The following is a 50,573-nucleotide window of genomic DNA, read 5'->3' as shown; positions in this document are numbered from 1 at the left end:
TCTCCGGCAGCTTAACAAGTGAATAACAGCAAACAAGCAAGCAACAGAGGGACGCGCAAGCGAAACCGGCGGCGGCGTTGGGAAACGCCAGTCAGCCGGGGTCGGGCTGTCGGGATGACAGTCCGGCGTGAGTACTTCTGAAAGCACCAGCTTCTCCGTCGAACCAGGACAAAACAAGAGTAGGCACACGGGGGATGCCTGGGCGTCCAGTGCCGATGAAGGACGTGGTACACTGCGTTAAGCGCCGGTCAGCCGTGTGCAGGCGTGATCAGCCGGCGATGTCCGAATGGGGAAACCCAGCAGGGTCAACTCCTGCTACTGCTCATTGTGTGAGCAGAGGGAACCGGGTGAACTGAAACATCTCAGTAGCCCGAGGAAAAGAAACGATTCCGCTAGTAGTGGCGAGCGAACGCGGAACAGCCCAAACCAGCGGTCAGGTACCGCTGGGGTTGTAGGCCTTCCAGAAGCTGCTGAAATCTGAGCCGAAGGCGGTGGGAAACGCGACTGAAAAGGGTGATAGTCCCGTAGGCGAAGGGGGACAGCGGCGGGGAGCAGCCTGAGTACCACAGCGCACGCTAACGCGGTGGGAAGCAGGGGGGTCCACCCTCCAAGGCTAAATACACTGGACGACCGATAGCGCAACAGTACCGTGAGGGAAAGGTGAAAAGAACCCCGGCGAGGGGAGTGAAACAGACTCTGAAACCGTGTGCTGACAGACGGTCAGAGAGGGAGCAATCCCTTGATGGCGTGCCTTTTGGAGCATGAGCCAGCGAGTCAATCGGTGTGGCTAGCCGAAGGGAGCGACACCCACAGGCGCAGCGAAAGCGAGTCTGAACAGGGCGCGCAGTGGCATCGATTGGACACGAAACCAGGTGAGCTAACCATGACCAGGGTGAAAGTCCGGTGACACGGACGGGAGGCCCGAACCCATTTGGATTGCAAACCATTGGGACGAGTTGTGGTTAGGGGTGATATGCCAAACGAACCTGGAGATAGCTTGTTCTCTCCGAAATCGCTTTAGGGCGAGCGTTCGGCGATGACGGCAGGAGGTAGAGCGCTGCTTGGGCTAGGGGGCGTTAGCTTACCGAACCCAGGCAAACTGCGAATGCCTGCCGGGGAGCCGGGCAGTTGGGCGTCGGGAGATGAGTTTCGGCGTCGAAAGGGAAACAACCCAGACCCGCGACTAAGGTCCTCAAGTCTCGGCTGAGTGGGAAACGATGTGCGCGTGTGCAGACAGCCAGGAGGTTGGCTTAGAAGCAGCCACCCTTGAAAGAGTGCGTAACAGCTCACTGGTCGAACGCGCGTGCGCGGAAAATGGAACGGGGCTGAAGCCGAGCACCGAAGTCAGGGACTGGCTGGACGGAAGTTCAGTCAGTGGTAGGAGAGCGTCGCGCCAGCGGAGAAGGCTCAGGGGCAACCTGAGTTGGAGTGGGCGCGAGTGAGAATGCTGGCATGAGTAGCGCAATTCCAGTGAGAACCTGGAACGCCGAAAGTCGAAGGGTTCCGACGGAAGGTCAGTCCGCGTCGGGTTAGTCGGGCCTAAGCCGCAGCCGGAAGGCGGAAGGCGATGGACAACCGGTGAACATTCCGGTACCGCGTGTGGGAGGGATGACGACAGCCCTGGGAAGGCACAGCCTGTGACTGGAAGCAGGTGGCAAGCGGGTAACGCCCGTGATGCCGGCGCGCAAGCGCGGAAGTGTGCGGGACCTGGGGACAAGAAAAGGCGTCATCGCGATGAAAGCACGTGCCCGTACCCCAAACCGACACAGGTGGACAAGTAGAGAATACATAGGCGAACGGGAGAACCCTCGTTAAGGAACTCGGCAAAAAGACCCCGTAACTTCGGGAGAAGGGGTGCCGCCGCGAGGCGGTTGCAGTGAAAAGGCTCTGCCGACTGTTTACCAGAAACACAGGTCTCTGCTAACGCGAAAGCGGAAGTATAGGGGCTGACGCCTGCCCAGTGCCGGAAGGTTAAGAGGAGGGGTGATAAGCTCTGAATTGAAGCCCCGGTGAACGGCGGCCGTAACTATAACGGTCCTAAGGTAGCGAAATTCCTTGTCGGGTAAGTTCCGACCCGCACGAAAGGCGTAACGAGTGGAGCACTGTCTCAACGAGGGACCCGGCGAAATTGAAGTACGTGTGAAGATGCGCGTGACCCGCAGCTGGACAAAAAGACCCCGTGGAGCTTGACTGTAGCCTGTCATGGCGTTAGGGGGCAGACTGTGTAGGATAGCTGGGAGGCAGGGAAGCCGGAGCGCCAGCTTCGGTGGAGCCGACGGTGAAATACCAGCCTGTCTGTGCCTTGACCCTAACCTGGCGGAAGCTGGGGACAGTGGCAGGTGGGCAGTTTGACTGGGGCGGTCGCCTCCAAAAAGGTAACGGAGGCGTTCAAAGGTGGGCTCAGGCTGAATGGAAACCAGCCAAAGAGTGCAAAGGCAGAAGCCCGCTTGACTGCGAGGGGAACAGCCCGAGCAGAGACGAAAGTCGGACTTAGTGATCCTACGGCGCTGAGTGGAAAGGCCGTAGCTTACCGGATAAAAGCTACCCCGGGGATAACAGGCTAGTCTTGTCCAAGAGTTCACATCGACGACAAGGCTCGGCACCTCGATGTCGGCTCATCGCATCCTGGGGCTGGATCCGGTCCCAAGGGTTGGGCTGTTCGCCCATTAAAATGGCACGCGAGCTGGGTTCAGAACGTCGCGAGACAGTTCGGTCTCTATCTGTTGTGGGCGTTGGAAACTTGAGAGGAGCTGACCTTAGTACGAGAGGACCGGGTTGGACAAACCTCTAGTGTGCCTGCTGTAGCGCCAGCTGCACCGCAGGGTAGCTACGTTTGGATGAGATAAGTGCTGAAAGCATCTAAGCACGAAACTCGCCTCAAGATGAGGTTTCCTTTAAGGGCCGTTCAAGACCAGGACGTTGATAGGCTGCAGGTGTAAAGGTGGTAACATCAAAGCCGAGCAGTACTAATTGCCCGAACGCTTTCTACAGTCGTGATCTCTTTTTCAGACTCAAATTAGTGTATTTTCTTTCTTTTATATGTCATATGATATTGATGATCTTATGGTGACTTTAGCGGTGGTGTTCACCTCTTCCCATTCCGAACAGAGAAGTTAAGCCCACCAGCGCCGATGATACTGCCGTCAGGTGGGAAAGTAGGTCGTCGCCAATCTTTTTTAAACCCCGGCTCATGTCGGGGTTTTTTTATGTCCATTAACAACCAATTTATGAACTTCCACATTTGTTCCTTAACTTTGATATGCTAATCTGAAGTTTTGTAATTCACCTTTTCCCGGGATTTATTCCATTCGTTCCATATTTTCGCCGATCAAAATACTATCCGGTTTTCCATGTGCCTGTTCATAATCAAACAATATCACTATATTTCCCAAAACCTTGCAGGTCGATGAATTGTTTTACAGAGGAATAATCTGAACACAATATTCGATATTTAATATGGCTTTGTTGAAATGATTTTAGTCATTATTTATCCAGATATGGGTTTATATATTTAAAGACTAATCGATTACGAATTCCGTTGTGCCATAAATCGGTTCGCCCTTAACTGTAATTCCCCGAATAATGACCTCAAATGTTCCGGCTTCGTCTGAAGCATCAAACGAAATGACATGAACTGATAGGCCGGTTTTGCTTAGGGGTTTCCAAAATAGTGTTGTTCTAAAGTCTGGAATTGGGAGTTTAAATAAACTATCAATTGTGTAATCAGTTGAATGAAATGTCTTGTTTACTGCAAGATTTTGATATTCAAGAAAAATGGATTGAGGAGAGAATTTGTAACCCCCAAAATTTCCAGTTTTTGTGGTAATCGAAATGATGCCTGATAAAAGATGGTCTCCCAGGTAGTAGGGTCGGTTCATTACCTGAATGGTCCGGATTGATCTGACCGGAATTTTTAAAAGTTCTTCAACGTCAAATACTGGAACATTATCCAGCAAAATAAGGTCGGCACGCGAAACTATTTGTGTCTCATAATTTGCAACAGCAAGATATTTCACTTTCCCATCCGATTTTATAGATACGGACGGAACTATTTCAAAAAAAACCTCCTCGAGTGAAGACAACTCAATGTAATCTTCAAGTATTACGTTAATGTCGAAATGATCCGGTATGTTGGTAGGTTGCAGTTTTTTATTCTCCATATGATTCTGGATATTGAATGCTTTTTTCGACTCCTGGCATACAAGCATGGCAGTTAGCAGGTTTTTAAATGATGTGTCGATGCTAAACTTTGTTGCCGGTAAATCGGCCAATGAACTGGAAAAATCATTATTGATCAGCAATTCACTGTTTGGATATTTTACCGGGTCAATGCTTAAAAACACATTTGTCGTCTTTTCAAGCAGCTCGGGTGAGAACAGAAAAGATCCGTTTTTCTGGCTGTTTGCCATTTGCAATAACCTGTTTTCACCAAAAACAGAGAGATAAACTTTAATATTTTCAATGGGCTGCAGTGTGGTTTTATCCCTTATACTTCCGCTCAGGCTTACCCCACGAACATCGGGAACATAGAAAATTGAATCCGTCCATTCTTTATCGCCGTTTTTTTCCAGGTTGTAAGTTTGATTTAACATTTCCTGGTTAAGTATTGTTCCTTTTCTGATCACCGAAACACAAAATACGCCTTTAAAATTTGCTGGCCAATTGATATCAAGTGTTACTTTTTCGCGATGGCTGTAATTTGGTTTTGAAGTTTTCAGGGTAATATTTTCGGAAGGTTTAGTTATAAATTTGCCTGAATCATTGGCCTCGCAAGCTGGCAGTGGAAATCCGGTATTGACTATGGTTATTGGAACTAATGTATGAGCCTGTGAGGACCTGTTCCGCTGGAATTTCGTGTAAACGCGCAGGAAATAAACTCCCGACAAGGTTTCAGAAGGAATGAGAATACTCCCGGAACTGATATTATTTTCTACAAGATATTTTCCCCTTTGAATGACACTTGCATCTGGGCCAATTAATTCAAGGTAAAGAACCTTGCTGAGTTCCTTATCCGTAAGTTCCTGATTGATCAGGATGATGGAGGAAAACCATATTTCTTCACCCGATAAGTAAAGGTCACGATCGGTGTAACAGATTACATCCTCCTGGATATTTGATACAAAATCCTCATTTTTGCTGTCTAGCGGAACTTGTCCGCTAGCCATAAGGGGAAGGAGCATGAATAGGATAATTTTTATGTTCATTTTCATACTATTTAAATCATGATTTAGTAATCAATCCAAAACTCGGGTTTTTCAGTTGTTCCTCCTTTTAACAGGCAGTTCACACAGGCCTGGTGTGTGAGTGCACGCTCACCGTTTGCATCTTCAGTTACAAATAGGGGATTGCTTGCAGGTGGCGCTGGTCCAAGAAACATCCAGCCATAGTTTTCGTAATCGTTGATATTTAATTCGCATTTTGGGTAATACATTTCGATGGGATACCCGGGACGATTCACAAAGATTCTTTTTTGCGAGACTGCTGCGGTTAAAAAATATCCCAGAACCGTTTCCCCATTATCAGTGGGATTGTATATATTTCCGCGTATCTGATAAGGCTGTTTTGTGAAAAGGTCATCACTTTCGGTATTTTGTTCAATTACTTTATGCCAGAAAATGTAAGCCTCCTTGCTGATAACATACTGCCATGTTAGCAAGCTGTAACGAATCGAAAGTTTCCGATTGTCAGTTGGTACAAGATGAAAAGGGAATCGCTCAACTTCAGGAGATGATAAAGAAAAGGTGTTGGTAAGGTAAAAACCTTTTATTTTTTCAGTCAGCCAGCATCTTTTAAGGGTATCCTTATTGATCACCGGATGAACAATCCTGTCAAAATAAGAAAAGTAAATTTTGAAATCGGATTCGTACTGATAGGTTTCTTCAAGGCGCCATAAAAAACAGGTTGAGTCATTTTGAGCTTCTTTTGCATCCACAAAAAATCTATATCCCGGCAGTTGATAAGGAGATTCGTCGATCTGTGTATACTCAATTTCTGCATAAACAGAATCAATTTTTATGGGTTCGTTCAACATTTCATAATCGGTCTGGTAGTTTTTACCTTCCGGCGAGGTAAGTACAAGCCGGTACTTCCTCCCCGAAATCCCCTGTATACCATTTAAGGAAGTCAGGTAGGTTCCCGGATCAGTTTCGCTGAGTGTTTCTGAATTACCTGCATCATCCTGAATACTGACCGAATATCCCGATATCGGCGTGTAAAAAGGTTCTGATGGTGATGAGGAAACAGAAAGCGTAACAGTGTATGGCCCGGGCAGGTTAGTTATCATTCCTTCAACAACCAATAGTTTTTCGTCCTTGCCTTCAATTTCGGGAGTAAAGCGTTCTTCGCATGAGATAAGCAGACAAATTTCCAGGATTGCAATTAAGGGAAAAATAGTTTCAATATGATTTGTAACGCTTTTCATTTAAGAATTCCTGCTTAATTATCGATCCAAAAATCCGGTATTTCAATTGTTCCGCCATTCTCCCTGCAATCGAGGCATGACTGAGGTGGATAGGCATTTACCCCATTATTGTCAAAAGTGGCGAATTCCGGCCATTCAGCCGGGGAGCTATAAAAAAGTATTCCAAAATTCATGTAATCCTGCTCTACTAATTTACATTCAGGATATTGCATGATCAACGGATAATCAGGGCGGTTAACAAAAATCCTGTTTTCACTTTTACCGGCAACCATAAAGTACCCAAGCACCGGTTCATTTATATTATCAGCATTGTAAACATTTCCCCTCAACTGATAGGGTTGCTTGGAATACAAATCATCTACATTTTCGTTCTGTTCTTTTACAATGCTCCAAAACTCATATGCTTCTTTCGAAATGCTTAATTGCTCGGTCAGCAGACTGTATCTGATGGACAGATCTCTTACGTCAGTTCCGACAAAATGCAGAGGAAACTTAGCGAGAGTCGAGATGTTGAGGTTCTCGTTATTAAAGAGGTAGTAAGAATTGATCCTGCTGGTTGTCCAGCAATACCTGAGTGAATCAAAGTTTGTGAATGGGTGGAGTTGTCCGTCGTACATCCAACGGATGATCAGGTCGACAGCGTATTTATAAGTAGCGGTAAGTTTCCACAAATAATAGACAGTATCCCCTGAAGGAATTTCAGTATTTGCAAAGAATCGGTATCCACCAAGGTCAAAGGGCAGGTTTACATCGCTCTGGTATTCGATTTCATAATCAATTGATTTTATTACCGGAGGAGTTCTGAGTTTTTGAAAATCGGAATTATAAGTTTTACCGTCAGGGAGAGAAATTCTGATTTTGTAAAGCCTTCCTTCCTGCCCGCGAATTCCTTCAGGATTGGTCATATAAGTTCCCGGGATTGTTTCGGTTAATACTTCATGATTATCAAGGTTATCAATAATTTCAACCATAGCTGCTGTGACCGGTGTAACTTGATTTGATTCCAGCGATCCGGAATAAGAAAGCTTTACTGAGTAAGGCCCAGGTGCATTTGATATTTCGCCTTCAACAACCAGCGTATTTTCATATTTTGGATCGATTTCCGGATTAAATCTTTCTTCACAGGCAGAAACCGTAAGAAGCAATAATCCGCTGATTAAAACCGGCCATGTCAGGTTAAGCGTATAGAAGTGTTTTAATGATTTCATGCTGTTTTAAAATCAGTCAATCCAAAAATCAGGTTTTTCCAATACACCCCCGTTTAATCTGCAATCCATGCACCACTGATTTGGGAGCGCATTTCCAAGCGGCCCTCTTGTGGCAAAAATTGGCCATGATGATGCGGGAAATTCGCTGAGTGCACCAAAATTCCTGTACACATCCTCTGTAAATTCACAGATTGCATATCGCATCTGAACAGGGAAAAGCGGTTTGTTTACAAAAATTCTCTTTTCTGTAACGCCTGCTACCATGAAGTAGCCCAGAACTGTTTCGTCTGGTTGATCGAGATTAATAATATTCCCCTTCACCTGGAAGGGTTGTTTGCTGTAAAGATCATCAAGACCGGTGTTTTGCTCTTTCACTACCTGCCAGAATTTGAAAGCCGTTTTTGAAATCGAAAATTGCTTTACTAATAAACTATAGCGCTCTGCAAGATCACGGGTTTCGGTACTAACAAAGTGCATTGGTAAACCGGTAATCATTGGTGGCGACATGTTGGCCGTGTGCATGACATAGATCTCGGGTCTGGCTGTGGATTTGTAGCAAAAACGTAAACTGTCATGGTTGAAAACAGGGTGCAAAGCACCTTCCCATTTCCAGTAAATTTTGAAGTCGGACACGTATTTGTAAGTGTTTTCAAGCCGCCATAAAAAATAGGTAGTGTCGACAGGGGCGACACCCGAGCTGACATAAAACCTGTATCCTGCAATTTCATATGGAAGTCCTTCCTCCGACTGATATTCCAACTGATGATACACCGAATCAATGGGTGCAGGTACCCTGAGTTCTTCAAATACAGATGCATACTGCCTACCTTCCGGTGAAATAAGTGTAAGGTTATACTTTCGGCCGGGGATACCCCGGATTCCATCAGCCTGGCTTGTATATTCACCTGGTAAGAATTCGCTTAGCTGCTCAGAATCTCCCTGATCATCATTAATTTGAACATGATAACCTGTTAAAGGAATGTACTGTGGATTCTCCAGGCTGGACGAAAGCGAAAGTTTCACAGTATAGGGGCCAGACTGGTTGGTGATCATCCCGTCCACCACTAAAAGATGTTGAATAGTGGGATCAATTTTGGGTTGAAATTCCTCCTCGCAGGAGAAAAGAATGCCTGCTAAGAAAAAAGAAACAATAGGGTTCAATTTAATCAGCATAATTTCCCAACTTAAAATCATAGGTGATGGAGAAAATGGGTACGGCAAAAATCGACAGTTTGTAACCTCTGATGTATCCTTCTTCTGACTTGAAGTATACAGAGTAGGCATTATTTCTTCCTGTCAGATTATAAACCGAGAAAATCCAGGAGCCATGAAGGAACTTGTTTTTTTTCAGGTTTCCTTCTACCTTGAATGAAGCATCAACCCTGAAATAATCCGGAACCCGATACTCATTACGCAGCGAATAGTTCAACAATGGCTGACCGTCCTGGTAATAGATAGAAGTGGGATAAGTAATAGGCCGCCCGGTTGAGTAAACCACATTCCCTGAAAATCCCACCCTTTTGCTGATTTTGTAATTGGCCACCACATTCACAGCGTGGGGTTTATCGTAATTGGCAGGATAAGCCAGCCCGAAATTGTTTTGCTCGCCGGTTGCCTTATCATCAACCACAACTGTTGATTTCGACCAGGTGTAATTTACCCAGCCGTTGAGTTTTCCAAAAGGCTTGCGTAGCATAATTTCCACTCCGTAGGCGTCAAGATTGCCCTGCAGCACATCCTGTTCCGGGTATTTGTTTACAATCAATTCTGCGCCATCCTTGTATTCGACAAGATGATCAGTTTTTTTAAGATAACCTTCAATCGAAAATTCATAGCTCTGGTTCCTTAAATTGGAATAAAATCCCAAAGAAAACTGGTTACCCACCATTGGTTCGATGTTATAGTTGGTCAACTTCCATTTGTCTGTCGGCGAAACAGCAATGGTGTTCGACAACATAAAAATGTACTGATGCAGCCGGTTATAACTCGCTTTGATCGATGTATGCTCATTAATCAAATAGGTTAATCCAATCCTGTAATCGAGCCCATTGTAATTTTTAACAACTTCATTGTTTGAAAAATTGAGCGTGTCAATGATATTTTCCGGTGTTTTTGGTGAATTTTCCCTATACTTAAAAACCTCTGCTGTTCCCAGCGAATTGTAATAGTTATAGCGAATACCGCCAATAATTGTCAGCACCGGGTTTACTTCCCACTGGTCGCTAATATAAAGAGCAGATTCAGAAGATTTTTCTTCCCCAAGATTGATGGGAGTAATCAATGATTCGGAATTGAATGGAACCTGCATTCCATTATCCAATAGGTAAAGAATTGAATTCGTACCATAATTTATGGTATGGTTATCAACAGGTTTCCAGTTAAAATTAAAATTTGCCTGGTGATGTCGAAGTTCGTAATTAAGGCTATAAGCTGAAACAATGTATTCGTAGTTGTCTTCATCAAATTTGTATTTGCTGTAAGCGAGTGAAAAATCCAGGCCATGATTTTTATTGAAAGTATGGTACCAATTGAGCGAAGCGCCAGAATTTTCGTATTCATTGTTTACTTTTGATGCCAGGTTTATATTGTCATAACTGTAATAACCAAATAGTTTCAGCCTGTTTTTATTGTTCAAATCGTACGTAAAATTGAGGATTCCATCACCAAAATTGCCACTGCTGTTTTTAACCTCAGGTACGGTCACAAAATTCAGAACCCAGTCGCTGTAAGTAGATCTGATAGCTGCCACAGCACTGAGTTTTTCTTTAATGATGGGGCCTTCGGCAAGTAGCCGCACTGATATTGGGCTGATACCTCCTCTTGCCCCAAATTTATTCATATTTCCCTGCCAGGGTTTTATGTCGAAAATGGATGAAAGCCTGCCACCGTATTTTGCCGGTATGCTGCTTTTATAGAGCTTAAACTCACTTACAGCGTCCGGATTAAAAGAGGAGAAAAAGCCAAAAAGATGGGAAGTGTTATAGACAGGGACCTCACCGATGTAGAAAATGTTCTGGTCGGTTGGGCTGCCTCTGACATTAAACCCTGACGACCCCTCGCCAATGCTTTGAATCCCGGGAAGCAACAGCGCAACCTTGATGATATCTCTTTCGCCCATCACCGTGGGTATTTCCTTGATGTCTTTAACAGCGATTCTTTCAAATCCCATTTGAACGCTTTTCACATTGTGTTCAACATCTGAACGGATTTCAACCGTTTCCATCATGAATACTTTTTTTGGTAAAAACAAATCAAGTGTGCCTGATGAGAGCACTTCCACCTTGTAACTTGTTTCTTCATAGCCAATGTTTCGTAGTTTAAACGTGTACTTCCCTTTGTTTAGATGAATGCTGTATTTCCCGGCATGATCCGCTACTGTGCCGGTTTCTGTTTCATCAATGTAAATGGTTGCGCCGGGAAGGGGAACATTGTCATTCAGGCAAAATATGATTCCTGAAACAACAGTTTTTTTTGCATAAATCCCGGCCTCTTTTGTACCAACTGTAAATGTCCTTGATACGAATTCATTGGTTGTTCTCAAAAAATCCATGTTGGCCATATTTTGACTGACCGGTTCAATGGTGTCATTTTGTGGCTGGTTGCTTCTGCTGAAGAAGTCATCTGGAAGATGCATGGTTAATTTTTTACCTCTTGTCAAAAAATAGTTCGCAAAACCATCAGTAGTAACGTTGACGCCAATTTTAGAAAAAGTTTCTTCCAGTACCTGGCTAAGTTTGTTGGATGAGGGTAAAAAAGATATGGTTAGCTCCGGGATTGAATCGGGATGGTAGAAAAACCGAATTCCGTGATCTTTCTCAAGTTGTTGTGTGAAAGTTTCCCATTTTAGTCTGTTGTAGGACTCATCAAGCAATATTTCAGGATGTTGTGCATAGGTTACTACTTCAAAAAACAGTAGCATGCATCCAATCACAAGTTTATAAAAATGTTTCATAGTTGGGTTAGGGTCAAAGCCCGTTGCAGTATTCCAGAAGTTGTTCAAGTTGGCTGTTGCCGGCAGTTTTAAAACGAATATTGTGCTGGGAAATGAAATGATTCATTTCTTTTTTGTGTTCGGGAAACAAAACAAACAGTGATTTTTTTGACGTGATTTTGTTCAGTGTCTCATCCATAAGGAGATACATCACAGAACTCTGCCGGGAGAAACTTCCATTTGGTGTGTCAGCTGAAAAGTTACCAACGAAGTTTTTTTTGTGTTTTATAAAAAAATGAAATTTTCCGGAATAAATCATCTCTATGAATCCGGTGAGTTGAGGAGTACTAATAAATGTTTCACCGTTTACAAACTGGTGATTTCCGATTGAGAATGAGCTGATGAAATCTTTGTTGAGCATCACAAATGCCGGGCTTCCGTCATTTAAAGTAACGCTTAATACAAGTTCGTCCATTTGAACATTGTAGAGCAAAAAAACATTTTCAAAGGTATCCTTTCCCGAGGACAACGATCCTTTTCTCCAGGCTGTATCGTTAAAATATGGATTTCCGGCAGCATTAAAATGGTCTGGATAGTATTTCCAGCCATTAACTAAAAAGGAACTTGTGCCAAGAATCGTTGAAGAGTAGTCAAACAATGCATCCAATTCAACTTTTTCCTGTCCCTGGAGAGGCTGTGCAATTCCGTATAGGAAAAGAAGAATGAAGGTGTATTTGACAGAAAAACCCATAAATATGTTGAAATGACCTGTATGTAAGTTCTGGTAATTTTTTAAAAGTAATTACAAAGGTATTGAAATTAGTAAATCAATGGGGGTTGATCAGGTAAATAAACTGGTTATTCATTTAGGCGTGTGCATGAGTAAAAAAGGCCATCAATTTTGACGGCCTTTTTTATGCTGAGTTAGATTTTTATTACGGAATATCCCAGAAAATCCTTCCTGAGAGTCTGTCACCTGCTGGGTATTGTTTGGTTACAGCAGCCTGACGGTTTGCCCCGTTGAGTGTTTGCTCGTTTACGGGATAAGTAAACCTTCTTGGAACAGCGCCATCAGCACTTTCTGCTGGTCCCGGAGGAATATTCATCACCGGAACGCCAAGTCTTCTGTAAGAAGTATAACCCTGGAAGCCTCTGACATAGAAAGCGATGTATGCTTGAATGCCAATGTCGTCCAATCCTTCATAAGGATTGGCAGTAATGTAATCAGCAGCACCATCTACCATCCAATAATCAAATGATGAAGTGATGGCATTGGCATAATGTTCGGCAGCAGAACCACCAACGCTCCAGCCTCTGTGAGCTGCTTCGGCTAAGTAGAAGGAAACCTCTGTATAGTCCAGAATTGTCATTGGGAAAGTCGGTTCCTGGATTCTGTCGGCAATATGCGAGTAGTTGGCAAAGGCGCTGCTTTCGCCATAAATACCGCCTTCATAAACTTCGTTTGGTCCTAAGGTAAAATAGGCCTCACGACGCGGGTCTTCCAGGTCATTCATCAGGTCAACAATGGTGTTGGCTGGAACGAAGTCATTACGGCCACTCTGTACAAGGTCTTGATAGAGTGGGTTAGACATGGCGCCACCTGGATACACCAATTCACAAAGTTCACCTTCCTGAAATGCACCGGCATAGGCGCCTTCGATAGTGGCTTTAGCTTTTGCCGGGTTAACTTTTGCAAGGTGAATACCCAATTTGACGAGTAATGAATTCCCGAATTTTTTCCACATGGCTACATCGCCATGGAAATAAAGATCGAATTCATCAAAACTGTCACCGCTGTCATCCAAACCTGCTATTGCAGCCTGAGCTTTGGCAATCATATCATCATAAATTCCGGCAGCATCATCATAAACCGGAGTGATGTTATCGATGTCCAATGCTTCAGAATAGGGGATATCACCAAATGTGTCAACAAGTTCCTGGTAGGCAAAAACTGAAACAAGATCAATGATGTACATTCTATTCATTTGGGCTTTGGCTGCCATTGCATCAGTGCCAGGATCTTCAGTGGCAATGATATCCTTTGCTTCTTTAAGATCCCGCAGAATTGTTCTGTAATAAGTACGGAAGGTAAGGTCGGCAATGGTTCTGTTAATGATGTCGTAGTTGGCTTCATCAGTATAGGTCGTTTCGGTCCAATACTGGGCAAAAAGCTTCCATACGTTGAGGTTCACATTGGTACTGGCAATCTGGTCACCCAGTGCTTTCTGGGCGTTGGCAAATAACATATTTCCCGGGACTTCTACTGGATGTTTCTTGTCAGTATTATAATCTTCAAAATCCTTTGTACAAGATATTGAAATCCCCATTAAAACTATAAATGCAATTAAAATTTTCTTCATGTCTGTAAGGTTTTAGAATTGTAAATTAACAGTTAAACCAAGATTTCTTGTGGTTGGCATAACACCTGATTGCCATCCCTGGATGTTTCCTGAAGATTGAGAAGCTTCCGGGTCAGCGTGAGTGAGATCTTTGCTGATAATCCAGACATTCGAACCTACCAGGCTGAATGTTACACCCTGTAAAGCGGTGTTGGCAAGCTTGGCTTTGGGCAGGCTGTATGAAAGCACAAGTTCTCTGAGTTTGATATAGGATGCATCAAAAACGAATTTCGAATTGGGATTTCTGGAATAACCAAATACACGATAGTCGCCACCTGAAACTCTAACGTCGTTGGGTGTTCCATCTGCTTTTACCCCTTCCAAAATTAAACCGCCACCTTCGCTGATGGGACTTCTTACGGGATTACCCAGGTCGTTAATGAAATCTGTTTCTTCATAAAGCCCGGTAGCCATACCGTACCACTGGTCAAGTGAGAAGATGCTTCCGCCTTGCTGGAAATCAATCAGGAAGCTGAATGACCAACTCTTGTAAGAGAAAGCGTTGTTGATACCACCAAGCCAATCGGGATTGATGTCGCCAAGAATAATATCTGATGTTTCGGTTCTCAGATAGTAACCGTTTGATCCGACAATCGGCTGACCATTCTCATGATAGACATAGTCAGTACCCTGAATAACGCCATAAGGCTGTCCTTTACGGGCGTTGATTGTTACACCACCCTGAAGTGAAGCCAACTGGAGGTTTTCAAGTCCTTCTTCCAGTGACACAACGGTGTTTTCGTTCTTTGCCCAGTTGAGTGTAATATCCCAACGAAAATCCTTGTTGAGGACGGGAGTTCCACGAAGTGTTAACTCAACTCCTTTGTTTTCCATCTCACCAGCATTTACAAACTTACCGGAATATCCTGTTCCGTAAGAAACGGCTACCGGGATAATCTGGTCGATGGTGTTGTTTTTATAATAGGCAATGTCAATTCCTAACCTGTTTTGCAGTAAAATGAATTCCAAACCGGTTTCAATACTGGTTGTGCGCTCAGGCTTCAGGTCTGAATTGGCTTTATTGTTGGGTACCGAAAACATGGCAACGCCGGCAAATAGTCCGCTATTGTCATAAGTATCCTTAATACTGCCCCAAGGAGCATCGTTACCTACCTGGGCATAACCTAAGCGGAATTTACCCAATTGCATCCAGGTAACATCTTCGAGCAGGTTATGGAACAGGAAACTTCCTGAAACTGATGGGTAATAATAATCGTTTTCTTCTTCCGGGAGTGTGGATGATTGATCCCTTCTGATGTTGGCATCCAAATAGACCAAATCTTTCCATCCCATTGATACACCGGCAAAAATACCATTTACACCAATTTCAGATAATCTTTCCTGTGGTGGCTGCAATTGGTTTTGACTGTTTGAAAGTGCGTAGAGGCCTGGTATAATCAAGCCACCATCAGTAGAAGTATAAACCTGGTCAACAGTTGACCTTCTGATGTTTGTACCTAACAGTGCATTAAAGCTGAGGTCATCGGTCAGGTATTTATTAAATCTGGCAAGGAAGTCAACGTTGGTTTCATCAAATCCCCTGTCAAATCTTGCATAACCTGAAGTTACATCTGGACGGCCTACACCTAATTCACCTGAAACTGAACCTACGGCTTTTCTTTCTTCCTGTAATTCATTATAGGTATCAATAGATGCGCGCCCCATAAGACTCAGATAATCAGTGATTTTCCAATCAACCTGAGTGTAGGCAATTAAACGATTTCTTTCGTCATTCTGATAGCTTTGAAAACGTTGGAAGTATGGATTATCCCAATAAATCGGCTGGAGATTATTTTCATCAACCGGATTCCAGGTGATGTTTTCACCGGTAAGGTCATACAATTCTTTTTGTTGAAGTACGTCAACATTTAATTGCCACCACTGACGGAATGACGACATGATGTTATCGCTGTAACCTGTTGAGTTACGGCCTTTACCACGTGTGTTGATGTAGTTTGCAGAGGCAGAAACTGTCAGATTATCAAGAATATCATGGCTTCCGTTGAATAAGAAGTTGTTTCTTTTCAACGAACTGTTGGGCATGATTCCTGTTTGATCGAGGTTGGTATATGAAAATCTGAATGTTGTTTTATCTCCACCACCTGTGATGTCGATGTTATTGCTAAATGACCAGGGTGTTTCAAAGAATTCTATCGGGCCATTTGCTGCATTAACCCATGGGGTTTTCTTCAAGTAGTTTGGACTCTTTGGATAAAAAGCATCATATTGGAAAACCATCAGGTTTGGATCGAAGACCTCGCCCATTGATGCGTCCTCTGTAGAAGGTACAACAAGATCAAGGGTTCCGTCGCCGTCAAAATCATACTCATAAAGGCCGGGATGGTCGCCTTCACTGTAATAAGGACCATAGCCTGCACCATAGTTTTTCTGATATTTCGGGAAAGTGCTTTTGTCAATAAAACCGGTAGTAACATTGGATGTCAGCGAAACGCCAAGGATTCTGGCCGGTCCCATTGTTTTTGTTCCCTTTTTGGTGGTGATCTCGATAACACCGTTTGCAGCACGTGAACCGTAAAGTGCAGTTGCGGCAGCACCTTTCAGCACGTTGATCGACTCGATGTTGTTCGGGTCGTAGTCAGCAGCAGCATTACCATAGTCAAATCCGGCACGCCCGCTGAGCTGTCCGGCATTATTGGTATTGTCATTGTTCACAGGAATACCATCTACTACGATCAGCGCCTGGTTATTACCGGTGATTGATGAGTTACCACGAATGATAATGTTGGAGGAACCACCCATGTTGTTGTTGGCTTTTACCTGAACACCGGCAGCTTTACCAGAAAGGCTGTTGATAAAGTTGTTGCCTTTTACTGTGTTGATGTCCTCGTTTCCTAATTCCTGGGTTGAGTAACCCAGCGATTTTTTCTCACGGGTGATACCTAAAGCAGTAACAACAACCCCTTCGATGGCAGTTACTTCCGGTTCCATCGATACATTAATGACATTTTCAGTGCCAATAGCTACTTCAAGTTGCTTCATACCTACGAAGGTGAACCTGAGAATTTGAGCGTCTGCCGGGACAACTAATGAATACTTGCCCTGCATGTCTGTGGTTGTTCCGACTGTTGTACCTTTTACAACAACCGAAACTCCGGGAATGGTACTCCCGTCTTCAGCATTGGTGACAGTACCCGATAGGGTCCTGGTTTGCGCCAATGCTACCTGCATTCCGATGAAAATCATCAATGCAATTAAAAGCGTAAATTTTCTCATCATAAGAATTGTTTAAGTTAGTAAATGAATTAAAAATCAATCAGTTTAAAAGAACGAATGGGTTTACCCTTTCTTCAAATGATTAAACCAGAACAAAAATTTTAAAACAATTCGCAGAGAAAACCTTTCTTTCGGCGTCATTTCTTCTAACGGCGCTACATGGGTCAGGCTTAGACTTTGAGTGTCCTATTGAAATATCAGTGCAAAGGTGTATATTTTAATTTGTTTTAGCCTAATCTTTTTAAAATTTTTTTTAGGAAAATTGAAAAAAAACAAAAAAGACCGTCCAAACGAACGGCCTTTTTTGTTTTTTAATGGTTCAAAATCCTATTGATCCCACCACAATCTGTCGTTTAAGGTGAGCCCTGCAGGTGTATTGGGATTGTAAAGTCGTTCATCCAATGGGTAAGGAATTCTCCTTGGGATGGCGTTTTCTACAGCGTCAGCCGGGGTTGGCAGATCATCCGGGAAACCGGTTCTGCGATAGTCAGTCCAAACCTCAGTGTGCAAGTAAAGCGCAACGTATTTACCCATCATGATTTTCTTTAAAGTGATGGATGATGCATCTTCGTTAGCATTAATGGCTTCCCAGGCTTCATCGCTTACGCCATGTCTGGCCAATGAAGCTTTTACTGCGTCATTGTAGGCAGCGGCAGCGCCGGCTTTATCGCCCGTCTCATGTAATATTTCTGCTTTCATGAAAAGGAACTCAGCATAAGTCAAAACAGGAACATTGGCGTCGGGTGCATCGTAAAAGTCTCCACAGAAGCTTGCTGAAGTTACCTGACCGGCTGGTGGAGAACCAACATATAATGTGTCTGGGTTTAATTTGAAATAAACAGGTACACGTGGGTCAGCGTTTGAGTTCATCAGGTCAACCAGGTATTTACCGGCACGGATATCGCCACGATTGCTTGTAAAGTTGTAGCGTGGGCTGCGCGCATTGGCGGCAGTACCAAATTTGAACTGGAAGTCATCAGCGTTTTCCGACATGAACATTGCGTTGCCGTCGTTAAGAACAGATGCTGCTTCTGCATATCCACTTTTTTTGGATTGATGTAATTTGTACCTCAGTTTCATGGTCCAGGCAAGTTTTTTCCATTTATTCAGGTCGCCTTTGTAGATCAAATCGGCAACAGCAGATGGTTTAAACAAACTTTCGGTTGCGCCTAATTGAGGGATGGCAGCGTTTAGCAAACTATCAATGATGAAATAGATCTGTTGCTGGCTCTGATAGGCTGGTGTGAGGTTACCACCCTCTCCCTGATGTGCTTCATAGAATGGAAGGTCACCCCATGAATCAGTATTGTCACCAAGGATATAGGCAGTTAAGATATTGGATACCCCTTCATAGTTTGGAGATTCAGATGCAACTGATTTCTTCCTCATTTCATAAAGGTTTTTCAATGCGTTGGCATTGAGTGTATTCCACAGATTGTTCACGTCTGATTCAAGATACAGGAAACGGTCGAAGGCGTATGCCTGACGGTCAACACCGCTTTGGTGCTGCATCCAGATCGAAGGTGCGCGGCTGTGGTCGCCACCGAAAGAATAAAACATAGCCCCCTGGGTGGAAGGTAAAAGGAGGTCTAAAGGAACATCTGAAGGACTGTTCGGATCTACGTTGATTTCTGGGTCAATCCACTTCTCGCAGGAAGAGAAAAAGACCACCGTCAACATCAAAATACTTAGTTGAAATACTATTTTTTTCATATCTATAATAATTTTAAATTTTACAATGATTATAAGTTAATCCTTAAACCTACCATGTAACTCTTTATTCCTGGCATATTAAAATAATCGAGACCCTGGGCGTTATCGGAGCCATAGAGGCTGGTTTCAGGATCTACGCCATCATAAGGTGTGCTGAGCCATAAGTTACGACCGGTGAAATAAACTTCTGCTGATTCTAAGCCCCATTCATTCATGGTTTGTCTTGGGAGCATGTAGGAGAAGGTCAATTCTCTCAATCTTACCCAATCGGTATCGTCAACATAGGGAGCGCCGGGGCCAAAGAAACCGCCGCCATTACCTGTGTACCAGGCTTGATCTAGAACGGCAGAGATATCGTTGACCGATCCGTCTGATTCTTTAACGCCGTCGAATACAATTTCGGTTCCACGTGCTTCAGTTTCTTTTGTCATACCAAAGTTCATAAGGGCGCCACGGGTTCCGTTCCACATCTTACCTCCAGTTTTGATATCAAGGAGGAAATCAAGCCTGAAGTCTTTGTAGGACAAACTATTAAATATGCCAAGGGTCCAATCCGGAAGTACATTTCCAATATTCTGATCCTCCGGATCCATCATTGGATAACCATATTCGGGGCTGTCCGGATCATCATTGATAATGAGCTGTCCGGCATCGTTTCTTTGGAAATCAGTTCCGAAGATACTACCATAAGGATTACCAACCACGGCTCGTACTTGTTTACCCACAAAACCACCTAAGAATACACTTTCAACACCGTCGGCAAGTTTAGTGACTTCGTTTTCGAGTTTGGTGAAATTAAAGTCCAAATCCCATTTGAAATCATTGTTCATTACAGGAGTTGTCTTCAAAACGATTTCGATACCCGTGTTGGTCATCGAAGCAGCATTTAGGTTGGCATTATAGTAACCGGACGATTTTGCAATCGGAACAGAAAGAATCAGGTCTTCGTTCTTCATGTCGAAATAGGTAAAGTCAAATCCGATGCGATTTTGCAAAAAGCGCAAATCGAAACCAACCTCAAAGTTTTTAGCGGTTTCAGGTTTCAAATCAGGATTGGCCAGTGTATTGGCTACCATGTAACCGGCAGTGCCGTAGTTGGGGAATTGAATACCAACGGTTGTCCATCCGTCTCCTGCTGTTGCGCTGCTGTATGTTGGTATAGTGAAAAATACCGGTGCATCGTTACCAATCTGTGCATATGACGCTCTGACTTTACCAAATGAAAGTACGCTGTTATCCTGCAAACCGGGAAGTTCGGTGAAAACAAACGAACCACTTACTGATGGGTAATTAAAGGTATTGTTAGCCTCGGGTAATGTGGTTGATTGTTCACGACGCATTGTTACGTTAAGATACAACATGCTCTTGTAATCCAATCCCAAATCGGCATAGAATGCCATTGTACGCTTTCTGCTATTGTATTCAAAACCATAAACAGAAGCCGCATTGGACAGATTATAAAAATCGGGCACAACCAAACCGCCGATACTGTTGTAAAGATTTTGATAATCGGATTGAAACAGGTTATTTCCGAGTAAGAAAGTACCTTTCAAATCATCGGTAAGATTGAACCTTGCTGTGGCAAACAAATCGGAGTTGAGATCTTGTCTGAAATAGTGGTCCTCATAAACCTGGCCGGTGGGAGAGGTACGTGAACCGATTGCAATAATCTGCTTCCTTCTGTCAGTGTAAAGGTCCGTACCAAAACGATAAGTAAAATCTAACCAATCGGTTGCAGCAAGATCAAATTGGATGCTTCCTATGAAGCGGTTAACTTTATCTTCAAACGGGTTTTTATTAACCGTCCAAAATGGGTTATCATATCCTCCACCGTTATAAGCGTTTCTCTGTCTTCCATCAGGAAGCATGTATGAAGCTTCATTATCCACAGGGTCATCAACTCCTCCTGATACGTCAAAGGAAACAGGCATTCTTGTTAAAGCAAGCATAACACCTGAAGTATTGGAGCCCTGCTGAATTCTTGTTCCTCCGGAATTAATATAAGACATACGTCCGGATGTTTTGACTTTGTTCGAAATTTTGGCATCTCCTGCTAAAGCAATTGAAGTCCTGTTGAAAGTGTTGTTAGGTACAATACCTTCGCTTCTGAGGTCAGATATGGAGAAGTAATATGTTGCATCAGTGCTCCCGCCTGAGATAGAAAGGCTGTTGTCGTAAGTAATACCTGTCTGGAAGAAACTATCGTAATTATCATAAGCCTTCATTTGCGGAAGATTAGGATCATCTGATACGATCGGTGTTCCATCAGGATAGTATGGTGTTTTATTGTTTACATCTAACCTTAGGTCTGAAAGCAATGGGCCGAAAGATGCTGTTGTTCCTCCGAGGTTAAGGTTACCGCCGCTTCCCTGTGCGTATTTATCCTGGAGGGTAGGTAACTGCGAAACTTGCTCGAATCTTACTGAAGAGTTGAAACTAACATCCATTCTCTTACCGGGAGTAGCGGAGCCTTTTTTTGTAGTAATGACTACAGCGCCGTTGGCAGCCCTGATTCCGTATAGAGCCGTAGCAGCACCACCTTTCAGAATACTCATCGTTTCGATGTCCTCGGGGTTGATGTCAATTGCCCTGTTGGAATATGCTACCCCTGCGGTTCTCGTGGTTGATGCCAGTTCGCTGTTGTCAATCGGGATACCATCAATGACAAACAATGGCTGATTGTTTCCGGTCATTGATGAAACACCTCTGATGGTCATAAATGATGATGACCCGGCGGCACCTGATGAACTGGTTACTGATACACCCGCTGCACGTGAAGCAAGAGAGTTGATAACGTTGGTGTTACCACTGCGGGCAATGTCCTCGCCACCAACAGCCTGAACAGAGTAGCCAAGCGCTTTGGTTTCGCGCTTTACACCAATGGCAGTTACAACTACTCCTTCGATTGCCGTAACTTCTGGTTCCATCGTTACATTAATTACATTTTCCACCCCGATGGGCAGTTCAATGGCCTTCATCCCCACAAAGGAGAACTGAAGAATCCTGGCATCTGCCGGAATTAACAAACTGTATTTACCCTGCAGGTCAGTAGTTGTTCCGACTGTTGTCCCTTTTACAACAACCGAAACTCCGGGAATCGTGCTCCCGTCCTCGGCACTTGTCACAGTACCCGAAAGGGTTCTGGTTTGTGCCTGCGCAACTTGCATACCGATGAAAAACATCAATGCAAGGAATAGTGTAAATCTTCTCATAAATAATAGTTTTGGTGAATTAATTAATTAATAATCAAATAGTTTAACAATAAAACGCCTATTTAAATTAAACTTTAAATACTTCATTTTCTGAAAAACGCCGCTAAAATACAATAAATCTGTGATTTGGACAAATAAAAAATAACAAAAAAATGACTTTTCATTAACCCTGAATTAACATTGAGGATTCGAAAGTCCAATTATTTCATCAAACCTTATTGTTTATAGACCCCGGTTTTGTTTAATCAGGTAGTGGAAAGTAAAGCTTAACACTTCATTATACTGACCTTTATTTAGGTTGTACGTTTGCCCCTGGGAATGGGGTCTGACCGGAAGGATGGAATTGGAATACCTTATATTAAAGCTCCATCGCTCGTTCAAATGATAAAACAAACCAATATTTATGCTTAAATCAATCGGTTCGAATGGATTATCGAGTAATTGAAAATCTGCTTCTTCGTATGAGCTGATCAATACGCCCAGCGAAGGTCCTGTTTCAAGGGTAAATCTTGGGTGGAAATCCCATTTGTAATGTAAAAACAGTTCAACATAATTGATCCTTAATAAATAGGAACTGTAACCATTGGTAGAGTCTGGATTCATCCGGCTGCCTTTTTGAACAAAATTCAATTCCATTTGTGCTGAAGATCTTTCGGTGAAATACCTGTTTACAAAACCACCGGCATACATCCCTGCTTTATTTGGCCCTTCAAGCCTGTCGCCGGAGATTTCTGTTGCTGATATCCCTCCAATCAATCCACCGTTAAATTCCTGAGATAAAACAAAAAAAGGTGTAATAAGGAATAACACCTTAATTAATAAGTATCTTAATTGCATCTTTCTCCTGTTAAAGTTTGAAAAAGTAAAAATAATACTAATTTTACAACCGACATCGAATAGCTGATTGCCTTTAACATTCACTAGTGGCTATCCATTGTTAATCAATCCATAAATACTATGATACAACAAGAAAGTTACAAGATTCTCCTCGTAGATGATGAAAAGGATATTCTTGAGTTTTTGAGCTATAATCTGAAAAAGGAAGGGTACCAGGTTTTAACTGCCCGTAATGGTGCGAATGCAATTAAGATTGCCAGACAGGAGTCTCCGCATCTCATCATTCTCGACATGATGATGCCAGAGATGGATGGAATTGAGACCTGTTCCGAAATGAAACTAATTCCCGAACTTAAAAATTCGATCATCATCTTTCTTACAGCAAGGGGTGAAGATTACAGTCAGATTGCCGGATTAGATGCCGGCGCTGACGATTACATCACAAAACCGGTGAAACCAAAGGTATTGGTTAGCAGGATAAAAGCACTGCTGCGCCGATACAAGCAAACCGAAAGTGAGTCGAACGAGATAAGGCTGAAAGATTTTGTGATTGACAGGGAGAGGTATCTCATCAGGCGGGATGAAAAACTGATCACCCTTCCCAAAAAGGAATTTGAGTTGTTGTTGCTGCTTGCCTCCAGACCCGATAAGGTTTTCACCCGCGAGGAAATATTTACCAATGTTTGGGGAAACGATGTGATTGTTGGCGATAGGACCATTGATGTGCATATTCGGAAAATTAGAGAAAAGCTTGGCCTCGATGTAATCACAACAGTTAAAGGCGTTGGTTATAAATTTGAATCCTGATGAAAAATACCGATCCGGTAAGGCTCTCCTTAAATAATGCACTGCTGATTGTCGCTATTTTCTCGATCGCCTATTTTCTTGTAACCAACTTCTTTTTTGAGTTTGAGCTGCTGCCTCTTTTAATTCTCGACTTTTTATTGCTTTTGCTGGTGTTTATCACGTTTAGATATACCCTTGAGAAGTTCATTTATCAAAAGATTAAGCTCATTTACAAAACAATTTATAATCTGAAGCGACAAAAAGGAAGTAAGGTGGAGCCACGCGAATATCAGCAAAACACCATCGAGCAGGTAAATCAGGAAGTTCTGGAGTGGGGGGAAAAACAAAAATCAGAGATCGACCAACTCAGAAAGGCCGAGGCTTATCGTCGTGAGTTTATCGGAAACGTTTATCATGAACTGAAAAATCCTATCTTCAATATACAAGGCTATGTACTTACATTGCTTGATGGCGGACTTGAAGACGATACGATCAACCGCGAATACCTGTTGAGGACCGAAAAAAGCATCAACAGGATCATCGCTATTGTCGAAGATCTTGAAACTGTTTCAAAACTTGAAACGTATCAAGTCCAGATGACTTTAAAACCATTTGATATTATAGAATTGGTGAGGGAAGTATTTGAATCGCTCGAAATCAAAGCACGTAAGCGTAAAAAGGAACTTAGTTTTGGCAGCAGGTACGACCGGCCTATCAATGTATCGGCTGATGTAAAATGGATCAGGCAGGTGCTTGTAAACCTGATTGACAATTCCATCAAATATGGGAATCCAAAGCAAGGCAGAACAAAGGTGAGCTTTTTCGATATGGATGAGAATATTCTGATTGAGATCACCGATGACGGACCAGGTATTTCGGAAAAAGAACTCCCCCGGATTTTTGAACGGTTTTACAGGACTGAGAGTGCCCGATCCCGCGAAAAATCAGGTACCGGCCTTGGGTTGGCTATCGTAAAGCACATCATCGAAGCGCACGATCAGACCATAAATGTCAGAAGCCGTCCGGGGGTGGGTACAACGTTTGCATTTACACTGAAGAAGGGGTAAAGCGAATTTATTCAACTTGAATCAGAACGGATACCCAATGGCAATATTCAGAATCAGGTTCTCCCGTCGCCAGGATCCATTGCCGAACTGAGCTTTGCTGATGAGCCACCGTTCACCTTCAGGCAAATCGGGACTGCGCAAAGGGAGTGCAAGATCGAAACGGATTACAAAGAAATCAAAATCAATCCTTAGCCCTAAACCCGTGCCAATGGACAGTTCTCGATAAAAAGTATTGAGATCAAACTTCCCCCCCGGACGCTGTTCATCGTCATTGATCAACCAGATGTTTCCGGCATCGGCAAACAAAGCGCCTTTGAAATAACTGTAAATCGGGAAACGATATTCGAGAGAGGTTTCCAACTTGATATCTCCGGTTTGATCAACATATAAATCTGATTGATCTTCGGGAGTCTGGTAGGTTCCCGGCCCCACTGTTCTTGCCCTGAAAGCCCTTACACTATTAGTGCCGCCAACATAAAACTGCTTGATATAAGGTACTGTTGAAGAGTTCATATAAGGGATTGCCGCCGAAGTGATGAGACGCCAGCCCAACTGGCTGTTTTTTCCGGTTTTATGAAAATACCTGAACTCCTGTCGCAATCTTACAAATTGGGAATAAGCTACATCCAGCAACTCATTTGGGTTTTCAGGGTTTGTTTTTTCTCCGCCAGCTGCTCTGAAAATCAAACTTACCAGATTTCCGGCCAGATCAATGGATTCACTAAGGTAGAAATTCCCCTTCTTGTATCTTTTGTGCATGTTGCTCAAAATATAGGTGTAAGAGGTTCCGATGATGAATTGCTCGTCAAAGCTTTTACGGATGTTTGGATTTTCGTTAAGGTACTCTTCAAATTCAGGAGAGCTTTCGGCAAGTTGAGTAAAACTGACATCCACCGGCCGGTATAAATGATTTACCCTTTCGCTCGGCTTCCAGGAATAGCCCCACGAGGCATAAAAGGAATTCAATCTATACAGGTCAACCCTGTCGTAAATCCCTCCTCCAAGGGTCAAAATGGATTTGGGAACAAATTGTTTTGAAGTCTTTTTTACAATGTTTGCCGGAACAATTCGTGGCATCTCCAGCGAAGCATCGAGATTTACTTCATAATTAACCTGTCCTTTGGTATCGCCACCTGTTTGCCATTCGAACCTGCCTCCAAGCGTAACAGTCAGCAGCTCGGCGCCCCTGAAAAGATTTCGGTTTTTTACGATCAGGTTTAGTCCCGGACCGGCAAAGTTGTTTGTTTTTGTGGCAAGACTCATCTCGGCGCTTAATGAAATTTTGCTCACCGGGGTTAAAAAGAGGTTCACATCCATTTGCCCGGTGGTTGTATCAACCTTCGAAAAGTGGGCGTTGGTGAATTTATAAACTCCCAGACCCATCATGTAACGCAGGGTGTTGTGATGATTGGTGCGGGTGTAGAGGCTGTCTTTCTCAAAAAAAACTGCGTCAAGAATGATTTTTGGTCTGAACAGGTTTTGGTTGGAAATATAGAAATAATTCCCGACGCGTGAAGTGTCAGGATTGTAATCCTGCAATGAATAATCGTCCGAAATGTAAACATTGTTAATCCTGTAAGGAACAAAAGCTTCTTCCAGAATAGTTGGTTTAAGATTTATCTCCACATCAATCTGCCGCTCCCCAACTGCGGTATCAGCTTTAAATAAGAGATAATCAGGACTAAAATAAAAATATCCCTTGTTTTTTAACAGCGCATCAATCCGGTCGCGTTCATCCTGAAAAACACGCAAATGATACTGTGCTTCAGGCTTTAATAATGACTCCTGATGCATGTCGTGAATTTCTTTTTGAATGCTTTTATCGCCATCAGGATAGGATATTGATTTTAAGGTGTAAGGTTTGCCTGTAAAGGCAGTAAAAGTTGCAGTTGCTGTCTTTCGTTTTAGGTTAATTGCATGACTGACAGTAGCGTCAAAAAAGCCGCGGTTCTGCAAACGGTTTGCCATTGCAGCATCAATGTTTTCAGGGGCAAGGTCTTTGATTAATGAAGGTTTTTCACCAAGTTTGTATTTCAGCCAATACCAAAATCCTTTTTCCTTTTTTGGCTCTTTTATCGTATTGTGTAAACTGAGGAAAGGGCGCATCCATAATATTTTGGTATTTGTTTCCAACTCAATCAGGCCGGTAAGTTCGTCTTCAACTGTACCCTGGTTGTGAATTTTACCATCTGCCGATTCAAACCTGATTTTGGAACCCGTGTAAAGGTATTCTTCATCTGCGATTTTTCTCAGGCCGGTGCAGCCCGAGATGATCAGCAGGAGCAACCAAAAACAACTATGTTTTACTGCTTTCTTCATTTGTTTTGGGGCTCACTTTTTATTCCTTCAATGGTTGGCGCAGCGATATTTTGGATGCTGTCATTTTGCTTTTTTCCTTTTTTCAGGATGGATTGGAATTCTCTTTCAAAAATGAAGGCGATACCGCTGTATGCCACCTCTCCATCAAAAATATCGTATGCATTTTCTCTGTAAACGCGCAGTTTGTACTTTCCTTCAGGATCAATAGAATAGGTTACTGCAAACTCTCCCCACATTTCCTGCGACGACTGGTTGGTGTTGTTATTTGAGCCTTCCACATCAAAAGAACCCTGGGCTTCCACCGTCAGCCTGTCGTTCATCAGCTTTTTCGACACCTGTACTTCAAGCTCAGTTCGGACTTCACTTGAACTTCCCGAATAGTCTTCATAAGAATTCAACCCAAAGTTCAGGTCAACATTTTTAACATATTTGCTCGAGATTTTATTCATCTGATCGGCCAGAATACCATTCACACTGTTGCGGGCTGCCGTTGTGGCAATGTTTGCTGTTGAACTGCCTGTCGAAGCAAAGGGATTGTCGGCAATGAAACTGCCGGTGACCAGTAGTGCAAAAACCTGTTTGTTCCGCTCCGATTCCATTTCCGGTGTGTTTAATTGTGACAATTTACTGGCCACCTGCGGGTAATTGACCATGTATTTGTCAGGGAGGGTAATGTTGAAGCTGATTTCGGGCTGAGCAATGAAACCGTTGATATTCAGCAAAACGGAGTAAGGAAGGCGCTGTTTGTACATATTTTGCTCCGATTCCGTCATTGAAGAAGACTCATTGGCAACCAATGCTACTGAATTTGTTGTGACTTCGTATCCGGCAGTAATGTTAAGACTGGCATCCATCGGCTTTCCCGACCAGGAAATATTGCTTCCCTGCTGAAAGGTAAAGCTCTTTTTTACCAGTCCATAAAATGAAAGCTGGTATACACCGGACCTGACTTCGTAAATGCCTGTGATCGTTTGATTACCTGAACGATCGGCAGCAATGCTCAGGACAGCTGAGCCGCTAATGGTAAGGTAATCGCCCGACCGGGGATCAATAATGACTGTAAAAGTGGCATCCGGGTCAATCTGCAGGTTTGCTGTAAGGTCAATCCCTGAAATCCGGGATATGATCGAATCGGTGATGTAATCGCCGGTAGTGGCAATCACGGTGGAATCACTTTGCAAAGAGTGATCAACAAACTCCACAATACCTTCGGGAGTGACCAGCTTCAATTCGCTACCTTCCATCACATAAGTGAGATTTGTCCCTTTGTTAAGTTTTACATTGGCATCCACAATAGGGCTTTCAGGGGTTCCTTGCAGTTTCAGGTCGGTGGTAATGAAAAGGTTCCCGTAGAAAGTTTTATTGTCAGTGGCACTGCTGCTGATGGGCTTGAAATTGTCAGAAGCAATTTGAAGGTCAAAAACAAAATCGTTGTAGTTTTCGGTCAATAGACTGCCATTGATGGAGAGTTTCTGCTGTTGGTCATCTTCGATCACAAATTGATCGAAATGTAATCCTCTTTTGTCAAAAGTCAATTTTTCGTTGCGAAGACGGGTTTGAAAATTCAGGCTGTTGATGGTTGCCACTGCTTCTTCAAACCCGATAACCCCTGCAATCACAGGTTTTAAAATGGTTCCGGTAATCGAAATCTCTCCTGTCACTTTGCCGCTCATATCGGATGCCGCGCCCATTGTATAGGCTTCCATAAGATAAAGATCGGTAAACCCGATCAGCAACTCAAGATCAGGTTCCGGAGTTTTGTTCCAGTTTAAAATGTTGCCGGTGAGGCTGAGCTCGTTCTTCAGATTTTTTAATTGAAGATCTAATTCAAGGTTGGTACTGTCGGCTTTTGCCTTGATTGCATAGTTACCGGCAAGTTGGTTGAGCAGGAAGAGGCTGTCAATTGCCAGGTCAATGTCATATAGATATTGACCGTCGCTTTCGCCAAAAGTGATCTCCCCGCCAAGCTTTCCTTTGACCGGTTCATCAAAGCCGGCAAAATCAACAATGTTCAACAGGTTCTCCAGGCTGAATGCGTTAAACTCAAACTTTTGTTGGCGATCTTCGGAAATGAAAACAACTGATTTATCCTGATTTGTGAAAAAGAACTGATGCGATTCGATTCCCCCGGGTTGAATCCTCAGATAGTTGTCTTCCTCTACTGACCAGGTCTGCCCATCAAGGATCAGCCCATCCCGGACAAAGCTAATTTCTGTGGCGCTGTCGGATACTTTAATATCATTTAAAAACAGATACCTGGGATTTCCCTGACTGTCCAGAATTTTTATTTCGGATAAGATTTTCCCTTTGCTGACTGACTCATGAATAATAAAATTTTGGAGACTCAAAGAGTCATAGCTGATTTTTCTGAGCTCAAGAGAAAATGCCAGGCTATCATTTTTTCCGTTAACTTCCATCGTCAGCGTATCCATGATAATACTCCCGTAAACCAGGTTATCCAACCGCATCTCAACGGAAAGCTCATTATTTTTACCTGTGTAGGAGCCGTTCATATTTTTGATGTCCGACAGATTAAACGTTTCGCCAATTTGATTCTTTAAACTTTCAGGAAAATGGGTATCAATGGAAAATGCAATATTGGTTTCCGGCGAAACGCCAACAGAATCGGTAATGCCAAAATACTGCTTCATCGCAGCGCCTATAACGCCTTGTAGTTCATCAATTTTGAAATTTCCAGTCAGGGACGCATCAACGATGTCTGATTTCAATGCCGCCCTGATGCTGTCATTGAAAACCATTGCTTCTATCTCAAGCAAATTCAGTGGCAAAACCATTTTTTCCGCGACAAGTTTTGTGCTGGTTGCTGAGATGGCTGCATCAAAATTCTCCATGGAAGCATAGTTTGCTCTGGCCAAAATTGTGGTGGAGATTATATTTTTGCCATTCACAAAATTCAATGCTGAAAGATTGAGCGTATCCAGGTTAATCTGTGCGGAGTAAGTTTGCATTTCGCTGGTCATATCCGCTTCAAGGTTGAGATCAAACAAAAGGTTCGGGTCTTCGGATTGCATGTCGAGCCATAACATTTTGCCATTTGCTCTGGCATTGGTATTAATATTTTGGTAAATGTAGTTGTTGAATCCGGCTTTGAGGATTGCCAGTCCGGCAACTGCGGCAATGGAATCACTTGCAGCCCCGGTTCCGGCGACGCTGCCGGACAAGTTAAGGATTCCAAAAGTCGTATCGGCGAGCAGCAACCCGGCTTTGAAATCATTGATCTCAAAGGTTACGTTAAAAGTATCCCGCGCTGTCTTGTTGATTTTTTGATAAAAAGCGCCGGCTGAAACCTTACCAAAATCAGTATTGACATAAACTTCGGCGTCGAAGTCGTTCATCTTTCCAATCGCTGCACCTTTTATTTTAAGGGATTCCGGGAGGGTAATTCCGGTGAACACTGCGGTATCAATAAACAAGAACAGATCAGCCGGCTTTGTAACAAGTGATTCGATCGTGAGGTTGAAACCAAGATTTGACACATCCGGAAGCCCTGTAATGCGGCCATTTGCTCTTAATTGTGTAGATTTTAGCCCACGAAAATCCAAACTTTCAATTTTCAGATTATTCACTTTGCCTTCAACTTTAGCAGCCACTGTGATCGTCTGGTTTTGAAATTTCCCCAAAAGGCTGTCAGCAGCAAGGTCGGGAGCGAAAAGAAAAACGTCTTCAGTATTGACTGATAGTTTATTGAGAAGGAGGGAAATAGCTGTTTTCCCAATCTCGTTTTGCAAATCTTTAAACGACGCAAAGCCAAGCCGGATATCACCGGAAATGTTGCTTTTTGAGGTTTCAATTTCAAAGTTGTTCAACTCAGCAATCTGGTTGCTCAACTCAATCTGAGCTGTTAATTGATGAAGATCCAGCCCGCTTTGTTCCTTAAAACTGATGGTTTGAATATCGGCCTGCAACCCTTCAGGTGAAACTCTCAGGTTGCCGGTTTTCAGCATTAAGCCTTCCACTGACAGGTGCCCGTAATCTAATCCTGCAGAAACTTTTGGCGCCGAGACATCATCATATTTCAAATCAACCTGCTCAATTTCGATCTTGTCCATTGTAATCATCCAGTCGGGAAAAATGGAACTTTGAACAGGATGATCAATACTGACCGCATTTTCATTTTCTGGCGTAGAAGCCAGTTGAGCCTCAAAGGAAGAATTTTGGAGGATTAATTCACCCAAATCCAGTTCCTGCCTGTTTAGGTCAACACTTTTGGATGTGAACGTCAGGTTGCCAACGGCGGCTGAAAAATCCTGCTGTTCATCTTTGTTGACGTACCTCAGATGGACATTCTCCAGATTGAGCAACTCAAGCCCGACGATCGGCAAAGAGTCTGGTTTTGATTCATCTGAAACCGTTTCTTTATCCAATGGCTTTTGCACATCCCACATCTCCACAAATCCAACTGTATTTAAAAGGTCAAGCTTCTGTGCCTCAAAATCCATGGTCGTCAGGTCAAGGGTTTTAACAAGAAGTAACAGTTGGCCAAGATTCAATGTGGCATTTATTCCAACCACCTCATCATAATATCCGGCGTAAATATTCTCCAATTCGATTTTCCTGACGTTGATCAACCAGGGAGCGCGTTCCTCATTTCCAGGCGAAGGTATAGTGTCGGTTGGGGTAAATGCGTCGAGGATAAACTGGAAATTGAATTTATTTTCAACGCCATCCCGTCGGATATGACTTACCAGTCCTGCGATGCGCAGGTTATTGACATTGATTTCCTGCCTTATGATTTTTAATAGATCAACATTAATGCGGATTTCCTCGACATAGAGCAAGGTATCTGATTGCTGGCCGGTGACGAAAATTTCGTTGATAAGTACAGTCTTTGGAAAAGCAATTTTTACCCTGCCAACACTGATCTCAGTGCCGATTTTTTTGCTGAGCGAATTACTGATTTTACCGGTAATGAAAGTTTGAATGGAAGGGATGTTTATTAGTATGATCAGGATAATGAAAAGGGCTGCCAATGAACCTATTCCCCAGGCAAACACCTTAATTACCCGTACCAATAAATATTTCTTTATAGTTTCACCCATCTATGCGTTGAAGAAATGATTTTCCAAAATTCGTAAATTTTGGCAAACAAAGGTATTTTACCTGTACTTGTCCATTACCAAAAAATATTGATTGCAAAATTGTTCGGGCAGTATAAACCATTCTTCCTTGCAGAACTGAGATTGGCGTGTTTAAGGGTGCAGCAACCGGGTAGGAATCATGAGTAAAAACCAGGTTTCTAAAACCGGTATCCAATCATCACCATATAGCGATAACCAAGTGTGCTGGTCTTTTCTGATCCGCTTTTTCTAAAGCCGTCGCCATCAATCACCTGGCTAAATCCAGGTATTTTTTCGTTAAGATAGTCACTGATCACTTCATAGAGTTTGCTTTCGTCATCAGCGGATAAATCAGTTTGGATATTCACTTTAAAATTGTAAAAACCATAACCCGGCCCAATTAAAATCATGTCCAGGGACATTCTGTCCCAGAAAACAAACTGGTAACCGAGCTCAAAACCAATGGTATGGATGTTCATCAACAATTCGGTTTCAAGGTTTCCCTGAAAGTTTTCTGTATTGAGCGTCCAGTTGTTGGTTCTGTTGAAATGATTATAGGAATAGTAAGGACCAATGTATATACCCCGCGGTGGTGCGTGTTTGTTCTCTTTTTTCAAATAGAAACGGTAATCTGCCGACAAATTCAATCCTATGTCCTTGTAGGAACTTTTCAAATCAATTCCGATGGAGTCGGTGTTAATACTGATCATTTTCGGATAAGAAGTTCTGCCGATGTTCACCGAAAATGACTGGTTATTTTTCAATATTCGCTCGTAACCGACTACAATGGCTTTATCCCCAAAAATGAGCGGGTTTGTGACATTGAGACGCACCGTGTTCATACGCGTGGTGTCGGATTGTGAAAATGTAACTTCTGGATTTGCAAGGACAAGTACTATGAAGATCAATACTATTTTACTAATGAGGAGTAATTTTGTTTTCATGGCCAGTCAATTTTAACGATGAATTTAATTTTTAGCAAAACAAAATTACTCTATTTCAGGATCAAAGGGTAAAATACGGAAATAATTTTTGGGATTGGGTTCGTGTAATGGTCTTCTCCTAAGCACTCACCTATACTTAACTTTTCAGCAGTTGCTTTATTCGTCCCTGCCAGGCCTGCAGGTAAATTCTTTTGGTAGATTCGTTCAGGAAAGATGCGGCAATCATTTTCTCGACCATTGCTGATTTTGATAGCAAAGAATCCCCAAAGTGCATCTTAAGGCACTTTTTTTTCATTAAAACACCGCAATTTCAGGTAATAACATATAATAGAGCAGTAAAGCGCACTATTTTGATGCACTCGTAAAAACAGGCTTTGAAACCAAAATATATGTGATGTTTGCAACGTGCATTTTACTTATCGATGATTTTACCCAAACAGTTACTTTTGCCTCATTCAAATCCATAAAATGAAAGTAGCGGCAACCGGCGCCAGCGGACACGTGGGTATAAACCTGTGCAGGCAACTGACCATGCAGGGGCATGAAGTCAGGGTGTTGGTGCACAACAATTTCGGCAGGCTGCCGGAGTTGAACGTTGAGATCATCAGGGGGGATTTGTTTGACCATCAAAGTCTTTTACAATTGTTCGGGGGTGTGGAGGTGGTTTTTCATTTGGCTGCAAAAATCACTATTGATCAAAAGGAGACGAATGCTGTTTTCAAAATAAATGTAGAGGGAACAGCGAATGTGATTAAGGCTTGTAAAGAAGCCAGGGTTAAAAAGTTGGTTCACTTCAGCACCATTCACACGCTCAAATCTTTTGGCACTGAGGAAAAGCTTGATGAAAGCAATCCTCTTATTTCCGGATCTAAGATCGTGTATGAACAGTCAAAAGCGGAAGCCGAAAAATTGGTGATTGTTGCTTCGGCAGAGGGTTTGGATGCAGTGATCTTAAATCCTACAGCCATTGTCGGGCCTTATGACTATAAGCCATCTTATCTGGGGCAGGCTTTGATCAAAATATATAAAAATCAATTGCCGATGCTGGTTCCGGGAGGCTACAATTTTGTGGATGTGCGGGATGTGGCTGATGCTTCAATCAAAGCGGCTACTTTCGGTCGTAGTGGCGAACGCTATGTACTGGGTGGGCATTGGCTGAGTTTAAAAGATCTTTCGATACAGATCGGGGAGCTATTCAATCGTAAAACACCAACGTTTAAAGCACCGACATGGGTTGCCAGGGTTGGAATTCCATTTATTCAATCCTGGGCAAAACTTTCGGGCAGCCACCCGCTTTATACCGCCGAATCGCTTGAAATCCTGAAATCGGCCAGCAAAAATATTTCGTATTTGAAAGCCACTAAAGAACTCGGCTATGCTCCCCGCCCGATGGATGAAACTCTCAAAGATACTTTTACCTGGTACAAAGAAAATCAAGTAGTTTAGCCCCATGATTTCAAAGGAACTTTTCGACATCATTGTCATTGCCTGGATAGCCATGGCCATCCTGATTTTGCCTGTTCTCATCAAAGTCACCGCACCTTATGGTCGCCACACAAAATCAAGTTGGGGGCCGATGATCAGCAACCGTTTGGGATGGTTCATTATGGAACTGCCGGCGCTGGTGATTTTTTCATTTTTCGTGCTCACGGGTAAAAATTTTACTCAAACCATCATTTTCATTGCATCGGTTTTATGGATAATCCATTACGTGAACCGGACACTGATTTTTCCACTAAGAATCAGAACAAGGAACAAAAAAATGCCGCTTGGGATAGTGGCGATGGCTTTTTTCTTCAACATTGTTAACGGATTTATAAACGGCTACTGGCTTGGTTACCTGGCTCTTCCATATCCTGAATCATGGCTTTACAATCCCCGGTTTGTTGCCGGAGTGATTTTGTTCATCACCGGTTTCATCATCAATCAGTACCACGATCAACTGCTAATCCGGCTGAGAAAAAACAGCGGGAGTGCCTACAAGATTCCTTTTGGCTGGTTATTCCGCTATATTTCATGTCCAAATTTTTTTGGTGAAATAATAGAGTGGGGTGGATTTGCGCTGCTAACCTGGTGTCTGCCTTCGTTTTCCTTTTTCCTCTGGTCAATGGTCAACTTATTACCGCGTGCCATTGACCATCATCGCTGGTATAAAAATACTTTCCCCGAATACCCGAAGGAACGGAAGGCGGTGATACCGTTTTTACTCTAAATCGTCAGCGAATATTGCAGCAGAATGCTTCGCATGGCCTCGGCCTTTAACGGACGGAGGGAGTACCATCGGTTGGTAAGGTTGGTTGATGTAAGGGATAATTTGTGACGATCGTTGAATGTGTATCCAATTCGCAGGTCAATCACCAGGTTGCCGTTGTTGTGGTTGTTGTAATAGTTCATGTACTTCACCGGTTGCACAGAACCTCCAGCCGCAACGGTCGCACGCTCAAAATCGGCGATGGCCTTGTCGAGGTTTTCGATTTTGCTGAAATATTTCAGGCTTACGCCGGGCGAAAATTTCCTGTACTCAAATTCGATGTCTGCTTTGAAAGTGTGTAAAAACCGGTACTTTAAAATTTCCCTTTCGGGATTAACGCTAGTGTTTCTGTAGGTGAAATCAGTTTTCCCCGTCGGATTATAATCGTTGGCAAACACCAGATCGGGTTCAAGCGACTTGGGCATGATGTAATTGTATCCAAAAACAGTATTCATCAGCAGGCTGCTATGGAGTTGGGCTTTTCCGACAATGGATGCGTCAATGCCAACAATTCTTGATTTTCCGGTATTTAAAAATTTGAAGCCGGCAATGGAAAAAGTGTAGGTTGAATCCCAGAAACCAAAAAGGTACTCAATGGTGTTTTTGTAATCTTGTTGAAAAATGGCAACATCCAGGTAGCCCAGGTAGTTGGCAAATTTAAACCCGCGTCTGACTCCGATTTCAGCATTTAGGCTTGTTTCCGGAACAAGATCCTGGTTATCGTAAACGCCGAAAGTTCCGAGGTTAATTTTTACAAAGCGTTCGGCAATGGTCGGGTAACGGTAGCCCTGTCCAATAGACATCCTGAGATAGGTTTCCTGCATCATCTTCAAAGAAGCGCCCGCCCTGAATATTGTTTTCACATCACCACCCTCGCCGTTGAGTGCGTTGTACTCAAACCTGAGGCCTGCAGAGAAATTGATGGTTTCCAGGATTTCATGCTGAATTTCAGTATATCCCGACAGGTTGAAAAGGGTGTTGTCGTCGGTTCCGGAGGCATTGTACATTTTTGCATTGGTCATGGTGTATTGCGTTGAGAAACCTCCGATAAACTGGAACCCATTCAGATTGGGATAATCCCGCCGGTAATTGTAATCGGTAAAAATTACTTTATTACGCACCGACTGGTTGTTGGTCATCTGGTTGTCGTTATACATCCACCTTGCTTTGAAACTGTGCTTGAATCCCATTTTGGAAAAATAATTTACAAAGGGATCGAGGTAATACTGGAAATGATCCTGGAGAATGACTGCGCCCGGATAAGCCCTGTAGAATCCGGCGGAATCGTCGAGCCAGGCAAGCATCATCTTGGTTTTGTCGTAATTAATGTTGCCATTCACACCATAATTCAGCCCGGGGTATTTCTGGCTGCGGTGGCGGATATTAAAATTCAGCCCGAGGTTTCGCTCAGTCATTTGCGATTCGCTGAAATCGGTGATGGTATCAACAACCATGGGTAGTGTTACCGGTGGTCCCTCATAGCCGTGGTCAAATTTTACCCTAGCACCAATCACTATATCGGTATTTTTAATTATTCTCGAATGCATGTAGCTGGCGCCACCGATACCCGGAAACTGGTCCCACCATTTCATATAACTGTATTTCGGATTGCTGTAAAATCCGCTGTAAACCTTCACTTTGGTCAATGGTTCGATGCCGGGATAGGCCGTGCGGATGTATATGGCGCCGCTTAGCGACGACGCCCCTGACAGCACGGAAGAAGCCCCTTTGACTACTTCAATTTGTTTGATGTTTTCGATCGGAACAATATCCCAGTAAGGCCGGTTGGCATCTCCCGATAATATGGGCATATCGTCAATAAAAACTCCCACCTTGCTCCCCACGCCAAAAGTGAATCCGCTGCCTCCTCTTATCTGTGGCTCACCATCCAGGATATTGAGCCCCGGCGTATTGTCGAGAATGGCTTCAATTTTTGTGAGGTTGCGTTTTTCGATTTGCTCAATCTGTATTACATCCATCGAAACGGTCAATTTTTCCAAATTTTGCTCAAACCTGCCTACCTTAACTTCAATGCCTTCGAGCTTTGATGTAAACAGTTTAAGTGTGATATTTCTTTCGATGGTTTGTCCGGCTATAATGGTCTCGGCAAGCGTATCAGAACTCATGCCGGTGTATGAAACAACAAAGGTGTATATGCCAGGGGTCAATTCCAATTTAAAACGTCCATCCACATCGGTAGCAGCGCCCAGGGTGGGATTTTTTTGCACCTTAATACTTGCCCCGATAAGTGGTTGTCTGTCCTCCTGATTAAAGACCTGTCCAACAAAAAATCCGGTCCCCTGCGAAAATGCAAGTCCTGATAGTAAGAAAAAGTATAGAAAAGAAGCAAGTTTTATCAGATTTCTCAAATTGTTGTGTTTTGCTGCTTTTAATAAAACTTTTATTTCGTCATTTTGACAAATTTCAGTTACCAGCATCTTTCATTTTGATCAACGGAGAAAGAGTTTTTGAGAATAATTGATTTCATGTCCTGAAATTCTTACCACATAGAGCGCCGGCGTCAAATTCAATTGCCCGATATGAATCTGATCACTAACAATTGATTTAGTGTAAACTACGCTTCCCCGCAGGTCAATAATTTCAATACTGGCATTATCCAGTTTGCTGGCTGGAAGTCTTTCAAGTTGCAACTGATTTCCGGAAACATAGATCAAATTTTCAGAGAGGGAATTCAGGTCACCGGTACCGGCGCCTTCTATGTAGATAAATTCAAGGTCGTCGTAACGCACTTTGCTGTTGGCCACTCCGTTAACTCCGGCGCCGGAAGTCAGAACGAGAAGCAGGTACTCAGGATTAACGGTCGAGAAATAGGTAATTGGTAACGAAAAGCGGGTCCATTCGTTCACTTGTCCATAAATGTTGATTTGTGCTGAACCTATCCAGTTTCCTTCATTTTCGGGGGTTGCGGGTAATGAGCCTTCACTGACATGCAAAATGACCTTAACCTGTGCCGTGTCAATTCCCTGTGGAAAATATTTTGCCCAGACAACAATGCTGTCAGGGCGATTGATAAATGCTGTGTGCCATTTTTCATCCTCAGCTACAGTGTGCGCATTGGCTTTATCAGGGTTGAGATCGGCATGAATCCTGCCGTTGGTAACTATTCCTGTAGCCAGAACAATAGACTGGATATTGGTAAGTTCCACCGAAAAATTGCCGCTGCGGGCATCGGTGCTTTTGCCCCAAACTACAGGTGCAAGATTGTTGATATAATCGCCGGCATCCGAGGTTTTGATTGAACTCCAGTTAACCGGCTCTTCAATTACCGTTCCTGCATCTTCCCATTCTTCAAATCCGGGATTCTGCGGCTGTTGGGCAAAAAGGCAAAATGATGTGATTAAAAATACTAAGGTAATGAGTATTAAATGTTTCATAATTTGGCTATGTTTAGTTTAAATTGTATTTAAAATATGCAACTCAGCGATAATTTAGATCATATCCCAATCCCTGAGAAAGGGCAAAAGTAAAAATTTTCACATACAATCAAATCAGTGATTGTCGTTTTTGACGCTAAAAGTGTTTCAATTGTTACTTTTGCAAAAATGTAAAACCAAATAATACTTCCTTTTGAAAAAATTTACTGAAAAAATACTGGCATTTAGATGGTTAATCATCACTATTGTACTCATGGCAACCGCAGTTGCCGGCTACCAGGTGACCAACCTGAGGATTGACGCGGATATCCTGAGATCGCTTCCGGATAACGATCCCGATGCAGCTTTGCTAAAAAGGATCGGTGATAATTTTGGTGGAAATAACATGGGAATCATCATTCTTGAAACCGATGATGTTTACCAAACTTCTGTGTTGGAGCATGTAAAAGCGATAACCGAATCAGTCGGGGAAATTGGGGGGATAACATCGGTCACCAGCCTTACCAATATCATCAACATAAAAAGTCAGGACCATGGTTTTGAAATCGGGCGGTTGGTGGACGAGTATGAATTGCCCGAAACAGAGGAAGATTTTGAATTACTAAAGGCCAATGTATGGGGAAATGAAATGTACCGGGGCTCAATAGTTTCTGAGGATGGCACAGCTACTTTGATTATTTTTACCCTTAGCCCGGAAGCTGATGTCCGAACTGTAGCAAGCACTGTAATCGAAAAAACGCAGGCGCTCCATATCCCCGAAAAACTCTATTACATCGGGTCTCCAATGTTAGTCAGCTACATTTCCGACCTGATGAGGGGAGATTTAATCCGGCTGCTGCCCATTGCTTTTATCCTGATTGCTGTTATTCTGTTGCTCAGTTTCAGATCGGTTGAAGGAGTGGTCATGCCACTGATGACTGCAGTGATTGCCATTGTCTGGAGCATGGGAATTATGGGACTGTTGAATTACAAAATGTCCATGATTTCCAACAACATCCCCATTATTCTGCTGGCTGTGGGAAGTGCTTACACCATTCACGTGCTCAACAGGATCAACCAGCTCCGGATCACCGACCGCGACACCGCTATCCGCAAAGCGCTCGAATACGTGATGATCCCGGTATTGCTGGCCGCGGCCACTACAATTGTGGGTTTTATCTCTTTTATTTTCGGCGCATACCTCGAAATGATTGTTGACTTTGGTATTTTCACTGCATTGGGAACTTTCTTTGCCTGCCTGCTTTCTGTCTTTTTCGTTCCGGCCCTGCTTGATGTTACCATCTCAAAAAAGAGGGACAAGGAAAACCTGAATAAAATAGTCAGGAAATCATTCCTGTCGGATAATTTCCTTTCACCCATAAAATCGGTTTTGCTCAAGCATCCGAAATATGTGCTGACCACCTGGAGTGTGCTGATTGTTGTGAGTATCATCGGCATATTTTTTATCAAGCGAAGTGTGGATATCCAGGATTACTTCAAAAAAGGAAATCCCACCCGTGAAGCCGAGCGCATCATGGTGGAGAAATTTGGCGGAACAAAACCGGTTTTTGTCCTTTTTGAGGGCGACATGCAAGATCCTGAAGTGTTGAAAACAATGTACGAAACCGGCGATTACATGGAGCAAAGCCCTGATATCTACACTACCCAATCGCTGGCCGATCTGATTTTACAATTAAATGAGGCGATTTCGGGCGAACGTGAAATCCCCGACGATCAGGAGAAAATTGAGCAACTTTGGTTTTTGCTTGATGGAAATGAAGTCTTGCAGCGATTTGTTAATGAAGATCTTACTGAGGGCATTATCATTTCCAAGTTCAAATCACCAGATAACAAATCCAAGCAGGTTTTTGCCGAATACATGAACACATTCATCGGACAAAATTCACGGGATGATTGCCGGATCAGCATTACGGGGATGCCCTTTGTTGACATTACAATGGATCGAAGCCTGATCAACAGCCAGGTAGGGAGCATCACCCTGGCTATCATTTTTGTTATACTTCTTGTTGCAATCATACTGCGTTCCTTCCTGAGCGGCATTTTTTCAGCCATTCCGATCATCGCCGCCATCTCAGTTTTATTTGGTGTAATGGGGCTCACCGGCATCCCGCTCAATATTGCCACAGTGCTTGTTGCAAGCGTAGCCCTGGGCATCGGCATTGATTATTCCATTCACATTATTTCCCATTTCAACCATACGCTGAAAATCACCGGTGACGCAAGAGTTGCCATCGAAGAAACCATCATGATCAGCGGAAAAGCCATCATCATCAATGTAGTCTCCGTATCAGCCGGTTTTTTAATTCTCGTTTTTTCTGATATGGTTCCCCTGCAATACTTTGGCTTCCTTATTGCACTGAGCATGGTCGGCTCAAGCCTCGGTGCACTCACACTACTGCCGGTAATTTTGATTTTAGCATACAGAAATAAAAAAGTTTGATCACCTTAATCAATTTATTATGAGATATTTTCGAGTAATCCCCGTCGTATTTATCGTTTTCTTTTTATCCATTCATCAGGTTAATGCCCAAAATGCCGATGAGTTACTTAAAAAAATGGATGACCTGATGTCGGCCCCCACTGACAGGGTTGCCATCATGGAGATGACAGTTACTGACAAGAATGGCAAAGAAAACATCCGTGAAGCACAGATGAAGCAGAAAGGGAAGGACAGAAAACTTTACCGTTACACCAAACCTGAAAAGCAGGCAGGGGTTTCCACGTTGTCGCTGCCCGATGATGTGATGTGGCTTTTTATGCCGGCATTTGATGAACCTGTCAAGATTACGCTGCTTTCTAAAAGCCAGGCTTTTACCGGAACTGATTTCTCCTACGAGGATATGGACAGCCGTTCGTACAGCGATAAATATGCTCCAACATTGATTAAATCAGATGATCCTAAGTACTTCAAGATGGAATTGGTTCCACGAAACAAGAAATCCAATTATTCCAAAATTGTTCTGATCATGGATAAAGTCAATTTTTATCCGGTAGAAATGGAATATTTCGACGGCAAAGGAAATCTTTTCAAGGAGGCAACCTATCAATATACCAAACAGGGCAAATACTGGTATGCCCGCGAAGTGTTGATGAAAGACCTGAAAAAGGGTTCATCCACCAACATCGTGATGAAGGAAATGAAATTCGATCAGGGGTTGAAGGACGATGAATTTACAGTGGAGAAAATGGTGGAGAAATAGATTGCGAAATTCTAATTTGTATGGTTTATTAATTTTGAAAAATGAAAACAATCATCGACATTGAACAAAAATTAAAAGAGCTCAAGCCTGAATTGATGCAAAAATTTAATGTTGAGAAAATCGGCTATTTTGGCTCATTTTCACGAAACGAACAACATGAGAATTCAGACATTGACATTTTGGTTACTTTCCAAAAACCGCTTGGCTGGGAGTTTTTTGATCTTCAGGATTTACTTGAAAGCGAGTTAGAGCTGAAGGTGGACTTGGTTTCGGAAAAAGCCCTCAAGAAGCAACTAAGACACAGAATTTTAAACAGTGTAAAATACGTATGAGTCCAATAAAGCGGGAATTTATTGTGTACCTCGAAGACATGCTTCAATCAATGAAAAGGATTGAAGAGTATCTCAGCGATCTCGATTTCAATCAATTCAAAAGGACTTACATGGTTGTGGATGCAACCATCAGGAACTTTGAAATTATCGGAGAAGCAGCAAAGAATATCCCGGCTGATATTCAGGAAAAGTATCCAGAAATTCCATGGAGAAAAATGTATGGACTCAGAAATTTAATAACCCATGAATATTTTGGAATTGACTACGAAATGATTTGGGCAATAGCAAAGCGGAATTTACCTCAAAATCAAATTGACCTGGAGAAAATGATTGAAAAGGAAAAAGCGTTGAATGATTAAACAGACCCATAAATCGAAGCCAGTGAGGTAAAACGCTACGCTGGTGTTATGCTCACTTTATAAAATCAAATTTCTTCCCCTGATATCTGGCTTTCTTCATCATCTCCCTGATGCTGATCATGGTTACGTAGGGTGTGTCTTCAATAAACGTATTAACCAGCCATGCAGGAATGCTGCCGCCGGGATCAACCTCCATGCTGAATGTCAGTTCAAGATTACCGTCGCCAAGCACTTTTACCTGCCATTCGCCGTTTCCTTTCACCCGAACAAGTTTATCATAAGGTTCAAGGTATTCGGGCAAAAGATCAATATCCACCTTCAATTGGCTGGCTTTTCTGTTCCATCTGAACTTGTTCAGGTAAATACCATCGCGGTTCGAAAACGGGAAAGGAACTGAGGCTTCAGCCCAATAAACCTGGATGGTATCGCCAGTTCTGGCAAGTAACCGGGCGCCTTTGATGCTGTAACCCCACTCGGGCAACGCATCAATATCCTGCAGTACAGCAACAAATGATTCAACTGTGCCGGGAGCAGTCATCTGCGCCTTGAACGATTTGAAAGCCGAGTTTTGCGATTTCTTTGTAAAAATTTCGACCCCGTCTTTTGTTTTCGATAAAACCCATCCATCTTCACTCTGACCAGACAAACGGCTTCCGGCAAACATTCCAACTAACAGGATAAAAGTAATGATCAGTCTTGTCATGGTGTGATTTCGATTTTTTCAGGAATGTTATAATTGAACACTTTCATGGCAAATCCCCATTCCTGCTGAATTTTTTCCAATAATTCCCGGCTGATAGCATGCTTGTTCTTTTCATAACTCTCCATGCTTTGCTGATAATTTTGGAAAAAAGGCAAGGCTTCTTCAAACCCCTGCAAATCGAGTTTTTCGTAAATCATTTTCAAATTGCCCATTGGGTCATGCTCCAGGTCGTCGAATGCGATTTCCACCAAATTTCCTTCCGGAATCAACACTTTTTGATTCAGAAAATCATACATCAGTTTTTTATAGACCTCAAAAATATGGCTATCAATCTCCGGTTGGGAAATAGTGTGTAATTGAAGATGGGGAAGCATTTTGGCATAAAAATGCCGTGTAGAAAGAAACACTTCAACCGGATTTCGGTGGATATGAATGAATTTGGCATTCGGAAACGTTTCCAGCAAAATCTTAATGCGGGCGGTATTTGGCGGATTTTTCGAGAGAAACTGCTCCCTGCCGCTATTTCTCAGTGCTTTTTTGATCAGAAGGGTATAATCCCTTTTCCACAAATCAGTTTCCTCATCAGAAACGCCTTGAAATCTGATAAAACGTTCATAGTATTTTCGAATGTTTTTTGGGAACATCCAGAAGTAATAAAAACAAATGGGGGTTTTATCACCGAGTGCAAATTCCTCTTCCTGAGGATTTTCGGTATCCAGGGTAACATTGTCGCCTTTTCGGGTTCCGGGTATCAGCAGTTTTGTAAAACCATGGAAGATAAACTGTCCAACGATGTTTAAAATCGTATCGGGGAATACACTTTGATAGGTAGTGACAAAACCCATCCTCTTATCCTGGCACATGAGGTTGTGCAGGTGCGTTGTACCGCTTCGCCAGTGCCCAATGATAAAAACCGGTGGCTTTTCAACTGGTTTGTTGTTAAAGCGCGGGTTAATCAGCCGTCGTTCGTAGGTTCGGAATGGCCAGTTGATTAGGTTGATCACCCAGATAGCAAGTAATCGGAGGTAGTACTTCGGAGAGATTTGATTTTCACGGCAAAAATTCACCAGGATTTTCAGTGAATATCCCACTGCCGGTGGTAAAAGAATGCCGCGTTTCTGCTTCTTTGCTGCTGTCATTTATCTGCAAGCTTTTGCGATTTATCCTTGAAAACTAATTTGAAGAGTGATTTAGTATCGTTAAATCACCGTTTTAAAATGTTGAGGTTTTTAAAAAGACAGTTGCATTGATTTTCGAAGTAATTGCCTTTTGTTCCTGATCAAAGGCCGGTAAAGATGCTATATCTAAAGAAGTCCAATGGGAGAGGAAGCATGAAGTAGAAATGGACTTGTGCAAAATCCTTTATTACCAGGAGTGATCAGGAGCTAATGGCATCAACAATACTATTTGTTTTTGAAGAATTTCTGATCGTACTTTCATTAAAATGCCGCACTTTCAACCATAAAAAACCCACGATCAACTTCAGGATATGCACTTTCGGCAACTCTTATTTTTATTCCGGTATAGCCTGTCCCTACTTTTGTCTCGTGAATTTTCACGAATCATTAATCATTTAAAAAGTTAAAGTCATGAGAACAAAAGTAATGTTAAGCATCGCACTCAGCCTTCTGGTAACGGTATTAACCTTTGGCCAGGGAAAAGAAAATCGTTTTGGGATCGAAATCAACGGTGAAGTATCTTTTGTATCCACCGATCTTGCCGGCGCAAGTTTGAATACCGGTTTGGGGTTCGAAACTATTTTGCAGTACCGGTTTATGCCATTTACCAGCGTTTATGGAGGTTGGGGCTGGGTAAACTTTAACGCCGATGAATCGTTTGCCGGCCCGGATATGGATTTTGAACAAACCGGTTACATTCTTGGATTGCAGTTTATGCGTCAGATTGGAAGCTCGCCGGTTTCTTATTTCGCAAGAGCAGGCCTTTTGTATTCCCATATCGAAACCGAAAACAATGACGGCGATATCATCAGCAACACCGGACATGGCGTGGGTTATCAGGTAGCCGGCGGAATAGAGGTAGCTATGGGTAATAATTGGAGTTTGGCGCCAGGCATCAAATTCAACTCCTTATCGGGTGAAACCGAAATAGAGGGGATGAATTACCAGCTTGATCATCGCTATGTTTCAGCAAGGATTGGTGTGATCAAAAGGTTCTAAAAAATGAATCCAGGTCGGGAAGGGACTTTTTCCTCTTCCCGGCTTTTTTTAGCGCGCTGGTAAATATTAAAATGCGGCCAAAGACCACTGAAATGAAAATAATTGAAAGATATACTCTTAAAAAGGGAAATAAAATGATTTCGCTTGCACTAATAATATTGCCGGGAGTATTTTTCTTACTGTTTGCCATTCTCTTGATTATCAGCCCAGGCAGGGTTGAAACATATAAAGATGAAAATGGAAACAGCCTGCAGGGAAGCCTTTCCGAAAAAATCTTTGTCAATATTGGGGGAGTGAAGCAAGGAATGTTTATCAGGAGTAAAAATGCAGACGATCCGGTTTTACTTTTCTTACATGGCGGACCAGGCTTTCCGAATTACTTCCTTTTTGAAAGTTTCAATCCGGGACTCGAGGATTGCTTTACTGTTTGCTACTGGGAGCAAAGGGGCGGTGGACTTTCTTACACGCCCGATTTAACCATCGAATCCATGACTCTCGACCAGCTTGTTTCCGATGCCATTGAAGTAACCAACTACCTGCGGGAGCGATTTGAAAAGGACAAAATCTATATGATGGCATGGTCTGGCGGAACCACCATTGCTTTGCCAGCAGTATCCAAAGCGCCGGAACTTTTCCACGCTTACATTGCAATGGGACAAATCACCAGGCAGCGCGAATCGGAAAGAATTGCCTACGACTTTATGTTAAAGCAATTCACCGAACTGAACGACCAACGATCAGTAAAGGAGTTGAAGAAGTTCAGAGACCTGAAAACAGAATCAGATTTGACCTCTTTTTACAACTCTGTCACCCGCGACAACCTGATGCACGAACTGGGCATTGGAACCATGCGAAGCATGAAGTCAGTTTTCAGGGGTATTTTCTTACCTGTCTGGACCTGCAGGGCTTACACGCTCAGGGAGAAATTCAATATCTGGAAATCGAAACTGATGTTTCTACCTAAAACAAACCTGAAAAATGAAACCCTGACCACCGATTTTTCCGGAACTTTTCCCGAAATCGCAGTTCCCATATACTTTGTAAGCGGCAGGTACGATTTAACGGTAAATGTTGATTTGTCAAAGGATTATTACCATCGTCTTAAAGCTCCTTTGAAAGGGTTTTACACCTTCGAAAATTCGGCTCATGGCCCCCTTTTTGAAGAACCCGAAAGAATGAGGGAAATTTTAATGAATGATGTGCTGCAAGGAAGAAACGATCTTGCTGACAAAGATTAATTCATATTTGCACAGAAAGTACCATGAACAACATGAAATCAATTTGATGCAATTCGGTAAAAACATTTTCAAGTATCAGCGTGTGCGTGGCAATATTCCTGTAAATTTGAATATTATTTTATAGATAAATCAAGATGGACGAAAAAATACTGAAAGAGCATATCCCGCTGTTAAAGATCATTAAAGTGCTGATATTATTAGCATTAGGCATGCAGTTGATTGTTATCTCACAAATGTACTTCTTCAGGGCAGATTTGTTTGCTGATCCTTACCAACTGTTTATCCGGTTGTTTCGGGGTACTGTTTTGACATTTGTTGCCGGTATGTTCCTGGTGTATCCGGGAGTATTTGTAATCAAAAAATTAAACCGGAAATTGCCCTGGAAAAGATATCCATTGAAACGCTTCTTCATTCAGTTTCCTTTTGCTGTTCTGGGAGGGTTACTTATCACGCCGGTTATTATCCTGCCGGCCACCCTGTTTTTTGGTTTGGAAAGCGATTTTCAAACACTGCTCAACAATGCCTATTACCTGGTGATCTTAAATCTTTTCCTGATGTTGATCCTCGAAGCAAGAATTTATTTTGATGAAAATGACAAATCGATACTTGCAGCTGCCCATTTACAGCAGGAACTGCTCATGGAAGCCTCCAACCGGGCAAGGGTTGAGGCACAAATGCAAATTGAAGAAGAGAAAAACAAATATGCCCAAAAGCTGATCGAACAGGAAAAAAAACTCAACCAGCACCTTGAGGAGGAAATTAAAAAGCGCGGGTTAATTACCCGGCAACTCAACGAAAGTCGCGACCAGCTCAACAGCATACTTTCCAACCTGGCCGGCGCCGCTTACCGCTGCCATTTTGATGAGCATTATACAATGAAATACATCAGCGAAAAAATCTTTGATATTTCCGGTTACCATGCTTCGGAGTTTATTGGCAATTCATCCCTTTCCTTTGCCTCAATCATTCACCCCAAAGATCAGGAGTTTTGCAGGAAAAATATTGAGGAAGCCACTTTGCACAAAACCCATTACGAGTTTGAATACAGAATTATGCACAAAAGCGGGGATATTGTTTGGGTAAACGAAAACGGCAAAGCCATTTACAATGTGGAAGGTGGAGTTGACTTTCTCGATGGAATTATTGTAGACATTACACGACGAAAACAGGCAGAGTTTGCCGTTTCCGAGAGCGAACGACATTACAAGGAAATGATGGACTTTCTTCCGCAACCCATTTACGAACTGGATATCAACGGTAATATCCTCTTCAACAACAGAGCCGGACAGAAATTTTTCAATCTTCCCGATCCTGATGAATCGGAAGAGAAAATATCAGCCCTGAAATTTTTTGTGGAAGAGGATATCCCCAGGGTCATTCAGAACATTAAAAAGTCAAATGAAAATCGCGAAGCCAATCCTAATGAATACACAGTAAAAAAGCCAGACGGAAGTCTTTGTCCCGTATTGATTTACGGTTCCCCAATTGTTCGAAACAATAAGATTGTTGGGCGTAGGGGAATTATCATTGACATTTCGGAACGCAAAAAACAGGAAGTAAAACTGTTGCAAGCCAAGGAAGAACTGGAGCGCATCAATAACACCCTGGAACAAAGCGTTGCGGAGCGGACAAAGCAGTTGACCGAAGCCAATACGCAATTGCTAAAAATGCAAAAGGAAAACCTGCAGTCACAGTTTGAAGTATTGAAACAGCAGGTCAACCCCCATTTCCTGTTCAATAGTTTGAATGTGCTGACCTCGCTGATCAAAATTGATCCTGACCTGGCCGAGTCGTTTACTGAAAGGCTCTCAAAGGTTTATCGCTATGTGCTCGAAAACAAAGAGAAAGATGTGGTAAGCCTGAGCACTGAGCTGGAGTTTTTAAATTCCTACCTTTTCCTGTTGGAAATCAGGTTTATGAAAAAACTTTTTATCGAAATCAATATTGACAAAGCATACTACGATTACCAGATTCTACCCATTGCCATTCAACTGATCATCGAAAATGCGATTAAACACAACACTTTTTCAAAGATCCAGCCTTTAAAAATTGAAATTTTTGTGGATGACAAACAAAGATTAAACATCATCAACAACCTCAATTTGAGAGAGACCAAGCTGGTTTCGACCGGTGTTGGTTTGGAAAACATCAATCGCCGGTATGCGCTTGTTTGTGACCAAAAACCCGAATTCATCAAAACCAACGACCAATTTATAGCAAAGCTACCCTTGCTAAAATCTGATAAAATTGAAACTACTTAAAGCAAATAAAATGAAAGTCGTAATTATTGAAGATGAAGCATTTGCCGCCTTGCGGTTGAAAAAAATGATCCTGGATTATGACCCTGAAATTAAGATCATGGCAGAGCTTGAATCGGTAGCAGAATCGGTGAAATGGTTCAAAGCCAACCCAGAACCCGATCTGATCTTCCTCGACATACACCTTGAGGATGATCTCAGTTTTGCCATCTTCGACCAGGTGAATATCTCCAGCCCCGTCATCTTTACCACCGCATTCGATGAATATGCCATAAAAGCATTTAAGCTCAGGAGCATTGACTATCTGTTGAAACCCATCGTTCATGAGGAGCTTGTCGCTGCGCTGAAAAAGTACGAACAATTCAGTGGTCTTCACCACAGCTCGGTTGATTTGCAGTCGCTTTACAACCTGATTACCGGAAAGGAAAAAAAATACAAAGAGCGGCTTTCCATTTCTATTGGTTCAAAGATAAAAATGGTGGAAGTGACTGATATTGCTTATGTTTTTGTTATGGAAAAAGGGGTTTATCTGCGCACTTTCCAGGGGAATACCTACAGTGTTGATTTCCCCCTCGATAAGCTGGAAGAGATGCTTGATCCCGGAAAATTTTTCAGAATTAACCGGAAATACCTGGTTAATATCCGATCAATCAATGATATGGTGGCTTACTCGCGCAGTCGTGTTAAGCTGGAGCTCAAACCCAGAGCCGATGATGAGTTCGAAACGATCGTCAGTATTGACCGATCGGCGGAGTTTAAAAAGTGGCTGAATCAGTAGAATTTTCAAACTAAGCCAAATGTCAAGTTAACTGAAGGTAGAATCAGGTTGAACGTTGATGCACTCAGGCTTCCAGGGGTCAGTGAGGAGGTGACTAATAAGCCCCAAATAAATGTGTTGAGCAGGGAATTTAGTAAGCATCTGTTTTTTCGATTTATAGTAAATTTGCGCCATGACACAAACTGAAAAATATATTGAATGGTTTTTTCAGTCAGATTACGACCTGGAAACAGCAGAGGACATGTTTGAGTCCGGTCGTATGGTTTACTGTATCTTCATGTGTCATTTGTCATTGGAAAAAGCCCTGAAAGGATTATTTATGAAAGAAAGGGTGAATTCCCTTCAAAATCACACAGTTTGATTTATTTTGTTGAGAAAATTGGTCTCATGTTGAATGATGCAGATTATGAATTCATTTTTATGCTCAATAAAATCTCAGTTCCTACTCGCTATCCTGAAGACCTCCGAAAATTAATCATTAATTTCAGCAAGGAACGTACTAAGACAGTTTTAATTCAAACCAAGACATTGCAAGGATGGATAAAGCAACAATAACTGAAGTAATTTCCTACCTAAAGGAATCATACATAAGTTCTGGGATTAGCGTCGAAGCTATCGCTCTTTTCGGGTCCGCGCTTACCGATAGAATGACTCCCGACAGCGACCTTGATTTGATTGTCATTTCAACACATTTTCGTAATCTTGACCTGTTTGAGCGTGCAAAACTGGCGCT

33 protein-coding genes and 2 rRNA genes are annotated in these 50,573 nt (G+C 42.8%); 16 read left to right on the top strand and 19 right to left on the bottom strand.

The annotated features are described in order from the left end of the window. Positions 1–167: 167 nt before the first annotated feature. Both IH598_10685 and rrf read left to right on the top strand, forming a co-directional pair. Positions 168–2,988, top strand: a 23S ribosomal RNA gene (locus IH598_10685). Positions 2,989–3,062: 74 nt separating this feature from the next. Further along, a 5S ribosomal RNA gene (gene rrf, locus IH598_10680) occupies positions 3,063–3,172 on the top strand. 346 nt (positions 3,173–3,518) lie between these two features. Here rrf and IH598_10675 read toward each other — a convergent pair. The 11 genes from IH598_10675 to IH598_10625 all read right to left on the bottom strand — a co-directional run bounded on the left by IH598_10675 (position 3,519) and on the right by IH598_10625 (position 22,955). Continuing rightward, a complete protein-coding gene (locus tag IH598_10675) occupies positions 3,519–5,204 on the bottom strand; it encodes a hypothetical protein (GenBank protein ID MBE0638974.1) in 1,686 nt (561 codons plus the stop codon). 23 nt (positions 5,205–5,227) lie between these two features. Continuing rightward, entirely contained in the window at positions 5,228–6,421 is a 1,194-nt protein-coding gene (locus IH598_10670; protein ID MBE0638973.1) for a DUF4249 domain-containing protein, read from the bottom strand. A gap of 14 nt (positions 6,422–6,435) precedes the next feature. Next, entirely contained in the window at positions 6,436–7,629 is a 1,194-nt protein-coding gene (locus IH598_10665; GenBank protein ID MBE0638972.1) for a DUF4249 domain-containing protein, read from the bottom strand. A 12-nt stretch (positions 7,630–7,641) separates the two neighbouring features. Further along, positions 7,642–8,802: a DUF4249 domain-containing protein gene (locus tag IH598_10660; GenBank protein ID MBE0638971.1), complete on the bottom strand. Its 1,161-nt coding sequence runs from the start codon at positions 8,800–8,802 to the stop codon at positions 7,642–7,644. Continuing rightward, positions 8,792–11,548, bottom strand: a complete 2,757-nt coding sequence (locus IH598_10655) for a TonB-dependent receptor (protein MBE0638970.1) — start codon at positions 11,546–11,548, stop codon at positions 8,792–8,794. The genes IH598_10660 and IH598_10655 overlap by 11 nt, the downstream gene beginning before the upstream one ends. Before the next feature lie 46 nt (positions 11,549–11,594). After that, the gene (locus tag IH598_10650) at positions 11,595–12,311 is read right to left on the bottom strand and encodes a hypothetical protein (protein MBE0638969.1); all 717 of its coding nucleotides are present in this window, start codon (positions 12,309–12,311) and stop codon (positions 11,595–11,597) included. Positions 12,312–12,495: 184 nt separating this feature from the next. Further along, positions 12,496–13,920, bottom strand: coding sequence for a SusD/RagB family nutrient-binding outer membrane lipoprotein (locus IH598_10645; protein ID MBE0638968.1), 1,425 nt, complete (start codon positions 13,918–13,920; stop codon positions 12,496–12,498). A gap of 12 nt (positions 13,921–13,932) precedes the next feature. After that, positions 13,933–17,196, bottom strand: coding sequence for a SusC/RagA family TonB-linked outer membrane protein (locus IH598_10640; protein MBE0638967.1), 3,264 nt, complete (start codon positions 17,194–17,196; stop codon positions 13,933–13,935). Positions 17,197–17,520: 324 nt separating this feature from the next. Continuing rightward, the gene (locus IH598_10635) at positions 17,521–18,906 is read right to left on the bottom strand and encodes a SusD/RagB family nutrient-binding outer membrane lipoprotein (protein ID MBE0638966.1); all 1,386 of its coding nucleotides are present in this window, start codon (positions 18,904–18,906) and stop codon (positions 17,521–17,523) included. Between the two features lie 29 nt (positions 18,907–18,935). Next, complete coding sequence (locus IH598_10630; protein ID MBE0638965.1) at positions 18,936–22,118, bottom strand: SusC/RagA family TonB-linked outer membrane protein; 3,183 nt, start codon at positions 22,116–22,118, stop codon at positions 18,936–18,938. Between the two features lie 222 nt (positions 22,119–22,340). Then, positions 22,341–22,955, bottom strand: a complete 615-nt coding sequence (locus IH598_10625; protein ID MBE0638964.1) for a PorT family protein — start codon at positions 22,953–22,955, stop codon at positions 22,341–22,343. 120 nt (positions 22,956–23,075) lie between these two features. Here IH598_10625 and IH598_10620 point away from each other — a divergent pair, with 120 nt between their 5' ends. Both IH598_10620 and IH598_10615 read left to right on the top strand, forming a co-directional pair. Beyond that, positions 23,076–23,762 (top strand): response regulator transcription factor, encoded by a 687-nt coding sequence (locus IH598_10620; protein ID MBE0638963.1) that lies wholly within the window; start codon positions 23,076–23,078, stop codon positions 23,760–23,762. Next, complete coding sequence (locus IH598_10615; protein ID MBE0638962.1) at positions 23,762–24,808, top strand: sensor histidine kinase; 1,047 nt, start codon at positions 23,762–23,764, stop codon at positions 24,806–24,808. Before IH598_10620 ends, IH598_10615 begins: the two co-directional genes overlap by 1 nt. Before the next feature lie 21 nt (positions 24,809–24,829). Here the strand turns inward: IH598_10615 and IH598_10610 are convergent, their stop codons facing one another. The 4 genes from IH598_10610 to IH598_10595 form a co-directional block, all read right to left on the bottom strand. Beyond that, the gene (locus IH598_10610) at positions 24,830–27,127 is read right to left on the bottom strand and encodes a BamA/TamA family outer membrane protein (GenBank protein MBE0638961.1); all 2,298 of its coding nucleotides are present in this window, start codon (positions 27,125–27,127) and stop codon (positions 24,830–24,832) included. After that, the gene (locus IH598_10605) at positions 27,124–32,160 is read right to left on the bottom strand and encodes a translocation/assembly module TamB (protein ID MBE0638960.1); all 5,037 of its coding nucleotides are present in this window, start codon (positions 32,158–32,160) and stop codon (positions 27,124–27,126) included. The genes IH598_10610 and IH598_10605 overlap by 4 nt, the downstream gene beginning before the upstream one ends. A 224-nt stretch (positions 32,161–32,384) precedes the next feature. Further along, entirely contained in the window at positions 32,385–33,149 is a 765-nt protein-coding gene (locus tag IH598_10600) for a DUF3575 domain-containing protein (protein MBE0638959.1), read from the bottom strand. Between the two features lie 136 nt (positions 33,150–33,285). After that, positions 33,286–33,444 (bottom strand): hypothetical protein, encoded by a 159-nt coding sequence (locus tag IH598_10595; GenBank protein ID MBE0638958.1) that lies wholly within the window; start codon positions 33,442–33,444, stop codon positions 33,286–33,288. A gap of 173 nt (positions 33,445–33,617) precedes the next feature. Here IH598_10595 and IH598_10590 point away from each other — a divergent pair, with 173 nt between their 5' ends. After that, a complete protein-coding gene (locus IH598_10590; GenBank protein ID MBE0638957.1) occupies positions 33,618–34,595 on the top strand; it encodes an NAD-dependent epimerase/dehydratase family protein in 978 nt (325 codons plus the stop codon). Between the two features lie 4 nt (positions 34,596–34,599). Continuing rightward, the gene (locus IH598_10585; protein ID MBE0638956.1) at positions 34,600–35,361 is read left to right on the top strand and encodes a DUF1295 domain-containing protein; all 762 of its coding nucleotides are present in this window, start codon (positions 34,600–34,602) and stop codon (positions 35,359–35,361) included. On the opposite strand, the gene IH598_10580 is transcribed toward IH598_10585, so the two are convergent. Together IH598_10580 and IH598_10575 are read right to left on the bottom strand one after the other, a co-directional pair. After that, positions 35,358–37,769, bottom strand: coding sequence for a TonB-dependent receptor (locus IH598_10580; GenBank protein MBE0638955.1), 2,412 nt, complete (start codon positions 37,767–37,769; stop codon positions 35,358–35,360). The two genes, IH598_10585 and IH598_10580, sit on opposite strands and share 4 nt — an antisense overlap. 81 nt (positions 37,770–37,850) lie before the next feature. Continuing rightward, positions 37,851–38,795 carry a hypothetical protein gene (locus tag IH598_10575; protein ID MBE0638954.1) on the bottom strand — a complete coding sequence of 315 codons (945 nt, stop codon included), beginning with the start codon at positions 38,793–38,795 and terminating at the stop codon, positions 37,851–37,853. A gap of 193 nt (positions 38,796–38,988) precedes the next feature. Here IH598_10575 and IH598_10570 point away from each other — a divergent pair, with 193 nt between their 5' ends. From IH598_10570 to IH598_10555, 4 genes are read left to right on the top strand one after another with little or no spacing between them, the layout of a single operon-like run. Continuing rightward, complete coding sequence (locus IH598_10570) at positions 38,989–41,235, top strand: RND family transporter (protein MBE0638953.1); 2,247 nt, start codon at positions 38,989–38,991, stop codon at positions 41,233–41,235. A 19-nt stretch (positions 41,236–41,254) separates the two neighbouring features. Beyond that, on the top strand, positions 41,255–41,995 hold the full coding sequence (locus tag IH598_10565) for an outer membrane lipoprotein-sorting protein (protein ID MBE0638952.1): 741 nt from the start codon (positions 41,255–41,257) through the stop codon (positions 41,993–41,995). A 41-nt stretch (positions 41,996–42,036) separates the two neighbouring features. After that, positions 42,037–42,327, top strand: a complete 291-nt coding sequence (locus IH598_10560; protein MBE0638951.1) for a nucleotidyltransferase family protein — start codon at positions 42,037–42,039, stop codon at positions 42,325–42,327. Between the two features lie 5 nt (positions 42,328–42,332). Continuing rightward, entirely contained in the window at positions 42,333–42,686 is a 354-nt protein-coding gene (locus tag IH598_10555; GenBank protein ID MBE0638950.1) for a DUF86 domain-containing protein, read from the top strand. 52 nt (positions 42,687–42,738) lie between these two features. On the opposite strand, the gene IH598_10550 is transcribed toward IH598_10555, so the two are convergent. After that, entirely contained in the window at positions 42,739–43,389 is a 651-nt protein-coding gene (locus tag IH598_10550; protein MBE0638949.1) for a hypothetical protein, read from the bottom strand. Beyond that, positions 43,386–44,528: a sulfotransferase gene (locus IH598_10545; protein MBE0638948.1), complete on the bottom strand. Its 1,143-nt coding sequence runs from the start codon at positions 44,526–44,528 to the stop codon at positions 43,386–43,388. The genes IH598_10550 and IH598_10545 overlap by 4 nt, the downstream gene beginning before the upstream one ends. A 450-nt stretch (positions 44,529–44,978) precedes the next feature. Here IH598_10545 and IH598_10540 point away from each other — a divergent pair, with 450 nt between their 5' ends. The 6 genes from IH598_10540 to IH598_10515 form a co-directional block, all read left to right on the top strand. Beyond that, positions 44,979–45,566 (top strand): outer membrane beta-barrel protein, encoded by a 588-nt coding sequence (locus IH598_10540; GenBank protein ID MBE0638947.1) that lies wholly within the window; start codon positions 44,979–44,981, stop codon positions 45,564–45,566. Between the two features lie 92 nt (positions 45,567–45,658). Further along, positions 45,659–46,804, top strand: a complete 1,146-nt coding sequence (locus tag IH598_10535; protein MBE0638946.1) for an alpha/beta hydrolase — start codon at positions 45,659–45,661, stop codon at positions 46,802–46,804. Between the two features lie 134 nt (positions 46,805–46,938). Continuing rightward, complete coding sequence (locus IH598_10530) at positions 46,939–49,065, top strand: PAS domain S-box protein (GenBank protein MBE0638945.1); 2,127 nt, start codon at positions 46,939–46,941, stop codon at positions 49,063–49,065. A gap of 10 nt (positions 49,066–49,075) precedes the next feature. Then, positions 49,076–49,840: a response regulator transcription factor gene (locus IH598_10525; GenBank protein ID MBE0638944.1), complete on the top strand. Its 765-nt coding sequence runs from the start codon at positions 49,076–49,078 to the stop codon at positions 49,838–49,840. 172 nt (positions 49,841–50,012) lie between these two features. Then, positions 50,013–50,201 (top strand): HEPN domain-containing protein, encoded by a 189-nt coding sequence (locus IH598_10520; GenBank protein ID MBE0638943.1) that lies wholly within the window; start codon positions 50,013–50,015, stop codon positions 50,199–50,201. 175 nt (positions 50,202–50,376) lie between these two features. Beyond that, the coding region (locus IH598_10515) for a nucleotidyltransferase domain-containing protein (GenBank protein MBE0638942.1) at positions 50,377–50,573 on the top strand (197 nt) is incomplete at its 3' end.

This window comes from Bacteroidales bacterium, from assembly GCA_014860585.1.
GTDB lineage: Bacteria > Bacteroidota > Bacteroidia > Bacteroidales > 4484-276 > RZYY01.
Note: the sequence above shows the minus strand (reverse complement) of the source record. Positions and strands in the feature narration are given on the sequence as shown.

Bases quoted from the DNA above. Each gene is read 5' to 3' on its own strand.
- IH598_10610 (MBE0638961.1), bottom strand. From the start codon at position 27,127: ATGAAGAAAGCAGTAAAACATAGTTGTTTTTGGTTGCTCCTGCTGATC.
- IH598_10630 (MBE0638965.1), bottom strand. From the start codon at position 22,118: ATGAGAAGATTTACACTATTCCTTGCATTGATGTTTTTCATCGGTATG.
- IH598_10650 (MBE0638969.1), bottom strand. From the start codon at position 12,311: ATGGGTTTTTCTGTCAAATACACCTTCATTCTTCTTTTCCTATACGGA.
- IH598_10640 (MBE0638967.1), bottom strand. From the start codon at position 17,196: ATGATGAGAAAATTTACGCTTTTAATTGCATTGATGATTTTCATCGGA.
- IH598_10595 (MBE0638958.1), bottom strand. From the start codon at position 33,444: ATGAAAAAAAAGTGCCTTAAGATGCACTTTGGGGATTCTTTGCTATCA.
- IH598_10565 (MBE0638952.1), top strand. From the start codon at position 41,255: ATGAGATATTTTCGAGTAATCCCCGTCGTATTTATCGTTTTCTTTTTA.
- IH598_10625 (MBE0638964.1), bottom strand. From the start codon at position 22,955: ATGCAATTAAGATACTTATTAATTAAGGTGTTATTCCTTATTACACCT.
- IH598_10525 (MBE0638944.1), top strand. From the start codon at position 49,076: ATGAAAGTCGTAATTATTGAAGATGAAGCATTTGCCGCCTTGCGGTTG.
- IH598_10620 (MBE0638963.1), top strand. From the start codon at position 23,076: ATGATACAACAAGAAAGTTACAAGATTCTCCTCGTAGATGATGAAAAG.
- IH598_10670 (MBE0638973.1), bottom strand. From the start codon at position 6,421: ATGAAAAGCGTTACAAATCATATTGAAACTATTTTTCCCTTAATTGCA.
- IH598_10600 (MBE0638959.1), bottom strand. From the start codon at position 33,149: ATGAAAACAAAATTACTCCTCATTAGTAAAATAGTATTGATCTTCATA.
- IH598_10575 (MBE0638954.1), bottom strand. From the start codon at position 38,795: ATGAAACATTTAATACTCATTACCTTAGTATTTTTAATCACATCATTT.
- IH598_10530 (MBE0638945.1), top strand. From the start codon at position 46,939: ATGGACGAAAAAATACTGAAAGAGCATATCCCGCTGTTAAAGATCATT.
- IH598_10550 (MBE0638949.1), bottom strand. From the start codon at position 43,389: ATGACAAGACTGATCATTACTTTTATCCTGTTAGTTGGAATGTTTGCC.
- IH598_10520 (MBE0638943.1), top strand. From the start codon at position 50,013: ATGACACAAACTGAAAAATATATTGAATGGTTTTTTCAGTCAGATTAC.
- IH598_10660 (MBE0638971.1), bottom strand. From the start codon at position 8,802: ATGCTGATTAAATTGAACCCTATTGTTTCTTTTTTCTTAGCAGGCATT.
- IH598_10535 (MBE0638946.1), top strand. From the start codon at position 45,659: ATGAAAATAATTGAAAGATATACTCTTAAAAAGGGAAATAAAATGATT.
- IH598_10585 (MBE0638956.1), top strand. From the start codon at position 34,600: ATGATTTCAAAGGAACTTTTCGACATCATTGTCATTGCCTGGATAGCC.
- IH598_10590 (MBE0638957.1), top strand. From the start codon at position 33,618: ATGAAAGTAGCGGCAACCGGCGCCAGCGGACACGTGGGTATAAACCTG.
- IH598_10615 (MBE0638962.1), top strand. From the start codon at position 23,762: ATGAAAAATACCGATCCGGTAAGGCTCTCCTTAAATAATGCACTGCTG.
- IH598_10560 (MBE0638951.1), top strand. From the start codon at position 42,037: ATGAAAACAATCATCGACATTGAACAAAAATTAAAAGAGCTCAAGCCT.
- IH598_10675 (MBE0638974.1), bottom strand. From the start codon at position 5,204: ATGAACATAAAAATTATCCTATTCATGCTCCTTCCCCTTATGGCTAGC.
- IH598_10665 (MBE0638972.1), bottom strand. From the start codon at position 7,629: ATGAAATCATTAAAACACTTCTATACGCTTAACCTGACATGGCCGGTT.
- IH598_10540 (MBE0638947.1), top strand. From the start codon at position 44,979: ATGAGAACAAAAGTAATGTTAAGCATCGCACTCAGCCTTCTGGTAACG.
- IH598_10545 (MBE0638948.1), bottom strand. From the start codon at position 44,528: ATGACAGCAGCAAAGAAGCAGAAACGCGGCATTCTTTTACCACCGGCA.
- IH598_10655 (MBE0638970.1), bottom strand. From the start codon at position 11,548: ATGCTACTGTTTTTTGAAGTAGTAACCTATGCACAACATCCTGAAATA.
- IH598_10635 (MBE0638966.1), bottom strand. From the start codon at position 18,906: ATGAAAAAAATAGTATTTCAACTAAGTATTTTGATGTTGACGGTGGTC.
- IH598_10645 (MBE0638968.1), bottom strand. From the start codon at position 13,920: ATGAAGAAAATTTTAATTGCATTTATAGTTTTAATGGGGATTTCAATA.